This window comes from Nostoc sp. NMS8 (assembly GCF_017115045.1).
Lineage (GTDB): Bacteria > Cyanobacteriota > Cyanobacteriia > Cyanobacteriales > Nostocaceae > Nostoc.
Map to the genome: position 1 here is coordinate 1 of NZ_JABXKK010000117.1, position 57,671 is coordinate 57,671.

Genomic DNA, 57,671 nt, shown 5'->3' on the forward strand with positions numbered 1-57,671 from the left:
TATGTTAGCGTAGATCATCCGCTAACTCCTCTGCCACACCTTTTTTCGTTCACCCTAGTGTGATGGGTATTCAGACGATTGCTAAGTTTGTGGAGAATGACGCGATTTTAGAGCGAATTACGGCACTAGGAATTGATTACGCACAGGGATATGGCATTGCAGCACTTCGTCCATTGGGGTAGCTCCCACGTAGGTGCAAGATGTGATATAGAGTTATGTGTGGTGCGATCGCTAACCTATCTCGACTTACTAGCGATCGCCACTTGATTGTCCGTTACCCTAAATGTAGAAGTTGTTCTTACCAACATTGCAACGTTTCTCTCAAAGGTTGTAATGTTTCTCTCAAAGGTTGTAATGTTTCTCTCAAAGGTTGTAATGTTTCTCATCAACATTGCAACACTCATAAAGGATATTACAATATTTCTCACAAACATTACAATACTCCTCATCAACATTACAACATTTCGGTAGAATCTATCTCCCAGGCAAACAAAATTGCTCCACTCCTTGGGGAAGTTGCCGACACATCTGCTGGAATCTTTGAGGATTAATTTGCCACCAAGCAAATAATCCCAGACTTGTACCCCCTACAAGCAATGCCAATACTTCCCACAGTCGTAACAAACGCTTATCCCGTTTAGGTTTTGTAATGAAAGTTGGTCGAATTTCTGGTATAAAAGGTGTTTCCTCTGAAAGATCCAAATCTAGATCCAAACCTAGATCCAAATCTAGCAGAGTTTCCGAACTGTCTGTAAAGGAAATTAATTCCTCTTCTTCCCCTCGTTCTGCTTGTTCTTCTTCCTCTCGTTCTGCTTGTTCTTCTTCCTCTCGTTCTGCTTGTTCTTCCTCTTGTATTTCTGCTTCTATAATTTCTTGTGGCAACGCCGGAGTCACAGGTACTAAATATTCTGGAGAGACACGGCAATAAGTCAGAACAACCGATGTATTATCACGCCCATTTTTTTCGTTTGCCAAGTTAATCCAGTTGTGGACAGCATCTTCAACTGTCATTTGTGCTGTCAACACAGGTATTGCATAATCCTGCCAAGATTGTTCTACCCAGTTATTATCACTTAAACCATCAGAACACAGTAGCAAAATACCATCTTCTTCCACAATAAATCGCTGAACCTTGAGACGCAAAGATTCTGAATCTCTTGTCCCCAATGCTTGAGTTAAGGCACTAGCATCTGGTCTCACAAGTGCCTTTCGATACAAGCTTTTTGCAAGGCGGACTTCCCGCGTCGCTACATCATCATCGACAGTGAGTAGCTGGCAATAATTGCGAGTAATCCAATAGGCGCGGCTATCGCCAACATTAGCCAAGTAAAGTTCATGGGTATTATTTGATTGCCATCCAGTACTTGTCTGGACTCGTTGGGGAATTTGCACCGCCATGACAATTGTTGTAGCCATGCGTTCTCTGCCTTGGCGTTTTTGTTGATCATTGCGGGCACAAATCAGATTATTTATTACCCGTAAGCTTGCTTCTAATTGTTCTTGTAATAACTCTGGCGGTAAAAGTCCAGTTTGTTGTGTTACTTCCGCTAGTAAAGCGCGAATTTGCAACTTTACAGACTGCACTGTTAACTTACTAGCAACCTCACCGCCTTCATGGCCGCCAATGCCATCGCAAACAATCGACAAGTGGCGTAATAAAGGTTCGTCTAAATCACTCAAAGCATTCGGATAGCAAGCGTCTTCATTTTGCGCCATGATTGGGCCAATATCTGTAGAGCCTGCCACCTTTAAGACTAATGGCAATTCTGCCGCAGCTGCTAATAATAAATGATTGAGTTGAATATTAATCGCTTCTAACTCAATCTCAGTTTCACACATCTCCTGGACTATGTTCTGTAACCCTTTGGCTACTGATGCCTTGGCAGACACTACCCAAAACTGCCAACACTCACCTAGATTTTGTAAACTCAGCTTTTCATCTGCTGGTGTTTGGTAGAGTTCCAACAGTCGCACACACCAACCTTCGACCCTCAAGTTATCTATTACTAGTAAACTGTGGCTAAGTCCCAGTTCTGATAAAGGTTTCCAAAGTTGGAGAATTTGCCACAGCCAATAAACTTGTCGTACTGCTGTTGCTTGCTCCCATGCCTCAACGATAGTTGGATAGATATTTCCTGTCTTATCTATCGGCACATTTTCTAATAAGAGGATATCAGTTGTATCTCCATCAAGATTACTAGCAAACCCATAAGCCTGAGGTAAGTGCAACCGCTCTTGATATAACCGTAGATAAGGAATTACTTCTGTTGACAATTCTTCAGGTATATCTGGCGGTAGTCCCGGTTGAGTATCCAACCAAATCTGCTGTTTAATTACTTCATACCTGTCTGCAACCTTTGTGCCTGGTGGGATTTGAGCAGACAATGAGCCAGTCGCCCAAAGATAGCGGTGAACTAAAGGAGTTTGGCAATTGGCACAAACACTATCCCCCATTGGATTAATGGGGCTATTACAGCGTGGATTTATACAAAAAATTATCAGTTGGGTAGAAATCATAAAGGTATAAATTAAAAAAAACAATCAACTCATGAACTTCGATTAACTTTAGCTGGCAATGAATTGAAGGCTAGAATAAACTGGACTTGTGTACTGCTAGCTACACGTTGTTACTGAAATTAATCAAAATTATTGGTAGAAATATCAAGTTTTGCTTTCTGTAAATAACTTACGTCTGGCTGTATCTAATCGTAGAAATGCATTTACGTCAATGTAGAGACTAGGATGGCGCTATGCCAAGTTTTACCTTAATCTGGCTTCTGGCAGGAGCAGTTCTATGTTTAACAGAACTGTTTTTACCATCGGCGTTTGTCGCCTTCATGATGGGAATTAGCGCTTTGGTGGTGGCGCTGCTGTCTGGAGTGGGTATGGGAAGTGTATGGTTGCAAGTTATAGTTTGGCTGTTGCTTTCCACAGCGCTAATCGTGCTTTCTCGTCGTTTTTTACAACCGCGACGACGCAGATCGAAAATTCAGGATGCAGTCATAGCCGAAACCTTAACAGAAATTCTGCCTGGGAAAACAGGGCGGGTACGATATGAGGGAAATTCTTGGCAAGCAAGATGTGATGATGAGAAATTTACCGTACCACCCCATCAAAAAGTTTATGTAGTTAGGAGGGAAGGTACTACTTTAATTGTCGTACCAGAAAATCTGTTGAATTCTTAGTTATTGGGGATTGGGAATTGGGGACGAGGAGAAAGACTTGTTGCAAGTTTTCCCTTATCTTCCTCATCTCCCTTATCTCCCTCATCTCCCCACTCCCTCTATTAAAAATCAGGAGATTTACAATGGAACAGTTTTTTTTACTAGTATTTTTAGCCCTTGGCGGTGGTGCTGTAGCCGGAACGGTGAAAGTCGTCAATCAGGGCAATGAAGCTTTGGTGGAAAGATTGGGTAGTTATAACAAAAAACTGGAACCAGGACTAAATTTCGTCATTCCTTTCTTGGATAGAGTTGTCTACCAAGGAACTATCAAAGAAAAAGTCTTAGATATTCCTCCCCAACAATGCATCACTCGTGACAACGTTGGTATTGAGGTAGATGCAGTGTTTTACTGGCGCATCGTGGATATGGAAAAAGCCTGGTATAAGGTAGAAAATCTCCAGTCGGCAATGATAAATATGGTACTGACTCAAATTCGCGCCGAAATGGGGCAACTGGAGTTGGATCAAACTTTTACTGCTCGTTCCCACATCAGTGAACTTTTGTTACGAGATTTGGATGTTGCTACCGATCCTTGGGGTGTGAAAGTGACACGGGTAGAACTGCGAGATATTATTCCGTCTCAGGCAGTGCGAGAATCGATGGAATTGCAAATGTCGGCAGAACGACGCAAACGGGCAGCAATTTTAACTTCTGAGGGCGAACGCGAATCTGCTGTTAATAGTGCTAAAGGTAAAGCTGAGGCGCAAATATTGGATGCGGAAGCTCGTCAAAAATCGACAATTCTGCAAGCGGAAGCTGAACAAAAGGCGCTAGTTCTGAAAGCTCAAGCGGAACGTCAGCAGCAGGTTCTAAAAGCCCAAGCGATCGCAGAATCAGCAGAAATTATAGGCCAAAAGCTCCAGACAAATCCCAATGCCAATAAAGCAGTTGAAGTTCTGTTTGCTTTAGGCTATCTGGATATGGGCGCGACAATTGGTAAAAGCGATAGCAGCAAGGTCTTATTTATAGATCCGCGCACTATCCCTGCTGCTTTCGAGGGTATGCGTTCTGTTATCTCAAATGGTCAAGTTGACTCTAACGATTTATTTTCTAAACAAATCCCAGGATTAGAAAATAATCGTCCTAGCTAGAAATGGGGAGTGGGGAGTAGGGAGTTAGGAGTTAGAAGTAGAGATTAATTTCTTCCCCATGCCCCACGCCCAATGACAAATGACAAATGACAAATGACTAATGATAATTAACCCAGAACAGGTTATCAGCGCTATTATTGCGATCGCGAATCCTTTAATTAAGGAAAAAATTCGACGCAATGAGACTGTAATTAAATTACTTCAGAAGTTTAACCTCGATCCAGAGCATCCACCAGCAGATTTTAGTGGGGTTTATGCATACTCACTAGTAGAATACGGTGTTGGGAAGCCCCAGCCTGTTTTAGAACTTTTTCGCCAAGAAGCAATCAAACAGGCTTTCCGCAAAGCATTTGACCATAATAACCCCTCAATTTTGCTTTCTGAGGTTGATGCTTGGCTTGATTCCTATTCTTTGGGTGATGACATTAGAAGTTTGGGAATTGACATTAGAAGAGAAATTGCCGCCTTTTATATTGTGTTTGCAGAAGTTGCTAAACGCACACGCAACCCAGCAGATACACTAATGAGTCAACAAATTGGCTCTTTGCAAAAACGCATTACAAATATCCAAGAAGTACTTGACAGGCTGCCGACGCTGGAAGGTATTCGGACAGAAATGGCGCGGTTGGCACAAAATTCCTCCACACTGCTTGAGGCCGGAACATCTACCGAAAATCAATGTCGAGCCATAGCTTTAGCTCAACAAATGCGCGGCTGGTTTGAAACCTTGGGCTACCGCTTTGAAAAGTATGAAATTTGGGGTGATTCATATTTTGAGTGGATTATCAATGTACCAACCCGGCGTAACCGATATGACCGCATCTTAATCAGAGGAATTGAGGGCGAAGTTGGACTCAAGGATGTAGCTGTTTTGCGTTCTTCTGTGGAGCAACAGAGAACTGATGAAGGTTGGTTAGTAACGGCAAGGAGGATTGCACGAGCGGCGCGGAATGAGGTAGAAAAGGAGGAAAATCGCCACTTAGGTTGTTATACTTTTGACGAACTCATTGACCAAGATGCTGATTTTACCGATTATCTCGATTGGTTAGAAGCGGAAATTATTCGACGGCAAATAGATATAAAGTACGTTCCTTTAGCTTGCACAAAAGAGGAAATTGACCCCGATACTAAACAGCGTATCGGCATTAGTCACTATAGCGATCGCGATGGTTGGATTGATGGTTATATTGATATGGGTTGGACGATCCCGCCAAAGAGCATATTTCTATACTAGGAGAATTTGGTACGGGGAAAACTTGGTTTGCTTTCCATTATGCTTGGGTGGCATTGCAACGTTACCGAGATGCCCAAAAGCGCGGTGTTGAGCGTCCCCGTTTACCTTTGGTAATTACGCTGCGAGATTTTGCCAAAGCAATAAATGTCGAGAACGTTTTAGCAGGGTTCTTTTTTACACAACATAATATACGTTTAACTAGCGAAGTATTTGACCAGTTAAACGGCATGGGTAAATTGCTGCTAATTTTTGATGGTTTTGACGAAATGGCAGCAAAAGTTGACCGTCAACAGATGATTAATAACTTTTGGGAACTGGCAAAAGTTGTGGTTCCCGGTGCAAAGGTTATCTTGACTTGTCGCACCGAACATTTTCCTGAAGCTAAAGAAGGACGCGCTCTGCTCAATACCGAGTTGCAAGCTTCTACCAAGCAGTTGACAGGGGAAACACCACAGTTTGAAGTGCTGGAACTGGAGAAATTTAACGACGACCAAATTCGGCTGGTGTTGTCGCATCAAACGGAAACTGCAACGGTTGAACAAGTGATGGGAAATCCGCAATTATTGGATTTAGCCCGTCGTCCGGTGATGACAGAGTTAATTTTGGAAGCTTTGCCAGATATTGAGGCGGGTAAACCTGTGGATATGTCGCGGGTTTACTTGTATGCGGTGCGGCGAAAAATGGAACGGGATATTAAGAGCGATCGCACCTTTACTTCTTTGGCAGAAAAGCTATACTTTTTGTGCGAACTATCTTGGGAAATGCTGTCTACAAACGAAATGAGCCTCAATTATCGGCTTTTCCCTGATAGAATTCGGCGCTTATTTGGTTCGGTAGTGCAAGAAGAGAAGGATTTAGACCACTGGCATTACGACATGATGGGGCAAACAATGCTCATCCGCAATGCTGATGGTGATTACACTCCAGCGCATCGGTCGCTGTTAGAGTTTTTTGTAGCGTATAAATTTGCAGCAGAGTTGGGAGTATTGGCGAATGATTTTACGGATTTAGCGCGGGTACGATTCCAGATAAATCATGATGTTGCACCTGTTGATTATAGTTGGTCTGCTTATTTCAGTCGTCAGGTAGATGCAGCTGGAGAGATTCTGCCAACTCCAGCATTAAAGGGATTTATAAGTGAATCGTTAGAAAAATTGAGGGTAACTTTTGGTAAAGCACCTTTAACGAAAGCCGTGATGGATTTGCTTTTACCGATGATTAATGTAGATGCTCAAGCTGGCATTATTGATCTAATTGAGGCAACGCGGCAAAAAACTGAAGATGAGGTTATATTGGCGGGAATGCGGCTACGCTGGTGGTGAAGTTAGATAGAGCGGTCTTGGAGGGGAGAAATTTAAGCCAAGTGGTGGTTAAGGGAGCAGATTTTTCCGATGCAAGCTTACGCCACACTAATTTTATAGGAGCCAACCTAACTAAATCAGTTTTCCCAAAGGTCTTCGGTGCAGTTTTTTCAGTTGCATATAGTCCTGATGGTGAGCTATTTGCAGTAGCTGATGGCAATTGTGAAATTAGTATATGGTTCGCTAGAAACGATCGGCAAATTTTGAAATGTAAAGGGCATAATAATTGGATACGCTCAGTAGTCTTTAGTCCTGATGCTCAAATTTTGGCAAGTGCTAGCTATGACCATACTGTAAGGCTGTGGAATGCTGCCACCGGAGTATGTATAAAAATTCTGGAAGAACATAGCACTAGGGTAAATTCAGTAGCATTTAGTCCAGATGGTAAAATCTTAGCAAGTGCAAGTCGAGATAGAACGATAAAGCTTTGGAATACTAGCACTGGAGAATGTCTGAAAACTTTAGAAAATATAAGCAGTATCAATTCAGTAGTTTTCAGCCCTAACGGTAAAACTGTTGCAGCAGCAGGAAAAGATAAAACTGTAAAAATATGGGATATTGTTACTGGCAAATGTTTAAAAAACTTTGAAGAACACACCGATTCAATCAGATCAGTTTTGTTTAATTTAGATGGTACAACTCTAATAAGTGGTAGTAGAGATAAAACTATAAAATTATGGGATATTGCCACTGGAGAATGCTTAAAAAGCTTTGAAGGACATACCGACACAGTACGTTCAGTTGCTATTCATCCTGAATATCAGATATTGGCAAGTAGCAGTAATGATAAAACTGTGAAGCTATGGAATTTAAAAACAGGAGAATGCTTAAAGAATTTACAAGGACATACTAGTTGGATACCCTCAATAGCCATTAGTCCTGATGGCACGAATTTAATTAGCGGTAGTGACGATCAAACTGTCAGAAAATGGGACATCAATACCGGAAAGTGTTTGAATATTTTGCAGGGTTCTACCAGTTGGGTACGTTCAGTTGCGATTAGCCCTAATGGTAAAACTTTAGCCAGTTGTAGTGAAGACACAACCGTAAAATTGTGGGATTTCGCTACAGGAAAATGCTTGAAAACTTTGCAGGGACATAGAAGTAAAGTCAATTCAGTTGCAATTAGCCCTGATGGTAGTATTTTAGCCAGTTGTAGTTATGACCGAACAATTAAGTTATGGGATATCAATACTGGAAAATGTTTGAAAACTCTATCTGTTCATACTGGAGGAGTCAATTCAGTAGCTTTTGCTCCTGATGCTATAACCATCATAAGCGGTAGTGGTAATGACAAAATCAATGTATGGGATGCTAGTACAGGAGATTGCATTAAAACTTTGCAAGGGCATACCGACTGGGTATGGTGTGTAGTAAGCAGTCCTGATAACAAAATCCTAGCCAGTAGCAGTTATGATAAAACGGCGAGATTATGGGATATCCATACTGGAGAATGCTTAAACATAATCCAAGGTCATACTTTGATGGTAAGTGCATTGGCAATTAGTCCCGATAGTTGCATAATCGCTAGTGCAAGTGGTGATCAAACGGTAAAGCTTTGGAATATCCATAATGGCGAATGCTTAAAAACTTTATATGGGCATCTAGATTGGGTAAATGCAGTAGCATTTAGTCCAGATGGTCAATTTTTAATCAGTGCTGGCAATGATGCACAAATCATTATTTGGGATATCCATACTGGCGAATGTATTAGAACTTTGTCAGGACACAGTAGTTGGGTAAATACTGTTATTTTTAGCCCTGACAGTCAAACTATTGTCAGTGGCGGTAGAGATGAAACAATTAAGGTTTGGGATTTTCAGTCTGGTAAGTGTCTAACAACACTAGACAATAGACTTTATGCAAGTATGAATATTACAAGTGTTAAGGGTTTAACCGAAGCTGAAAAAGCCACCCTCAAAGCGTTAGGCGCAGTAGAAGATGGAGAATAAATTTTAGGCGATACATGACGGGAAGTTATTGCAATATCTACGACGGGCTAGACTTATACAGTTTTGTAGCACAAGGTTTTGGTTATGCTTTGATTTACTGCACTAACAAAACCTCAACTCCTAAAACCTCACCACTGGTTGCTAAAGCTTCATCAGCCGTTACCAATTGGATATTATTTTGAAATGCAATTGTCAAATGTAGAGCATCAAGTGTACGCAATGGTGTATCAAATCGACTAATCCACTCACGCGCTAAATTATAATGAACTATTTCTACCGCAATTTGAGTATAAAATCCACTATCCAAATCTGCTTGGAATCTTTCTACAACGGCCATTGCATCCTGCTGAGATATTTCTCGCATTCTGACTCGACGCGATAACGCAGAAACGAGTTCAACCTCAACCAACTGACTCAAACCTACTTCCGTTTCATTGAGTAATAATTGTTCAACTGCATCGCTCAAAGCTTCTCTCCAATACAAAGGAGCGATAACGCTTGTATCTAAATAAATCAACGACGTTCCTCTGTACGCGCATTGATGACAGTTGCGCTCAATGACTCACCCTTAATCGCAAGAGAATCACGAAATTGTTTCATACTAGCTAATCGTTCTTCCTTGTGTAATGGAGGAACTAAACGAGCCACAGCTTTATCTTGCTCTAGCAAAATTACTTCTTCTCCCCTAGCTACTCGTTCTAAGAGAGATTTTAAATCTATAGCTGCTTCTTCAACGCTAATCCTCAACACTCCATTACTCCTAATTTGAAGATAAAATAAAATTCCCTATTGAAATTATTGTAATTGAATTGAGTAGTTTTCTATCTTATTCTGTGATATCTAAAAAATAGGTACGGTAGAAGATAGAGAATAAATTTTAGGCAATACCTAACGGTAAGTTTGCACGATGCCTACAACGGGCTACGCCCATGCACTACTTGTCTAATTATTTTCGCGATCAAATAATCAAGTTTTGATAAGTTGTAAATTATGACATTATCTACTCAGTCAACCACAGTAATAAGTGTGAAAGAGTTCTTAAAACTACCAGAGACAAAACCAGCAAACGAGTATTTTAACGGAAAAATATACCAAAAACCTATGCTACAAGGAGAACACAGTACGTTACAGGGCAGTTTAATTACAGCTATTAATGGGATTGCTAAACCGCAAAAAATTGCTTATGCCTTTCCTGAATTACGCTGTACATTTGAAGGTCGTTCAATAGTACCAGATATTGCAGTTTTTGAATGGCAAAGAATTCCATTACTTTCTAATGGAAGAATTACAAATAAATTTGAGATTCCCCCAGATTGGATAATTGAAATTTTATCACCGGAACAATCACCTAACCGAGTTATCAGCAAAATTACATTTTATATTCAAAATGGAGCAAAGCTAGGTTGGTTGCTCGATTCTGCTGATGAGTCAATCATGATTTTTGAACCCAATAAATTACCAGAATTAAAAGAAAAGCAAGATATCTTACCCGTCTTGAGTGTTTTGGAAAATTGGCAATTAACAGTCGCAGATGTATTTAGTTGGTTGAGTTTTGTTTGAATAAAGCATTTATTACAACAGAATTCAGGAGTCAGAATTAGAAGTAAAACACGCTTTATTCCTCTTTTGAGAATTGGTATGACTATTGACCAATTTCAGGAGCTTGATTTACCTGGCATTGACTGCACAACCCAAAAAACTCTAGGGTGTGGTAAAAAACTTTAAACTTATGGCTGGTTTCTAACTGGTCTTCTAAGTCATGAACAGGGCATTGATGAATCGGAATTGAGACACCGCATTGCAAGCAAGTAAGGTGGTGTTTATCTTGCTGCGCTAGGCTATAGAGGGCTTCACCGTTAGCCAAATTCCGCACTTGTACCATGCCTTCGAGTTTTAAGGCATCTAGGGAACGGTAAACTGTTGCTAAACCCATACTCTGATTTGTATTACGTAGTTCTACGTAAATATCCTGGGCAGAAATGCCTTTTTTGATGTTTTTCAGCAGGTTGAAAATACGCTCTTGACTGCGGGTGCGTATGGCTCTCATAGACAATTATTTAAATATGCCACTGTAGTTGAAGCTGTTAGATGGGCTAATCGCTCAATTAACTTTAACCGCTTCGTAATCTTATTTTCACTCAGTTAGAGCATAAAGTTATAGTATAGCGATCGCAGGATTCAGAAAAAGCCCGTGCAAACCAAGTATCTAGCCAAAATTTTCGTGACCCTTCGTCCTTCAGTTTTAGACCCCGCTGGTGTCGCTGTACAATCTGGTCTTAAGCAACTGGGATACGAGAACGTTGACCAGGTGCGGATTGGCAAGTACATTGAACTCACCATCACCTCAACTGATGAAAAGAAAGCGCGTAAAGACCTTGATACCATTTGTGACCAAATGCTATCAAATCCCGTAATTGAAAATTACCGCTTTGAATTAATTGAGGTCGAAACTCAAACTGGGATATTTTAGGGACTGGGGAGTGGGGATTGAGCATTGCTTCTCCCTCATCCCCACTCCCAATGACTAATGACTAATGACTAATGACCAATGACTAATGACCAATGACCCATGACTAAATTCGGTGTTGTTGTTTTTCCCGGTTCTAATTGCGATCGCGATGTTGCTTATGTAACCAGAGACTTGCTCTCACAACCGACTCGCATGGTTTGGCATCAAGAAACAGACATTGCTGATTTGGATGTCGTGATTATCCCTGGTGGCTTTAGTTACGGTGATTATTTACGCTGCGGTGCGATCGCGCGTTTTTCACCCGTGATGCAACAGGTTCTGGAACACGCCCAAAAGGGTAAGTTTGTCCTCGGTATTTGTAATGGTTTTCAGGTATTAACTGAAGCTGGACTTTTGCCAGGGGTGTTAACCAGAAATCGGGATTTGCATTTTATTTGCGATCGCGTTCCCTTGAAAGTTGAGCGTACTAATCTTTTATGGACACAAGCTTATACGACTGGTGAAGTTATCACTTTACCCATAGCCCACGGAGAGGGGCGATTCTACGCCGATCCAGCTACTCTCGCAGAAATTGAAGATAACGGGCAAGTCTTGTTTCGTTATGAAGGCGAAAATCCCAACGGTTCACTGAACAATATTGCCGGGATTAGCGATCGTCGGGGCAATGTGTTGGGGATGATGCCGCACCCAGAAAGGGCGTCAGACGCAATGCTGGGGGGTAGTGATGGCTTGAGGTTGTTTCAAGGCTTGCTAGAGAAGGTAGCGGCATTAGCGTAAAGGAAATCTCAGGCAATATAATTGGGTTAAAGAGCGATCGCTGTTTGAAAGATAGATGAACATTCTTCTACAGACGGCGATTTCTCATTTATTGACCTCACGCGGTTGAACAGACATTTATTTTTTCCGCATTCAAATAAAATATTCACTCATTCTCAGTAGAACTCCTTGTTTTATGGGGTAATGGCTTTTACCCCAAAACACTTGTAGAGACGGCGATTTATCGCGTCTCGAAAACCCAAAATTTTTGCCAGTAGCCCTTAACCCAAGCGTATTGGCTTTTACCCCTCATTCATTGCCAATAACATCTAAATCTATAAAATTAATTAGAACATTCTCGACTCAATAGCAACTGCCCATTACTCGTCCGATATAAACCTTGTGGTTCAATAATCGGATCGCCTTTCTTCCAAAGACGGGATGTAATTTCTACACCTCTCACTTCACCAGTTGTGTAATTAGAAACCAAAGCATTATCAGGCCGATTATTGGTTAAAGCACCCGAACCTGTAATGGTGAAAGAGTTTTCTTGTCGCTTGCTAGCACGGGAAATGCAGCTATTGGCAATGAGTGCATTGGTATCGATGACTGGAGGTAATTCGGTAAAGCTGTTTTGAATGGAACTGGTATCGGGTGCGTTAATGCTAATGACTCCTGAAACGCCTTGTTCTGAACTGGCGGTAATATCACTTTTTTCTGTTGGCTTTGGACGCGACTCGATACCAAAAATACCTTGAGAATTGATTTTGACGTTCCCACCTGTTCCTGTGAAGGCGTTGGCTGTGATGTCGCTGTTTTCTTTGGGGATGGCGACGATAAATCTTGAATCGATATTGATGTTACCACCATCGCCACCTGATTGGGCTGTACCTGCGGTAGTCGAAATTCCGCTACCGCGACGCAATATTAAGCGATCGCTAGCAGTTAAATTAATATTTCCACCATCACCAGAATTAGTTACAGCAGCGATAATTCCTTGGTTATCAAGTGTTGTGGAAGCAGAATTAATATTAATATCTCCAGCTTTACCTTGGCCCACACTGCTGGTACTTAGTTGCCCACCATTACTTAAATACAAAGAATCTGTTGTCAGGTTAATATTACCTGCATTGCCCACAGCTATTGAACTGACTGTACTAAAAATACCGCTAGAAAAACCTGTGGTGCCAATACCATCGATTAAAATGCGATCGCGTGCATCAATAGTAATATCACCTCCATTGCCTCTCGAAAAAGTACTAGCATTGACTATTCCACCATTGGTTAAAAATAAAGAACCTGTTGTCAGGTTAATATTACCTCCATTGCCCACAGCTTGACCTTCTAAGGTAGTAAAAACACCGCTTGAACTTCCATTACTACCGACACCATCAATGCCAATAGCATCGCCAGCATTAACTATAATGTCACCTGCATTACCTTTGCCAAAACTGGTAGCAGCAAGTTGTCCGCCGTTGCTTAGTGTTAAGGAGTTAGTTGTGATTTGGATATCCCCACCTTTGCCAATATCTCCAGCAGACAAAAAACTAAAAGCGCCACTCGCGTTATTGCCACTAGTACCATCGATAATGACAGCATCACGGGCATCAATGTTTATATTTCCAGCATTTCGGTTTGCAGAGGTGCGGGTTACACCACCATTTTTTAAGGTCAGCGTTCCTGTTTTAACCTCGATATTTCCACCATTACCGCTTCCAGTAGCAAAGGTATATGCCGCAGTTGACAAATTTTTACCATTGGTTCCGTCAAAGGTAACAGCATCGCGTGTATCGATAAAGATATTGCCACCATTACCTTGACCATCACTAAAAGTGGAAATAGTAGCACCATTTTTGACAAATAATCCTCTAGAATTAATGCGGATATTCCCAGCGTTACCCGTGCTATTGTTTAGCGCAGCAGTGGATACGGGAGTAAATAAACCATTTTCCCCACCATCAAAAGTTACTGTATCGCCTGCGTTGATGGTGATATCGCCTCCGTTTCCCTGTCCAAGCGTGTTTCCAGAAATCTTTCCGTTGGTGACGAAAACTGTATCGCGGGCGTTGATGGTGATATTACCTGCATTTCCCTGTGCATTTGTGTCTCCAGAAATGAATGCACCATTGGTGACGGAAAGTGACCCTGTTGTAATTTTGATGTCACCTCCTTTACCTTCACCACTCACCAAGGAACTAGATAAACTACTACTTTCATCAATAATTCGACCAGTACCCAAAGTTACACCTTTGATGACACCATCAATGATGACTGTATCACGAGCATTAATGGTGATATTTCCAGCATTACCTTCCCCTTCAAAAAGTGAAGAAGATATCGTACCGCCATTTGTTAAAAACAGCGATCCTGTTTCAATTTGAAAATTTCCGGCGTTACCATTGGATGTTAATGTATAAGCACTACTGGGTAAACCATTACCGCCAATTCCATCAAAAGTAATAGTATTGCCAACATCAAGAAAGATATTACCTCCAGTTCCTTGTCCGCCGTTGCTAGCATCTAATTGTCCGCCATTTTTCAGTAGTAAATTACTTGCAGTTATGCGAATATCACCACCATTACCTATCGCCTTATTAATACCGAAACTTGATACTGTACTGTCATCTTTCATTCTGCCTCCAAAACCTGAAAATGTGACATTATTGCGGGCATTAATAGTAATATTTCCTGCATTCCCGACTCCACCAGTAAAGCTAGATATTTCGGCACCATTAGTAACAGAAAGTGATCCTGTCGTAACTTGAATGTTTCCTGCTTTTCCGACACCTCCAATATTTAAGTTGCTTTTCAAACCACTGGACATATCATAATCCAAGTTATTAAAGTAAAACTTACCCGCGTCGATAAAAACACCATCTAGCTTGACATTATCAGAAACTTCGACAGTAATATTTCCGGCATTACCTTGTCCTGATACATTTGTTGATACTTGACCGCCGTTAGTTAACGAGAGTGAAGCTGTTTTCAGGTAAATATTTCCTCCGTTACCTACTCCCTCTTTAGACACACCACTCTCAGCATCACTATTAGTATCGAAGACTATATTATCAAGGGCATTAATGCTGATATTCCCAGCACTTCCTTTGCCAAAGATACTGCTACCAATAAAAGCTCCATTAGTAGCTTTTAGCGCACCTGTCGTGATTTCAATATTACCTGCGTTACCTTCAGCAGTGGATTGCACATTATTAATAATCCCGCTAAAACCATCAGCGTTACCGTTACTGCCATCTAACAAAATATTATTACGAGCATTAATGATGATATTACCAGAATTACCTTTTCCGCTAGTGCTACCTTGAATTTGCGAACCATTGTTAATTTCCAAGGATCTGCTATTAATAGTAACGTTCCCACCATTACCTATTGCACCTTCAGCTACTTGGGAAAAAATTCCTGTACTTTCCCCTGGTCTTGAGTTACGAAAACTGATATCACCTTGAGAATTAATATTTACATTTCCGGCATTGCCTTGTCCAAAAAAATTAGCGTTGATTAATGCACCATCGCTTAACGTTAATGTCCCAGTCGCAATATTTATATTGCCAGCTTGACCAAATGCTTTTTGTTGCACTACGTTAGCAATGAAACTTTCATCTATTAACGTTGTATCTACTGTAGCATTAATAGTAATATCTCCACCTTTACTATTTGGAGTACCTAAACCTATATCTATTCCCGCTCTTAGTTTACTTTGCCCTGCTAAATTTACATTTCGCGCTTGAATTTTGATATTCCCGCCACCCGCACCGCGAACATTGACTTCTGCGCCATTACTCAACGAAACATTGGCGCGTTCCACATTCTCAGGTATAACTAAACCCAGATTATCACCCGCAATATTCAATCCCACATTTCCCGGTGCAGCCAAACTTGCTAAGTCAACATTTCCGTCATAAGCGCGAATACTCCCACCATCAATATTGATATTTCCACCCACAAGTAGCAAACTTTTACCATCAGCAACTCGCAAACCCGTAACATCTTGTCCTATAAGATTAGTACCTGCGGGTGCTTTAGATTGATTGATAATTCCCCCATTTGCTTGGATTTGATTAAACAGTAATACTGAAGGATTAATAGTCAATAATGGTGCTGCTTGAGGATTTGTCGCACTAAAAACTCCTTGATTGCCAAACTGTATTCCGTTGGCAGTCGTCCCCACAAACGAACCCTGCACATCTAAACTGGCATTTTTCCCAAACACAATCCCATTGGGATTTATCAAAAATAAATTCGGGCTAGAGTTACCAAATGTGCCCAGTCTCCCCAAAATTTCTGAAGGGTTACTACCTGTTAGCCGTGCCAAAATATTCTGAATATCTGCGCTAGGACTGAAGAAATATGCCCCCCGTCCCTCACTGATATTAAATTCTTGAAAACTGTGAAAAAGATTGATTTGGCGAGTTGCACCACCAGTAATTACTTCTATGGGCTGTCCCTGAAAGTTGCCTATAACTTTAGATGACTCAGTGCCAAGCGTGTTATCAGGCACGATATTACTTTGCTGTGCCTGGGTTTTACTAGTGAGGAGACTTACACTTAAGCAGCCCAGCAACCCTACCAATCCAAACTGCAAACACTTGTGTAATCGGTATTTGATCGTCATTGGATGCTATTCATATAGATTATTTGAGTATCTAATAGAACTGCATCTTTGGATAAGAAATAAGCGAATATTCGTTAATTATGCAGTTTTCTGCAATCAGGCGATCGCATTTGTGCATTCTCTAGGTATGAAACTGCACGCAAACAAGCAGGAAAGGTGGATGCGTGGTATGAATATGTCGGATATTGTGAAATTCATCGGCAACAGTAAAACTACTGAATACTAATTAGTTCCATCGCTAGTAGGTGGGTGAGAAAATTTATAACTATGTCATTGCGTAGGCGTAAGTCTTCCCCCAGGGTATGCAACGAAGTGGAGAGAAGCAATTGCAAGGTTTTCACCGATTTTACTTTTAGTTACATAGTTAGGTTTATTAAATGGAGAACAACCTCAATTAGGAGAAAAATTATCGGCCACAACATAGCCGGCGTAGAAATTCAGGCCAACCTCATGGTCAGTTTGATGACAGATTCATTTTTACAAATTTCGCCGCGATGGGTGGAGTTGATAATCTTTATTTTAGGAGCAGTTTTTATTAGTGCTAGTGTTTATAGTTATCAAAATTGGTGTTTATTATGGCTAGTTTTGGCAATATTTAGCGATTATTTTGGACTATGTTTAAGTCTATTTAAATATAAGTGGATATAGCGGTTCCCATTCAGATGCGGTACAAAGTTACATCACAAGGTGTAGGCGCACGGCAGTGCCCATTGGTGTCAACTTAAGCAAAAAGCAGGTAGAGTCTACAAACTGCGACACATCTAACCTTTTTGCGTTACAAAATATTAAGCTAGAGAAATACACATCTCGCAAATCCAGTAGCAAGACTGGATCAGTGTTGCTAACATTCAAATGCGGTAAGCTTAAATGCAGCGATTAGACACCAAATTGGCTCTCGATATCCTTTGGCGGCAAGGGTTGGCGTTCCTTCTGGGAATTATTATCTGGTGTGTGGCTGATCCCGCACTGGCAGTAGACTGGACTCATCCACTGTCATTTAGTAATGCAGAGTTATCAAGACGTGATTTTTCTGGAGAGAGTTTGCAAGCTGCGGAGTTTTCTAACGCCAATATGGAACTGGCTAACTTTGCAAACGCTGACTTACGGGGAGCAGTCATGAGCGCTTCAGTGATGACAAAAGCAAATCTCCACGGAGCAGATTTAACGAATGCAATGGTCGATCAGGTAAACTTAACTAAGGCAGATTTGAGTGATGCAGTTTTCAAAGAAGCTCTTTTGCTCCGCGCTATCTTTAATGATGTAAATATAGACGGTGCAGATTTTACAGATGCAATTTTGGATAGAGCGCAAATCAAAGAACTGTGCGGTAAAGCCAGTGGTGTGAATTCCAAAACAGGCGTGCAAACTCGTGATTCTCTAGGATGTCAATGAAACGTGTTGGTGTAATTGGTGGCGGACAACTTGCCTGGATGATGGCGGATGCAGCACAAAAGCTAGGTGTAGAATTAGTAGTACAAACTCCTAGCGAACACGACCCGGCCGTGTCAATTGCTGAGAAAATCGTTTTCGCTGCGGTAGATGACGCTAGTGCTACAGAAATTGTAGCTAAAAAATGCGATGTCATCACCTTTGAAAACGAATTTGTTAACCTGCAAGCTTTATCTCTTTTAGCACAGCAAGGCGTTTGTTTCCGCCCCAGATTGGAAGCTTTAGCTCCTCTTTTAGATAAATATCATCAGCGTTGCTATTTACGCGATTTGGGCTTACCAGTTCCTCAATTTTTCGCCCTTGATGAGGTGGAAAATATCAAATCAAAAATCGAATATCTAGGTTTTCCAGTAGTTCTCAAATCTAGACGCCACGGTTATGATGGTCAAGGTACTTTCATAATTCAGGATTTTGCTACTTTGGAGCAAAAGCTAAGTGATGAAAGCACAACAAAGACTTTAAATCAATCACTTTTCTTGTTAGAAGAATTTGTACCTTTTGAACGGGAACTAGCAATAATTGCAGCTCGTTCTGTAGAGGGGGAAATTGTCACTTATCCAGTAGTAGAAACCCAACAAGAACAACAAGTGTGTCGGCGGGTGATTGCGCCAGCCGAGATTACTCCCAATCAAGTAGCAGAAATAGAAGCGATCGCACATACTCTATTAAATAGCCTAGAAGTAGTGGGAATTTTTGGAATTGAGCTATTTATCCGTGCTGATGGCAAAATCCTGGTAAATGAAATTGCCCCCCGTACTCACAATTCTGGGCATTTTTCTCTTGACGCCTGCGAAACTTCTCAGTTTGAGCAGCATCTCAGAGCCGTTTGTGGTTTACCTTTGGGAAATCCAGCTTTGCAGTCCGCTGGCGCTGTGATGGTCAACCTACTAGGATATGAAAATTCTCACAGCGACTACCAAAGCCAACGCCAACAAATAGCAGAAATTCCCCAGACGCACATTCACTGGTATGGGAAGACAGAATCACGTCCTGGGCGAAAGTTAGGACATGTCACTGTTTTGCTGGATAATCAAAATCAAGAATCGGCGACTGCATACGCCAACGATATCGCCCATACTATAGAATCTATCTGGTATCCCAGGTAAATGAATCAGAAAGTTTCGATGTTGAACACACAACATCTTTTTGAAAGCTATAATGAATGAGTTGCACTACGACGTTGGTGACTGCCATCAAGTTTTTTGATCTATGCCTTTAATGACAAGGGAGTCAACTGTTCTCGTGGCAGTATACCGGGCATGTACCCGGAAACTTTAAACGAGGAATTTAGGTTCCCACCTGGATAAACCCAGGTCATAAACTTAGGTAAAACGGCGTCGCGGTGAACTTAAAATTATTAGCTCCCAAAGTCAATTAGAACTTGGGAGCTTTAATTATTTCAATCAATTTCAAAAGGACTTCCAAATAAAAAAACATCCCAAATTTTCTTGTGGGGTGGGCAACATGACATTGGTGTCAACTTAACGTAAAAGCAAGTCTATAACTAGCTTTTAGATTGCCTCATTCCCAGTCTCCGACTGGGAATGCTTTTCTTTGAGGCTCCGCCTCTCTTTCCTGGTGGCAGAGCCACCAGGAGCAGCATTTCCAGCCGGAGGCTGGAAACGAGATTTTAAAGGAGTTTCAGCTTAAGTTGACACCAATGAGCATTGCTGTGCGCTTACGATAGATGTGGTTCAAATACATGAAAACTGCTGTAAAAGGTTACAGGGAAAGGGCAACAGAAAAATCCCCATAATTCAAATTAGGGAATTTGTATGAGGATGTATTTTTTTCTTCCACAAAGAGTCACCTTAAAAAATATTTTTATTCCTTTCATTAATAAATTTAGGGCGCTGTTAGCCTATTATTCGGGGCTAATTTTTTCTGTTCCCTTTCCCTATTCCCTATTCCCTGTTCGTGCCGCGTTGGCGCAGCCTCTCGTAGAGAAGGAGCTTAGTAAATGTTGCCATATTTTTGGGAACCCTAGATACTGAGGTATTTAAAATTAAGCCCTATGGTCAGCATTCCCGGATATCACGTTAGCAAAGAACTCTATAACGGTTCTCGAACCTTGGTTTATCGCGCTAATCGAGAAACTGACCAAAAATCTGTGGTGATTAAGCTGATGAAAACTGCTTATCCCAGCTTCAGCGAATTGGTACACTTTCGCAACCAGTTCACCATCGCCAAAAATTTGAATCTACCTGGAATCATCCAAACCTACAGCCTGGAACCCTATCAGAATGGCTATGTGTTAGTGATGGAAGACTTCGGGGGAATTTCCTTGAAGGAATGGGGAGTGGGGGGAAAAGTAGAATCTCTGATGGAGTTTTTACAAATTGCGATCGCTCTATCTGATGCCTTAGATATTCTAATTCGTAATCGGATCATTCACAAAGATATTAAACCCGCCAATATTTTAATTAATCCCGAAACTAAAGAAGTTAAGTTAATTGACTTTAGTATTGCATCTCTGCTGCCACGAGAAACTCAGATATTGATGAATCCTAATGTGTTAGAAGGAACACTAGGCTATTTGTCTCCAGAGCAAACTGGAAGAATGAATCGAGGAATTGACTACCGTACTGATTTTTATTCTTTGGGTGTAACTTTTTACGAATTGCTATCGAGGGAATTACCATTTAAATCACAAGATCCGATGGAATTGGTACATTGTCATATTGCCAAACTTCCGCCACTTTTAGGGGAGAGGGAAGAGATTCCGCAAGTGTTGTCAGACATTGTGATGAAATTGATGGCAAAAAATGCCGAAGACCGCTATCAGAGCGCATTCGGGCTGAAATATGATTTAGAAAATTGTTTAGTTCAACTGAAAGAGACGGGTAAGATTGCAAGTTTCCCAATTGCTCAATGGGATGTGTGCGATCGCTTTATTATCCCAGAAAAACTCTATGGTCGCGAGCATGAAGTTGATATTCTGCTCAAAGCCTTTGACCGCGTTACCAACAATCAGACAGAATTAATGTTGGTGGCTGGTTTTTCTGGTATTGGTAAAACGGCAATTGTTAACGAGGTTCACAAACCTATTGTCCGGCAACGGGGCTACTTTATCAAAGGCAAATTTGACCAATTTAATCGAAATATTCCCTTCTCCGCTTTTGTGCAGGCGTTTCGAGACTTAATGGGGCAATTACTGAGTGAAAGTGATGTCCAATTGTCAACTTGGAAAAATAAAATTTTACAAGTACTGGGCGATCAAGGGCAAGTTATTCTTGAGGTAATTCCCGAACTAGAACAAATTATTGGTCAACAACCATCTGCAACAGAACTTTTACCAAGTGCAGCCCAGAATCGCTTCAATTTACTCTTCCAAAAGTTCATTCAGGTATTCACGACAAAAGAACATCCATTAGTAATTTTCCTCGATGATTTGCAATGGGCCGATTCTGCATCGCTCAAATTGATGCAGTTATTGATGAGCGAGTCAGGAAGTGGATCTTTACTTTTAATTGGGGCTTATCGAGATAATGAAGTATCTACCACGCATCAGTTAATGTTGACTTTAGCGGAGATTCGCAAAGCTAATGCCACAATTCACAGCATTACTTTAGCTCTGTTAAGTAATGCTAGTTTAAATCAATTGGTGGTTGATACCTTGAGTTGTTCAGATAAAACTGCCCAACCTTTGACGGAACTCATCTATCAAAAAACTCAAGGAAATCCATTTTTTGCAACACATTTTCTCAAAATATTATATGAAGATGGGCTGATTAATTTTAATTCCGATCGAGGGTACTGGCAATGTGATATTGTTGCTGTGAAAGCACTTGCGCTTACCGATGATGTTGTAGAATTCTTAGCGCTACAATTGCAAAAGTTGCCAGCAGCAACGCAAAATGTGTTGAAATTAGCTGCATGCATTGGCAACCAGTTTGATTTGCTAACCTTAGCAATTGTTTCTGAAGAATCGGAAACCGAAACGGCAGCATATTTATGGAAAGCTTTACAAGAAGGGTTAGTTTTACCTACTACTGAAGTTTATAAATTCTTTCAATACAGTGGGCATGATTCTGACTCAAATTCATTAAATTGCAATGTCCAAGTACCCATCTACAAATTTTTGCATGACCGGGTGCAACAAGCGGCTTACTCTCTGATTCCAGCTGACCAGAAACAATTTACCCATCTTAAAATTGGTCAATTACTTTTGCAAAATACCTCTGAGTCACAGCAAGAGGAGCGAATTTTTGAGATTGTCAGTCAGTTGAATCGAGGAATATTACTAATCACCCAACCGACTGAACGTCAACAATTAGCTCAGTTAAATCTGAATGCTGGTCGCAAAGCGAAAGAAGCTACCGCTTATGGTGCAGCAATTCATTACTTGTATTCTGGAATGCAGTTGTTGACAATTAATAGTTGGGAAATTGCCTACGAATTGACTCGAAGTTTATACGAAGAAGCTGCCGAAGCTGCTTTTCTCAATAACGAGTTTGACCAGATGGAATCTTTGATCCAGGTCGTCATTGAAAAAACAACTACCTTACTGGATAGGGTGAAAGTTTATGAAGTTCAACTCCAAGCTTATCAGGTGCAGGGTCAACCATTGCAAGCGATCGCAACTGGGTGTGAACTTCTCGCTCAACTTGGGGTGACATTACCTGAATCAGTAACACCTCCAGACATTCAGCAATATGTAGTCAACACGCTCTCCACTTTGGCAGGCAGAAATATTCAGGGTTTAGTCGATTTGCCATTGATGGATGATACCAAAGCTTTGGTTGCTTTGCGGATTATGGCTAGCATCGCTCCCGCCATCCACCAAACTTCTTCCTATTTGTTACCAATTGTTGCCTGCGAACAGGTGAATTTATCTCTTAAATACGGCAATGCACCACTTTCTGCACCAGGATATGCAGATTTTGGAATTGTACTTAATATTTGTAACCAAATCGAGTCAGGCTACGAATTTGGCCAGTTAGCTTTAATACTTGTGGATAGATTTAAAGCAAAATCTGTTCAAAGCATGACTATATTTAAGGTGGGTGCATTGAATCAATTTAATAAACAACATGTTCGCACCTCAATTAGTTTATTACAGGAATCCCATAGTCTTGGATTAGAAACAGGCGATTTTTTCCATGTGCTGGCATCGATGATTTTCAAATTATTCTACGTCTATTTAAGTGGCACAGAAGTTTTGGAAGTCTTGCTAGTAGATATCAAAAACTACGAATCTAATTTTGCCAAAAATCAGCGCTTATTAAATTGGTCTAGTATAGTCTGTCAAAGTATTAACAATTTAACTGCATCTAGCGATAATCCAGAATGCCTCTTTGGTGAATCTTATCAAGAAGAACAACTCTTGTCTTCGCTGATTGAAGAGAACGACGAATTAACACTCCATATATTTTTCTTAAGTAAGTTAATACTCAGTTATCTGTTTGAGAATTTTCCGGCGGCAGTTGAAAATGCAAATCAGGGAGAACAATACCTCAACAGTGCCGCCGGAATGTTATCTGTGCCTGTTTTCTACTATTACGATTCTCTGTCTCGGCTGGCTGTCTATCCAACGGCTGAACCATCTCAACAAGAAAAATTACTCTTAAAGGTTGGCGAAAATCAAGAGAAATTGCAGTTTCGAGCCAAGTTCGCACCAATGAATTTCCAGCACAAATTTGATTTGGTAGAAGCAGAACGGCATCGAGTTTTGGGCGAAAAAATAGCAGCAATAGAATTGTACGATCGCGCCATAACTCTAGCCAAAGAAAACAAATATATCCAAGAAGAAGCCTTGAGCAATGAGCTTGCTGCCAAGTTCTACCTCGAATGGGGTAAAGAAAAAATCGCCCAAGTTTATATGCAGGAAGCTTATTACTGCTATGCTCGTTGGGGCGCTAAAGCCAAAACTGACAACTTAGAAAAACACTATCCTCAACTTCTTGCTCCCATCTTACTAGCGCAACTTAATCACTTTCAACTGAGTTCAACCGTCGATGGATCATCATTCCCACATCAAACCATCCACACAAACCTTTCTAGCAGCAGTATTTCGGAAGCCCTCGATTTTGCCACCATCTTTAAAGTCTCACAAGCCCTCTCCAGTGAAATTCAATTAGAGCAATTGCTCACTACCCTCTTGCAAGTGGTGATGGAAAATGCTGGAGCGAAAAAAGCTGCCCTACTTGTACTCGAACAGGGCAACTTAGTGGTTAAAGCTGTAGCCACCATCAAAGAAGGGGTGACTCTAGTATCTGTACCATTGTCAAGCAGCGAAAACATTCCGATCGCATTGGTAAACTATGTCAAACACAGCTTAAAAACTGTGGTGCTGGATGATGCAACAGCAAAAGACGATTTTATTACTGACCAATATTTCATGCAGCAACAACCCAAAAGTGTGTTGTGTACGCCGATTTTGCGTCATGGCCAATTAATCGGGTTACTATATTTGGAAAATAAGTTGACGATTGGCGCATTTACGAGCGATCGCACAGAAGTTATCCAACTGCTATGCGCTCAAGCTGCGATTTCTCTAGAAAATGCCCGTCTTTATCAAGAATCTCAAAATTATGCCCAAGAGTTAGAGCGATCGCTACAAGAACTTGAGCATACCCAATTACAAATGGTGCAAAATGAAAAAATGGCAACCTTGGGTAATTTGGTTGCTGGGGTGGCACATGAAATTAATAATCCGATTGGATTTCTCAAAGGCAGCGTTAACAATGCCAAAGAATATACTCAAGACTTACTTGCTCATATCCAATGCTACCAACAACATTATCCCAATCCTGCGATCGCAGTCATTGAGCATGGCGAAGAAATTGACTTAGAATTCCTGACTGAGGATTTACCAAAGCTAGTAGGCTCGATGAAGGTAGCTTCAGAACGGATTGAAGACATTAGTACCAGCCTTCGCACCTTCTCCAGAGCCGATACAGCCGAAAAAGTTGCTTGTAATCTCCATGAAGGGATTGAGAGTACCCTGTTGATTTTGAAGTATCGCCTCAAAGCTAACGAAAAACGTCCAGCGATCGAAGTCATCACCGAATACGGTAAATTACCGCCTGTTAAGTGCTTTCTAGGACAGTTAAATCAAGTATTTATGAACATCCTCGCTAACGCCATCGATGTCTTAGATACTTCCTGTGAAGGGCTTTCTTTTGCCAAAGCGCAAGCTAATCATCACCAAATATTGATTCACACCGAAGTATCTAGTGAACAAAACGTGGTAGCAATTCGCATCAAAGATAACGGTCAGGGGATGCCAGAGGAGGTTAGATCGCGGATCTTCGACCACCTATTTACAACAAAAGAGGTTGGCAAAGGAACGGGATTAGGATTAGCGATCGCTCGTCAAATTGTCGAAGAAACCCATAATGGGCGGTTGAGTTGCAATTCTGTGTTTGGCGAAGGAACAGAATTTGTCATTGAGATTCCAGTGTTTTAACCAATTTGTGATTTTCCTCTCAATGCATAACGCGTCTAATTTTTCGGTAGTGCAGAGAACAGCGATCGCATAATTCTCCAAATCTGTATAATTCGATTCTAAATTAGGTATCGTTCAGAGTTAAGATGACACAATTGCCTCAAATTGTGGTTAAAACTACAAAAAATTGTTAAAACAACTAACTAATACCGTATTTCCAGCCTCAGTCTTCCGACTAGAGAGTGGTTTAACTTTTATTCATCAAGAAATTCCCACCACTCCCGTAGTTGTGGCGGATGTTTGGGTGCGTGCTGGAGCCAGCTTAGAGCCAAAACCGTGGTTTGGCATGGCGCACTTTTTAGAACACATGATTTTCAAAGGTACGGCGACGCTACCCCCTGGGATGTTCGATTCCAAAGTTGAAAACCGTGGTGGCGTGAGTAATGCGGCGACAAGCTATGATTATGCTCATTATTCAGTCACTACAGCCGCCCCTTATTTAAAAGATACTCTGCCTTACTTAGGAGAACTACTGCTCAATGCGGCAATTCCAGAAGATGAATTTAGCCGCGAACGCGATGTGGTGCTAGAGGAAATTCGCTCTTGTCAGGACGATTCCGACTGGATAGGATTTCAAGCGCTGATTCAAAGCATCTATCCACATCACCCTTACGGACGTTCGGTGTTGGGTACTGAGCAAGAACTGATGCAGCAATCACCAGAAGCAATGCGCTGTTTTCACCACGCCCACTATCAGCCGGAAAATATGACGGTGGTAATTGCTGGAGGTATAGCCCAACAAGCAGCTTGGGAAATGGTAAATCATTCATTTGCTGATTTTGCTGAACGCTCTAATTGTCCGCAGTTTGAGAAAGTAGCAAAGCCAGTAATAACAGGTATTCACCGTCAAGAATTGTGTTTACCACGCATAGAGCAAGCGCGATTATTGATGGCGTGGCTGGTACCAGGGGTAGAAGATATCCGTACTGGCTATGGTTTAGATTTGTTGTCGGTGTTGTTGGCAGAAGGGCGGACTTCGCGTTTAGTGCGTGATTTGCGAGAAGATTCGCAATTGGTACAGGGAATTTGCAGTAGTTTTTCTCTACAACGAGAATCAAGTTTGTTTACAATAACTGCCTGGTTGGAACCAGAAAATTTAGAAGAAGTTGAGTCCTTAATTTGCGCTCATTTGGATGATTTGCAGACTAAAGGAATTAGTGAACAAGAACTTGCTCGTACACGCAGGTTGCTATGTAACGATTATGCGTTTTCCACCGAAACGCCAAATCAATTGACAGGGCTTTATGGATATTACAATACCATTGCCCAAGCTGAGTTAGCTGTGACATATCCCCAACAGATTCAGTCTTTTGATGCCCAAGAACTGCAAAAATTAGCTAAACAGTATCTCTCCCTAGAGAATTACGCGGTTACTATACTTAAACCGTGTTAAGTATTGGACATGGAGCATTAGTTTTTGACAAATGACAAATGACGAATGACAAAGGACAAATGACAAATGACAACCTTGCTGCAAAAATCGCCTATCCATCGCACCGTATTGAACAATGGGATTGTTGTGCTGGTGGCAGAAAATCCGGCTGCGGACATTATTGCAGCGCGAATCTTTGTGCGTGCTGGTAGTTGTAACGAAAACCGGGAGCAAGCAGGGTTGGCACATTTGCTCTCAGCAGTGATGACAAAGGGATGCGATGGACTTTCTAGCTTGGAAATTGCAGAAAAAGTCGAGTCTGTAGGAGCGAGTTTGAGTGCCGATGCTGGCACTGATTATTTTTTGCTATCTTTCAAGACGGTAACATCCGATTTTGCGGAAATTTTAACATTGGCTGGGCGGATTTTGCGATCGCCGACTTTTCCCGAAACTCAAGTAGAACTAGAACGGCGTTTAGCACTTCAAGATATTCGTTCTCAAAAAGAGCAACCGTTCAATGTCGCCTTTGAACAAATGCGGCAGGTAATGTACCCAAATCATCCCTACTCCATGTCAGTGCTGGGAGATGAATCCACCATGAGCCGCTTAACTCGTGCGGATTTAGTGGAGTATCACCAAACTTATTTCCGCCCAGATAATATAGTAATAAGTATTGCTGGTAGAGTCACACCCACAGATGCAGCAGCGTTGGTGGAAGAAGTCTTTGCTGATTGGCAATCCCCAGCCCAAGCACTACCAATACTAAATTTACCTGAGATTAAGATAGAACCGCAGGTAAGACTAAAGCCAATACAGACACAACAATCAATCGTGATGCTCGGTTATTTAGGAACATCAGTGAGTTCTATTGACTACGCCCCACTGAAATTGCTGTGTACCTACTTGGGAAATGGGCTTTCTAGCCGTTTGTTTGTCGAATTACGCGAAAAACGCGGTTTAGCTTACGAAGTATCCGCCTTTTACTCCACAAGGCTATTTCCAGCGTCCTTTGTAGTTTATATAGGTACAGCACCAGAGAATACCAGTATTGCCCTAGAAGGGCTGCGTACAGAAGTAGATTTATTATCTACCACCGAAGTATCCGAAAACGCACTCCAAGCTGCAAAAAACAAGATCCTGGGGCAGTACGCCTTGGGTAAACAAACGAATGGGCAAATTGCTCAGATATACGGTTGGTATGAAATTTTGGGCTTAGGAATTGATTTTGACACCAAGTTTCAAGAATTGATTGCAGCAGTGAGTGCCCAGGATGCGATCGCCGCAGCTTGTAAATATTTAAAAGAGCCTTACTTATCTTTAGTTGGTCAAGAAGAAGCAATTAATGGTGCGATCGCGTAACTGAGAATGTGCCGCAGCTACGCCCATCAGAGATATTGTAAAATACAGCAGCTGTTTTTTAGACCAAGCGGCTGTACCATTAGCATGAGAATATTCTGGGAGTAAATTCCATGCAACGCAGCCTGACAGCAAGTATTTTGAGTTACTTAAAATTACTATATCCAACTGTAAATCGCTGTAAAATGGAAAAACGGCAAAAGGGTTGGCGGCCAAAGAGGTCTAAATCTTTATCAGCCATTGAAATACTCTTGTTTTCCGCTACGCCTCTGCTCATTGCCTCAACTGCTGTAGTATCAGTAGCAGCGCCACAAAAAATTGCCCAAGTTAATCCTCAAGATAGTATTAACCGTCCTAGCCTGAAAGTTGGTAGCCAAGGCGAACGTGTATCTGAACTTCAGGCAGCTTTGAAACTTTTGGGTTTTTATTCTGGTGCCGTAGATGGTACGTATAGTGAAAATACAGCTAGTGCTGTTTCTCGGTTTAAACAAGCAGCTGGCTTGAATCCAGATGGTATTGTTGATGCCAGCACTTGGCAACGGCTTTTCCCAAAAGAACCGGCAGTAGCATCAACCGTCCCTTCATCCCAGCCAAGATTTAACTCAGCTACAAATTTTCCTGTTCCAACCCAGGCTAGCAACCTCACCAACGTTGCAAATCCCAATCCCCAAAGACAAGCTTTAACACAAGTTGCGACTCGCCCTGAACCCAAACCTACTACCCCAAAGAAAGGTGTAACACAAGTTGCAACCACCCCTGAGCCAAGACCTGCCACCCCAAGAAAAGCTACAACTTCCAGCACAAAGAAAACGCCAAATCGTACTACATCAACCACTCGAACTCAGTCAAATACAACTACGAAACGAACCCCTGGTATTCAATACACCTCAGAAGGATTGCCAATTTTGCGTATAGGATTACGTGGTTCTGAAGTTGTGAAGTTGCAACAACAACTGAAAAAGCTTGGTTTCTTGAAAGGTGATGCCGATGGAGACTTTGGGGTGACAACAGAGACAGCTGTGAAAGCTGCACAAACGCGCTATGGATTAGAATCTGACGGCGTAGTTGGTGGCTCTACCTGGGAGGTTCTTTTGCGGCGTTAACCGACATGAGTTCGATAAACCTCTCCCTGCCTTGAACTTTAGTTCAAGTCTGTCCCTCTGCGAGTCGGAGAGGGACGGTTTTACTACGTAAAACCAGGGAGAGGTCTTTTTTACGGCTAATTATATGGACACTATATGCGTATCCCACTCTTCAAACTTACATATAGGCCAGAGGTGCGGGTAAGACGCTAAATGTACAAAACTGGATAATTTATTTCTTGTATATCCCCAATTACTGAGATTTCTCGGATTAGAGAAACCTTTGTAGGGGTTTTGGGGTTCACAACATTTTTTATGAATTTAATGCGGTACATCCTGCAATACGATAAAGATATACCGATTAGGAGTCTCTCTGTATGACAGCACTGAAAAATTACACTGCTTTTAGACTGATAAAAGATTATGGCAACTTTAGGAGTCAAGCACAAGACACCTAATCGTGTTACAGATCACAGATGGCAATAGTGAAATTAATTAAACTTACTGCTAATTACTCTAAAAAAACTTATGCAACACTTTTTATTAACTTGGCTCGGTACTGCGGTGGCGTTATTGATTACTTCTAGAATTGTTGATGGTTTTATTGTCAATAATTTTGTTGTCGCCCTTGTTGCATCTGTGGTTATTGGTCTTGTTAATGCTTTTGTCAGGCCTATTTTGCGTCTTTTAACGTTTCCAATTACCTTACTCACCTTTGGTTTATTTACATTTGTGATCAACGCTTTAACCCTTTGGCTGGCAAGTGCCCTAACTCCTGGTTATGGTTTTGAAATTAAAGGCTTTTTACCTGCTTTGTTAGGTTCAATTGTGCTAGCAATTGTTTCTAGCGTAATTAACTATTTTTTGAGAGTTGTTGACTAGAAAAATTAGTGAACTTCTGTAATACTAGTAGTATTCAAAGCTTGGGCAACAGCTAGAGTTAACGCTCCTGGTTGCCCTTCTCGCTGGAAAATTTGTTTGGGAACTAAGAACCTTACTCGCAATTCTTCTATGCTTGTCAAGGTAAAAATAGTCAACGATGTGAGTTGAGAAGCTGCAAGAATAGCAGCTGCCTCTGCTACGCTAGGTGTACCTACTTTGTAGTCAGTAATTGTGGTAGGGTTGGGGACACACACACAGCGAAGAATTTCCGCAGAAAAGGTCTTTAGAGGCAAGTTGCGGAGGTGGCAAAGTTCTACTAAGCCAACTTCTGAGGCTTTAGTATCAATGGTAGCAACACCTGCGATCGCGCTTGGAAAAAGTTGATTTTCTCGAAACACTTGCTCAATTGCCCAATCAATCAACTGCCATGATGTTCCCCGTTTACAACCGATTCCTATCCATAAAACCTGTTGCACTTGGCCTATTTCCTTATTCAATTTGTCAGGGTTTGACATGATTGGGTTTACTCCAACAGCCAACCAAATAAATCTCCTACCGTCAGCCTCAACTCACTTGCAAAATCTGGGACAGGGAGTAAAGCTTCTTGTTCATCCAACATAACTGGTTGTTGATTGCGAATATACACAAATATTGTTTGTTCTTCTGGATCGATCAGCCAACCCATTTGTGTTTTATAATTTAAGCAATGTAAAATGTTTTTTGTAACTTTCGTTTGTCTTTGGTCAGGTGATAGAATCTCAATAGTCCAATCAGGAGCAGCTAAAAATAAATTTGCTACCCTCCCATCTTCTTTGCGAGGTATTCTCTCCCAGGTAAATACTGCTACATCCGGGACAATTGATCTACCCCCAAAAGTACACCGCAGTTCTGGATATGCTCGTCCAACTTTTTGGGGTTTCAAGATAGCATTAATAAAAATAATCAGTTCACCTTGAATAGTGCTATGTTCTCCCTGTGCCATTGGTTTTTGAATGATTTGGCCATCGATGTATTCACTAGCGGGCTTTGTTTCTGGTAACATCAGAAACTCTGCCAAAGTTATGTTTTTTGATGGTGTCCGTACCATAAGCGATCGCCTCCAGTCCAGCAATTTTAATAAAAAAACCGCATTCGCGCAGCGTCTCGTTAGAAAAGTACACAAAGAAGCTTTAACTTAACTCTTACTCTGCGTACCTACTCTGCACGAAGGCGTACTACTTCGTGGAAGCAAGCTACGCGTAGCGTCTCGTAGAGAAGCGCCTATGCGCTACTTCAGCGTAACTTTACGTTAAAAAATATTACATCCTCTCCAATACCTGAATTCCCAACAAAGATAATCCCAGTTTCAGAGTTCTAGCAGTCAAATCACATAAAACCAAGCGAGATGTACGCTGCGGTTCCTCCGCCTCTAACACCTGAACTCCCTGATTGCGATCGTAAAACTGATTAAACTTTTTACTCAGTTCAAACAAATACTCACATAAACGATTGGGAAGCAATTCTTGCTCTACACTACTAATAAATTCATCCAGTTGAAGTAAATATTTTGCCAGCGCTAATTCTGTTTCATGCTCTAACAAAACAGCATTATTTCCCAACTCTTTAAAGTTAATATCACCCTTGCGGCTAATCCCTTGAATCCGGGCATAAGCGTACAACATATAGGGAGCAGTGTTACCTTTAAAATCCAGCATTTTGTCGTAGCTGAAAATGTAGTTACTGGTGCGATTTTGGCTTAAGTCTGCATACTTAACTGCGCTGATTCCAACTACTCTAGCAACTTCATTAATGAATTCTTCATTTTCTTGGCGTTCTTCTTCTTGTAATCTAGTTTTTAGGTCAGCATGGGCACGAGAAACAGCTTCATCTAATAAATCCCGCAACCGCACAGTATCCCCAGAACGAGTTTTAAATTTTTTACCATCTTCTCCTAACACCAACCCAAAGGGGACATGCACTAATTCCACATCATCGGGAATCCATCCAGCTTTGCGTGCTACCTGGAAAAATTGGGCAAAATGGTTTCCTTGTCCAGCATCGGTTACATAAATTATCCGCTTTGCTTCATCCTGCTGAATTCGGTAGCGCAGGGATGCTAGATCAGTTGTGGCATAGTTATAGCCGCCATCTGATTTCTGCACAATTAAGGGCAAAGGTTCACCTTCTCTATTTGTAAAACCTTCCAGAAAAACACACTTTGCTCCTTGGTTTTCTACCAGTAACCCAGATTTATCTAAATCTTCCACAACGCCAGATAGTAAAGGGTTATAGAAAGATTCTCCACGTTCAATTAATTTGATATCCAGCAACTCATAAATTATCTGAAATTCCCGCCGTGACTGTTCGCACAGCAGTTTCCAAGCATGGAGTGTATCTTCTGCACCTGCTTGTAATCTGACGACTTCTTGACGTGCAGTCTCTTGAAAAGCTTCATCTGCATCAAACCGCAATTTTGCTTTGCGATAAAAAGAGACTAAATCACCAATATCTAAAGCATTAGCGGTGGTAAGGGCATCTGGGTAAACTTCCTGCAGATAGGCGATTAACATCCCAAACTGCGTACCCCAATCACCTACATGATTTAATCGCAGTACATTGTGTCCTTGAAATTCTAAAATTCGGGCGATCGCATCACCGATAATTGTAGAACGCAAGTGTCCAACGTGCATTTCTTTCGCAATATTCGGACTGGAAAAATCCACAATTTCCCGGTTCGGCGTTTTTGCGGCTGGAACTCCCAGTCTGGGATCGGCTTGAATCGCGTTTAGTTGTGCTTCTAAGTATGCTGTTTTCAGTTTGAGATTGATAAATCCTGGCCCAGCAATTTCCGGCGGTTCACAGATTTCGGATACATCTAGTTTCTCAACAATTGCACCTGCGATCACTCTTGGTTGCAATCCTTTCTTTTTACTCAGGGATAAAGCCACATTCGCCTGATAATCACCAAATTTAGGATTGCTCGCAGGAACCAAAATTGGATCTACTCCAGCGAAGTCAGCGCCAAAAGCCGCAACTATTGCCTGCTCAACCCGATCTTTGAGTTTTTCTTGTGTAGCGTTCATATATAAATTTTATCTGTGAGAGGGGGAATGTCGCTCTAGAAAAGCTTGATTATTTCACTCTAAAGTATTGAGGGATTTTAACAACGCCTGATTGATGTTCGAGGGTTGTCATTTGTCATCAGCTATTTGGAGATGGGGAATAAAGTTTAGGACTCCTATGTGATTTTTGAAAAAATCCGTACATTTGAAGAGTCTCGAAATCAAAGCTAGAATCAATCAAACAGTGACGGCTAATGGGAAAAGCAAACAATTGAGGCATAAAAACGTCAAACCCATGTTTTGGCTTGTAAGCAAATATCTTCTTCAGGGTTTTTTCTAGGCAATTAGGAACAATCTAGTAAGTATACGGGAACTTCTGGTTCTGGGTTATGGTCACTTGATGTCACTCTCTAATTAGCATAGACTTAGCTAACCGCAGCCCTCTGTGTCCAATTTAACTTACCTTAACTTTTCGGCAAACCGCTATATGCATGTAAAAATGCGTCTAGATGCTGTTATCCGTTACCGACTTTTCCTGAATTGTCTTTATATATACAATAATTACACTTTTTTAGTCAGATTAACGCAGACTTCAAACACTTTCAAATCCCTAAAATGGATGTTTGTTCATGGAAAGTTTTCGCAATATTCGACCAAATATTACCATAATTCTTTATATCTATACTAAAAGTTTATGAAAGCGAGATCAAACGACACTTCAAACACTTTTGCAACCAAAAACCTCTATACTAGACTAGACTTTGATCAATTTGAGAGTTTTGTTAATTGCAACACCAAAAACTATCAATTTTTAGATGAAATACTAGCGTATCTTATAGTCTATAGTTTTTAAGGTTTAGTCAAAACTATATCCAGTATCATCAAAAAACTGCAAACTTCATGTGGTGCAAAAATCAAGCGGGGAGTGAAAACATGAATTTACGTAGAGATGCATTGCAAATCCTTAAAGAAACTAGCCGAACTTTTTATATCCCAATTAGTCTTTTACCGCCAGGATTGCAAGAAGCAGTCGCATCAGCATATTTGTGTATGCGTGCCATTGATGAAATTGAAGATCATCCCGAATTAGATAACGCTACTAAAGCCAAGCTATTAAAAACGATTAGTCTGACATTACAGGCAGGAGTTGATGGCTTTGCACTAGATGCTTTCTTTGCAGGATTTAGTGGGTATGAGAATTCATTAGAAGAAGTCACTTTGAGGATTAGAGAATGGTCACTGCTAGCACCAGACACCATTGCACCTCGAATTTGGGATGCCACTGCTGCAATGGCAGACCGAATGGCTTATTGGGCAGAAAGAAACTGGAAAATTCACACTGAATCTGATTTAGATCGTTATACCTTTGGGGTTGCAGGTGCAGTGGGATTGTTACTTTCAGATTTATGGAATTGGTATGATGGAACACAAACAAACCGTACCCAAGCCATTGGGTTTGGTCGAGGTTTACAAGCAGTCAATATCCTGCGTAATCATAATGAAGATTTGAGGCGTGGAGTAGAATTCTTCCCAGATGGTTGGAGTGCAGACAATATGCAGGAGTATGCTCGGCGCAACCTAGCACTGGCAGAAATTTACATTCAAGACCTTCCTACCGGCCCAGCCTTAGATTTTTGCCAAATTCCCTTAACCTTAGCTAACGGCACTCTTGACGCTCTTGCTAATGGTAAAGAGAAACTTAGCCGTAGTGATGTTTTTGCACTTATCGAACAGCTGATTAGTGTAGACGTGAAAGCTAGCTAATAGTCTCTTGAGGACTAATGGAGACGATTGTGAAGACCTACACCGCACCTGTACTCAGGTTGGTGTAGGCTTCTGACATCATTTACTTGCAAAGTCCTGTATATGTAATCATAGGGAAACCTAGTAATCTACCGTAGGGATGATGACAGGTTAAGGGATTTCGTAGTAGTCACTTAAGTGCTTAGGTGAGAGCTACAGCCACCCACTACGAACCGAGCAAAATTCATGACATAGACCACTAAATTAAAGCGAACTTTCTCAATTGCAAATTACGTTAGTGAATTGGGAGAGGATCATTACGAATTGATCTAAAGTAGCATAAATATTATTTATCAGTTCAAGTATAATAAATCATCTCGCTCTAGCGATCGCTATACGTAATCTCAGCTAAACTTTAGCAACTCTTCAAAGGATTTACCGCAAAAATTACCTGGCAGGAGTTGATTAATATCTAAATAATTGAAAGGGAGTATAACACTCCCCGTGATTATTCGTGCAGCGAGTTGAGAGTGCATGAGCTACTGCTTAAGTCCGACCTGTCCCAATCCAGAAAATTTGGTATATAGCCAAAAGTGTCAGTCTTGTGGCTCGCAACTACTGTTGCGCGATCGCTATCAGGTGATCAAACCATTAGGTCAGGGTGGCTTTGGAGCAACCTTCTTAGCCAATGACCAAGGCTTACCAGGAGAACCGAGCTGCGTAATCAAACAATTACGCCCATCAGGAAGCGCCCCACACGTTTTACAGATGGCCAGAGAACTCTTTGAGCGAGAAGCCAAAACTCTAGGTAAGATTGGCAATCATCCCCAAGTACCAAGATTGTTAGACTATTTTGAAGATCATGAGCAATTTTACTTAATTCAAGAATATATCAGTGGCGATACCTTGCAAGAGGAGGTCAAACTTAACGGCATCTTGAGTGAAACTGGAGTCAAGCAATTTTTGAGCGAGATTTTGCCACTGTTGCAATACATCCACGAGCAAAAAGTGATTCACCGTGATATCAAGCCAGCCAACTTAATTCGCCGGACTCAAGATTCCCGAATGGTACTGATAGACTTTGGTGCCGTCAAAAATCAAATCAGCCAAGGTACAACAAGTCCATCAGGACAGACAGCATTAACTGCCTATGCCATTGGTACTCCTGGTTTTGCACCTCCAGAGCAAATGGCCATGCGTCCAGTCTACGCCAGTGATATTTATGCACTGGGGGTGACATGCATTTTTTTACTGACTAGCAAAACTCCTAAAGATTTAGATTACAATCCCAACACTGGCGAGATGATGTGGGAGCAGCTTGTGCAAGTGAGCGATCACTTGAGCAATGTATTGCGAAAAATGTTAGATGTATCTGTACGTAATCGCTATCAGTCAGCAGCAGAAGTTCTCCGAGCATTGGAAATAGAACCATACTTAGATACTTTAGCCAAGGGTTTACTGATTAAATCTGAGAGTGGATCTAGAGATCGAACACATAACCACGTGGAAAATTCTGCTATTTTATGTAACAATCCTTCTGCTACAAGTACTGGAGTTGCACAAGTAGCGGCAGCAATTCGTGCTAGACGAGCCAAGACAGCGGAAGCAGGGGGATTACACCAGGGTTCTGGTGGGATGGCTAAATCAACAACTTTCGCTAGCAATAGCAATGCTTCACAAGTTCAAAATTCAAAAGTTGAGCGGAAGTTAGATACCCAAAGTTTGTTAACAGCCTATCTGAAGGGAAGGCGGGATTTTGCCTTACACAATTTAAGTTTGCTGAATCTACAAGGTGCTGACTTATCCCAAACAAATTTCCATTCTGCTCAATTGCAAAAAACCAATCTCCAAGGGGCTAATCTCCACAATAGTGACTTTGGCAGAGCCAGTCTCACTCGAGCAAATCTTAAGGATGCTAATTTGAGCAAAGCATACTTTAACCATGCTGATTTAGAAGGGGCAGACCTGCGAGGTGCAGACCTCAGCAATGCTTATCTCACTAATGCTAACCTCCGAGGAGCTAATTTGTGTGGTGCTAATCTCACTAGTGCCAAGATTTCTGATGAGCAGTTAGCACTAGCAAAAACAAATTGGATGACCGTGCGCCCCAATGGAAAGCGAGGCTTGTTGTGATTGGAAGGTTTAAACTTGGGAGCCACTTGCTTACTTTAGTAGTAAGAGTTAAGCAAAGTAGGATGATTTTTAGATTGGGTGACTTAATTTTGGATATTAGATTTTAGACTATCTTTACAGATGAATCCTTTTGATTGAAACCGATTATTTAGATTAGTAAAATAGTCTCCCTACTTTTTTAATGATCCATTAAGTAGGTATATCAATCCTATTTGATTTGCTCTCAGTGAAAGGTTCAGATCCCGGCTTCTTGCAGAAGTCGGGATCTTTTTGTTCGTAACTTTTACACAAATTCTTATAGACGTAATTAAATGTAAGAGCGAGCTTTTGTTTATAGTTAGATATTTATCGATCTATATAAGGTTCTCAAGAGCTAGAGCCGCTTCTTACCAGCTTTAATTTAATTAAGTCTTTCTACTTAGTTTAATTTTTATTGAAAATTATAAAAGGCTTGTTTCATAAGGATCGCAAAGCTGATATTTTCTTACTAACTTGGAAAATCAGCCCTAATGATTCAGGGTAAAAACTCAAATTTATTCAGAATTAACCAAATATATCTAATGTTTAGATTGATCGATAGTTATTGCTCTCGCAAATGTTAAGAAAAATCCATCTCTATAGCAGAAATACGTAGATAATTAGCAATTCTTAATGGAATCTTTATGATTTTTATCTGTTACAAATAACAAATGATTATTTACAATAAACAATAAAGCATCATAATAATTTCTTAAGAATATTTCCATGCTTTTTATGGCTAGAAACAACAGGGAATCTGGCACCTAAAAGTTGTAAAATAGAATGCTCTTAAGCCACTCAAGTTTTCAGATGGCAGCGGAAAGCGAAAAATCAATTATCCCTGATTGTAGGCTGAAACAAAATATTCACGACCGAAATCAGGTAATACAGGGTTTACGTATAATGACTGACTTTGCACAAACGGAAATAGAACGGCGATTAACTTTATATCAAGTATTCCTCAAGTTATATGAACACCACAGCAGCCTTTTAGATGAAATTCTTCAGCTAGAAAATCTATCTCAACCGTCGTTGACGAGAGTCAAGGCGTGTTACGTATATGGTGTAGTGGATACTGCTGCTGTTTATTTGATGACTAACTTGTGCGACAATCAGACTCAAAGTTTACGACAGCCACAACGGATCTGGACGATAGGTCGTAATAGCACCAGTGGTATTTGCATTGCTGATAATCATTTGTCTCGTCGCCACGCTGCTATTCAACATATTGATGAGCAAGGCTTTTACTTAATTGATTTCAACAGTACCAATGGCTCATTTGTAAATGGCGATCGCACTGTCGGGCGAATCAAGCTCAAAGATGGCGATCGCATCCGTCTAGGCAATATGACTTTTGATTTTTTTGTAAATTATACCTACCGCGTTTTGCCAACTGTAGCTATAGATTTATTGATGCAGCTTGTGCATCGGAAGGGTAATCATCCAGTAGAAATGCTTACTTATTCCCAGAATAGACAAAAACCTCTAACTGAAAAACCAGATTCTAATTTAGAAACTTTCAGAAATTTTGGACTAGTTGAGAAGCTGGAAAATCGTTATGAAAACTTCAGTTCAGAACAGAAATCAGAAATTCTAGACCGCTTTTTTACCAGACAAATACCGTCTAATCTCAGTTAGCTAAACAATTGGATGTTCTCTGACAGCAATCCTGCTGTCAGAGAAAGAGTTAAGGTGAAAATATAGAAAAAAAATTAAGAATGTGATTAAATATCATAGCAATCATTTTGGAGTAGCATCTTTAGCTCACAATAAAAAGAAAGCGATTCAGGAATTGAGTGAGCAAGTTATCCTCTATCCCGACAACAGGAGGATACTCAAGGTCTACCAGCAGTAGCAACAAGAGTAGTGGCGCACTCCGGTCATCTGGGCATAAAATGCTAAGGCGATATCTAACAACGGAAACTGCCTTTTCTGCGAGAGGCTTCCGCCAAGGTGCAGCATCTCGTAGAGAAGACTGCAACCTGTAACTGTTTCGCGTTTACGTAAAAAAACCCCCAGTGAGCGTTAGCCAACCAGGGGAGTTAGTTATCAGGGTGCATCTACCAATTAAATGTTCTCAGGTTGAACACCATACTCCGGATAAAATTGTACAAAGGTCAGTTATTTTTTTAAATAAAAAACCCCAGTTGGTGTTAACCTACAGGGGAGTTAGTTATCAGGGTGCATCTACCAATAATCTTTTCTAGGGGCAGCTAGTATCTTCCGGAGAAAATGAACTAAATTAGGATTGATGGTGATGTCTAGGATCGGCTACACTTACGAAACGAGAAAGAACCTCAAGTGGGTTTTAGCCAACCGGGTGAGTTAGTTATCAAGGTCAGTTATTTTTTTAAATAAAAAAACCCCAGTTGGTGTTAACCTACAGGGGAGTTAGTTATCAGGGTGCATCTACCAATAATCTTTTCTAGGGGCAGCTAGTATCTTCCGGAGAAAATGAACTAAATTAGGATTGATGGTGATGTCTAGGATCGGCTACACTTACGAAACGAGAAAGAACCTCAAGTGGGTTTTAGCCAACCGGGTGAGTTAGTTATCAAGGTCAGTTATTTTTTTAAATAAAAAAACCCCAGTTGGTGTTAACCTACAGGGGAGTTAGTTATCAGGGTGCATCTACCAATAATCTTTTCTAGGGGCAGCTAGTATCTTCCGGAGAAAATGAACTAAATTAGGATTGATGGTGATGTCTAGGATCGGCTACACTTACGAAACGAGAAAGAACCTCAAGTGGGTTTTAGCCAACCGGGTGAGTTAGTTATCAAGGTCAGTTATTTTTTTAAATAAAAAAACCCCAGTTGGTGTTAACCTACAGGGGAGTTAGTTATCAGGGTGCATCTACCAATAATCTTTTCTAAAGTAAATGGGTCGCTACCGGATAAATTAGCAGAGGTTGAAGTTTTTACTATTTGGCGGTCAGAGAAAAACCTCAGAGGGGTTAGTTATCAGGACAGACCTACCAATTAAATAATCAGTGCGCTACTTGACAAAATGGGTGTGCCAGGTTAACCAATAGCACTCAATCTTCATAAAAAAACCCCTAGTGGGCGTTAGCCAACCAGGGGAGCTAGTTATCAGGGTGCATCTACCACTTAAATGTTCTAGGTTTAACTGCCATACTCCGGATAAATTTATTAGAAAATTGATTGTTATCGTGTGTCAAAAAAAACAAGAGTGAATATTAACTAGATTAGGGGAGTTAAAGATCAAGGGACATCCATCTACTAATCAAGTATTCTAGGATTAAGCACTATTTTCTGGTAGAGAATATCTGCGTCAGAAGTTGCTGTTGTTTGCCAAAATAAAAAAACCCCCAGTGGGTGTTAGCCAACTAGGGGAGTTGAAGATCAAGGTGCATCTACCAATTAAGTGTTCTAGACCCAAGTAATCCGATCCGGATAAAGTTATCAGGGCAGAAAAACCAAAATGGCACTGAATTAGAAACATTCAGGGGTAGGATGCATCTAAGTTATTAGAGGGAGCGAAAAATCGACTTGAAACTTTCGCGTTTCAAACCAGATTTAGGAGGCAAGCAGGAGAAGTTGTGACCCAGGAATTCCATATTTCCGTAACCCCGGTAGGGCAAAATGACTACTTGGTGCGGACGGAACAAGTCGCGCCTGGGGTACCATTGGCAGAAGAGTTGGTGACTTGGCCCATAGCTGATTGGTTGATGGCTGCTGGGCATTTGATGAATGACCCGTTGAAGTCGGTGTTACAAGGAGATCCATTCACTTCTGGCGGGCATGAAAGCGATATCGCCAGGAACTCTGTTAATTTGGTGGCATTGGGTCAACAATTCTATAATGCCTTATTTCAAGGTACTCTCAGAGATAGTTGGATTACTGCCCAAGGTATTGCCCAGAACCACCAACAAGTATTACGCTTGCGCTTGGGGCTAAAAGACACTAGGTTAGCTCGTTTGCCTTGGGAAGTGATGCACGCAGCCGATCGCCCTCTGGCTACTGGGCCTTATGTGGCTTTTTCTCGGTTCCAAAGTGGAATTTCGGGGGCTTCTCCTTTGCGATCCCTGCGGGGGGCTACGCCTACGCAAAATATGCCCACACCACTAGAACAAGGTGGTGTCAAAGTATTGATGGTAATTGCTTCTCCCTCAGATCAAGTCCGTCTTGATTTACAGAAGCAGGAAGCAATTAAATTGCAGGCGGAACTTCAGCGCCAAACATCACGACTTGCTGAAGGTAGGAATCGTTTGCCAGAAATTGAACTTACTGTATTAGACCAACCAGGACGGGAAGAACTGACACAAGCCCTAGAACAAGGCAGATACCATGTTCTACACTACTCTGGTCATAGTAACTTAGGTTCCAATGGTGGAGAAATTTATCTTGTTAGTCGCAGAACTGGCTTAACGGAAATCTTGACTGGGGACGATTTGGCAGGTTTGCTCGTCAACAATAACATTCAAATGGCAGTGTTTAATTCCTGCTTGGGGGCATACACCCCTGCGTCCAATCCTTCTGGAGATACTGGCGAACGTAACCTAGCAGAAAGTCTGGTGAAGCGGGGAATTAGAAGCGTTTTGGCGATGTCAGAACGAATTCCTGATGAAGTGGCGTTGACACTTACGCAATTGTTTTACCGCAACTTGAGTCAGGGATATCCAGTCGATTTGTGCGTCAGTCGGGTGCGCCAAGGATTAATTTCTGCTTATGGTTCTCACCAGATGTACTGGGCATTACCGATTTTATATCTCCAGCCAGAATTTGACGGTTTTCTGAGTCAGGAAACTGAGTTATCCGCAAGTAGTGAGTCGCTGAATCAGTATAGTTCGCCTTTAGGGGCAACTTCGACGATGTACTCTGCTATGGCTGATGATAGCGAAATCCCTTTAGGAATGGAAGACATGATTCCTTCTGGTTTGACGCGTGACTCTTCTGGGTTGGACTGGCTGGGTGAAGATACTTGGGGCGATTTGGTTGATGAAATTGAGTATGATGACCCAAGTTATGAAGAAGATTCTGCGATCGTTTCGGATTTGTTTCGTCAGCTAGATAACCAAAAAGCTGTAATTGAACCGGATCAACAATTTCGTGAAAATAGTCTTCACCAAAACCAGATTTCAGAGGAAATGACTTCTTTGCAAGAGGAAGCAGATTTGTGGGGAGAAGTTCCACCACCGCCACCTGTAACTCCTGGGAACCTAGAAGGAAATTGGCAAAATTCTAATTTTTTGCCGCAACAACTTTCACCAAGAAATCGTACCCGTCGCCGCAGGCTGTGGCCGATTGTGGGTATTGTGGGAATCAGTGCGTTAGCGGCTGCGATCGGTTTCAATTGGTGGTGGCAAAATCGAAACCAAGTAACCCTGCCTAATATACTAGTAATTCCCACCCAGTCTTTACCTGATTCTCGACCGATTCAAAAGCAGCCGAACATTGATTTAGAAATAGAAGCAACTGGGATTGTCACGGCTACTGCTACGGAAAAATTGAGCCAGGGTGACTTGCAAGGTGGGTTATTGGCTGTAGAAGAACTACTCAATCGGGGCGCATTGGCTGCGGCTGAAACTGCCCTGAAATTAATTCCCAGTAAACAAGCTGAAGACCCATCTGTGAATTTTTACAAGGGACGATTGGCGTGGCAGTCTATCCAAACCGGAGACAATAATTATAGTATTGATGATGCTCGTCGTTACTGGGAAACTGCTGCCAAAGCTAAACCCGAATCGCTTTTGTATAATAACGCTTTGGGATTTGCCTACTACACAGAAGGCAATCTAAATCGAGCTAATGATTCTTGGTTTAAGGCTTTGAATTTAGCTCTCAAAGAACAGAATATAAACTCAAGATCCACAAAGACAGTAGTGCCTCAAGATGCTTTAACTTCTTATGCTGGGTTAGCTCTGGGATTGTATAAATCTGCACTTAGTCAATCTAGTGGTAAGCAGACACAGTATCTCAATGAAGCGATGAAGTTGCGGCAAATGGTTCTCAAGTCCGATCGAGAAAATTTCCAGGTAGATAAATTAGCTAAAAATTGGTTGTGGACGGAGAAGGCGATTGAAGATTGGCGATCGCTCCTTCAAGAAAAAGGTGAAGGAAATTGACATAATCCTCAGAATGTGCATTGCTAAATTCGGGGATTCTGGGCTAGTTCTAACATCCTCTTAAACCCTCTTAAATTTTTCTCGGCGATACCAGCGGCGAATTCGCTCAGGTGAAACGCCGAGTAAATAAGCAGTAATTACTATTTGATTAAGTAGTGTCGTTTTGAATACTCCCTTTTGTAACCATCTACGGGCTGAGGTGACAACTGGTGTAGGGATAATTACAATGTGTCCGATGCGTTTTAAACGACGCATGAGTTCAAAGTCTTCCATGATAGGCAATTCGGGAAAGCCGCCTATTTGCTGAAATACTTCCTTGGTTAAAAAAATTGCTTGGTCGCCATAAGGCATTTGGTAAAAATGCGATCGCACATTTACCCCCCACTCTACCCATCGTAAACTCAAAAGTGACGCATCAATCCGCAATTTAAATGCACCAGCCACACTCCCCGGCTGCTGTAGTGCTGTGCGAATCATGTCATCAAACCCAGTTGGTAAACGGGTATCTGCATGAAGAAATAACAGAATATCACCGCTAGCCGCTACAGCACCCGCGTTCATTTGCACAGCACGACTGGGAGATGATGAAATAACTTTGACATTTAAAGACTGAGCGATCGCTACAGTATCATCACTAGAGCCACCATCGACTACAATGACTTCTATATTTATACTGCCTTGAGTAGTAGCAATAGCTTTTTGAATATTCCCTGCTTCATTAATAGCCGGAATAATAATCGAAATTTTGGCTGCGTCAATACTCTCACTCATGATTGCTGAGTTTTCTTTTCCGGTTGGTCAGGAAATGAACACTCTACCGTTATCTTAAGATTGCTTTCAGCCGTACCTTTAGTCACGTAAGGTATACCTGTTTCACCGCCAACTTTGATGCCAAATTCTAGAGTGACTTTATCAATATTAGCAACAGGGATTTTCTTAAAAGCATTAAGTGAATAAACAGTGTAAGCCCGAATTGTACCTTCAATTGCTTGGAAATTTTGCACTATCTGTTTTTGTGCAGCATCAGCATCCCATCCCTTATCAATTAGCGCTTCTTCTTCTCCCTCTGAAGAAACTTCGGTAATCACTGGCGGAGCATCTACATTATTTGTGGCCTCAATGTAAATAATAGTGCCATCTTCTAACTGAATAGGTGTGAGTTGAGTCATGGGATAAATCTCGCCTAAAAGAATTGCGTGTAGTCAATTTAACGCGAAATGGGCGGTTAGAAACCGCGTCTACACAAACAAAACCCACCTCCGTGGGTTTCAATCAGTCATTAAGGCCCTTGCTTTTTGTTAGTCCGCGGAGGCGGACTTTGCCTGTGTAGCCGCGAATTCTATTCGCAAAGGCTCAAGTATGCACAGCTAGCTGTGCCAACCTACAAATTTTTACGGAAAATGCGGTAAATTTCTTGTAGAAGCTGGAAATAATTCGGCACAACTATCATAGGGCTTTGCAGGATGAGTCGAGACGCTTTGGTGGTGGGAATTAATACGTATGACCGCTTAAAGAGTCTTAATGCGCCAGCTGCCGATGGTGAAGCGATCGCTCAAATCTTACAACAATATGGTGAATTTCGGGTAACGCGGCTGCCAGCAGTCAAAGACAAGGAAAATCAGACGATTCGCATTGGTAAGCAAACTAAAGTTAGTTTAACTCAGTTAGAAAGAGCGATCGTCCAATTGTTTAAACCAGATGGAAAGCCACCAGACACAGCACTGCTGTATTTTTCTGGTCATGGATTGCGGAAAAATCTCGGAATTCAAGAAGGTTTTTTAGCGACAAGTGAAGTCAACCCCGATGCGGGTAATTGGGGATTATCTTTGCAATGGCTGCGGCGACTGCTGCAAGAAAGTGAAGTAAGACAACAAATTGTAATTTTGGATTGCTGCTATAGCGGAGAAGTGCTAAATTTTGCAGAAGCAGATCCAGGCGATCGCGGTAAAGGTAGAGACAGGTGTTTTATTGCAGCTTCTCGTGATTTTGAAGTTGCTTTTGAAGAGATTAACAGCCAACACAGCGTTCTCACCGCCGCACTACTCAAAGGTTTGGAACCAAAACAAAACCGTTGGGTGAGTAACTACACTTTAGTAGACTTGCTTAATCAAGAACATCACCCCTTCCCCCAGCGTCCCATTTTTGCTAACTCTGGTGAAGCAATTAATCTCACCCGCAAATGGAATTCCTCTGTTGTTAACTCTACGGTACAAATATCAGCTATTTGTCCTTACAAAGGGTTGTCTTATTTTGATTGCACAGAAGCAGATGCTAAATTATTTTATGGCAGAACTGCGTTAACTGATGAATTATTAGAAAAAGTGCGATCGGGTAATTTCCTCGCTGTGTTGGGAGCATCAGGAAGTGGTAAATCTAGTGTTGTCAGAGCAGGTTTACTTTATCAATTAAAGTTAGGACGTAGGTTATCAGGTAGCGATACTTGGCAGTTGAAAATATTTCGACCAGGGATTAATCCCTTACAAAATTTAGCACTGGCATTTGTAGAATCAGAATTATCAGATATTGAACGCGCATCACAATTAGCAAAAGCAGAAGAATTAATAGTTAGAGGTGCAGTTGGTTTAGGACAGTTGATTACAGCCGCAAAAACTCAGCGCGTCGTGTTAGTGATAGACCAATTTGAAGAAACTTTTACTCAATGTCAAGACATTACAAAACGACAGCAGTTTTTTGAATGTGTGCTAGGTGCTTTGCAACGGGATGACAATAAACTCTGTCTAATAATCACAATGCGGGCTGACTTCTTTGGCAAATGTCTGGAACAAGAGTATGGCGGACTAGCTAAGAAAATTCAAGAGCATTTAGTAACAGTAACACCGATGAATCGGGAGGAGTTAGAAACAGCAATTATCAAACCTGCCCAACAGGTGAACTTAGCAGTAGAACCGGAATTAGTTTCTGAAATGATTGCAGATGTAGAAAATTCACCGGGGAGTTTACCATTGTTGCAGTACACGCTGACAGAACTATGGCAGCAAAGAACTGAAGAACGGTTAACCCTGACAACGTATAGCAAACTAGGTGGAGTCAGGGGAACCCTGCAAACACGCGCTACACAAGTTTATGAGTCATTATCACTAGAAGAACAGCAAGCAACAAAGCGGATTTTTTTAGAATTGACGCAGTTGGGAGAAGGAACAGAAGATACCCGCAGACAAGTTTTGCAACGAGATTTAGTTACTTCACAGCATCCAGAAGTTGTAATTCATAGAATAATTCAACGGTTAGCTGATGAAAAGCTAGTTGTCACCAGTACCTTATCTAATCAAATTGCTGTGGTAGATGTGGCACATGAAGCACTGATTCGCCATTGGTTACTGTTACGCAAATGGATTGAGGAAAGTCGGGACATACTGCGACAAAAGCGGAAAATTGAAGCAGCTGCTATTGAATGGCGAGATAGGGAAAAAGCGAAAGATTATCTCCTTCAGAGGAAGCGGTTGAGAGAGGTAGAAGATTTTCAGAAGCAACAAACTGAAAACTTAAGATTAGCTGACTTAGCTATTGAGTTTATTCAAGCAAGTGTCAGACAAAGACGGAATAATCGCTTTCGGTCAATTGCTTTTTTCTTAATTATCCCCTTGGGTTTATCAGTATATGCGGGCATAGTTATTGAGAAACAGATTAGGATAAAGCAACTTTGGCAAACTGTTGATGCTGATAGAGAAAAGAAGGATAGTAACGCAAGAATTCAAGCACTTGAAAAATTACTCAAAGCTGGTGAGAGTTTAGATGACAAAGATTTCAACGGTGCCAACCTCAGCCGTGCCGACTTCAGCCATGCTCACCTCAGCGGTGCCAACCTCAGCGGTGCCAACCTCAGCGGTGCCTACCTCGCCGATGCCAACCTCAGCGGTGCCGACCTCATCAATGCCAACCTCATCAATGCCAACCTCAGCCGTGCCAACCTCAGCGGTGTCGACCTCAGCAATGCCAACCTCAGCCGTGCCAACCTCAGCAATGCCGACCTCAGCGGTGCCTACTCCCGCTATTTCTATTTCAGCAATGCCGACCCCAGAGATACCAACCTCAGCAATGCCGACCCCAGAGTTGCCAATCTCAGTGGTGCCAACCTTAGAGGTGCCAACCTTAGAGGTACGAACTTCAGAGGTGTCGACCTCAGGTATGCCAAAAACCTGACTCCTGAGCAAGTTAAATATGCTAAAAATTGGGATGAGGCAACATACACCGAGGATTTTCGTGCCAAGCTTGGTTTACCACCAGAACCAGCTAAGTGAATACTTTGGGTTGGGTTTTTACTTCTATCCAATCCTGCAATGCAACTTTTTGCAAACTTTTTCTACATACACTATTATTCGACTAAAAGTAGTTGTTTTGCGGTCTTCTTTGCGTCTATGGGCAAAACAAAAAGATTTATTTGTCAGAGAGAGTAAGGATCGAAGATTGCTTTGCTGGCAATGAGTTTTTATAATTAAGCGATCGCACCAAACAAAGACGAACCCTGCATCTAGTCTAAAAAAATGGTGTTCAAGAGCGATCGCTCATTTCGGAGATTGCTTTGCTGGCAATGAGTTTTTATAATTAAGCGATCGCAGAACCCTGAAGCCACTAACGTCAACCCTGAAGTCACTTCCACGAACTCTGCATCTAATCTGAGAAAATGGCATCAAAGAGCGATCGCTTGACTCGGAAATTCATTGCCAGGATGTCTTGATACAATTGGTCTGTGCTACTAATAGTGATTTTGCCATCTACCTAAAGTTTCTTGATGACTGCTAAGGTTCCCTTAACATTTAATCCCAGTCGAGTTGCTTCTTTTCTAGCTGCGAAGTCATCTAAAATTATGTAATCTGTTTGTAATTCAGCGCCTAAAGCAATAGCCTCCGATTCTCCTCTCCCTAGTCGCATATTTAGACGATTGGCTAAGGAAAGTAATTTAATTTCTTTGACTAATATTTTTTCAGCATCAATTAAAGCTTTTACCTGCTGACTAGCTACATCAGATTTAGCACTGATTTCTTCTGCAACAAAATTTGGTAAATAAAACTCATCGGCAGAATCTAGAAAAATATCGAGAAATTCCAGACGCGATAAAAAGATTAATGGAGAAGAGTTAAAAACAACTTTCACACACCCTACCAATCCTTCTCTATAGCAATATCTTGTACAGTCAAGTAGGAAAATTCCAGTCCCATCAAATCTAAGAGTTGAAGAAATACATCAGGCTCTAATTCCATGATTTCTGCGGCTTTTTTCAAGCTAATAACTCTCGAAAATAACGCCCCTATCACAAACAAAAATGTTTCTTTTTGCTCAATATTATTAAATAATGTAATTTCTGAGGCAACACTTCTTAATTCTTCCTTACTAGTCATAGGTATTTCCAGCTACCGACTGAATATCCTTAGATATTATCCCAAACTTCTGCAAGCGATGTCTACTGACAAGCGAAATGGGCAGTTAAAAACTGTACGTCAGTTGATTCCGATAAAGATTTTTGTACTAAGCTGGGTTTATGCCGCCTCAATATGTTTAATCTGAAAAAATGGCATCAAAGAGCGATGCCTGCGGTGGTTACTGAGCTTTGTCGAAGTGCGGGCTACGCCAACGCAACGCTCAGAGATTGCTTTGCTGGCAACGAGTTTTTATAATTAGCGATCGCAGCAAACAAAAACCAACCCTGTAGTCATTCCCGTCAACCCTGTAGTCACTCCCGTCAACCCTGTAGTCACTCCCGTCAACCCTGTAGTCACTCCCGCCAACCCTGAAGTCACTTCCGTCAACCCTGGAGTCACTCCCGTCAACCCTAGAGCCACTCCCGTCAACTCTGGAACCACTCCCGTGAACCCTGGAACCACTCCCGTGAACCCTGGAGCCACTCCCGTGAACCCTGGAGCCACTCCCGTGAACCCTGGAGTTAATATTTGCAGATAATTAACTGCGGTTATCTATCTGAGCGCGTTGCAAACTCCCAGAGAAATCAACATAGACGCTTTTCCATTCTGTGAAAACATCCAAAGCAGTAGTTCCAGCTTCGCGGTGTCCGTTACCAGTTTGTTTCACACCACCAAATGGCAAGTGTACCTCTGCGCCAATAGTCGGGCCGTTAATATAGGTGATACCCGCTTCGATGTCGCGCATGGCAGTAAAAGCCCGATTGATATCGCGGGTGTAAACTGAAGAAGAAAGACCATAATTGCTATCGTTGAGAATTGCGATCGCATCCTCAAATGAGCTAACCTCAATTAATACCACCACTGGCCCAAATATCTCTTCACGGGCAACTCGCATATCAGGAGTTACATCATCCAAAATAGTTGGTTGAAAGAAGTAACCCTTTTTTAATGAGCCTTCACTAGCAATTTCTCCACCAATTAAAACCTTTGCTCCTTCCTCACGAGCAATATCCAAATACTTGCTCACCTGTTGGAGTTGCTTTGCATTGACTATCGGGCCAATATCTGTATTAGGGTCAGTGCCAGCACCCAAGCGTAACTTAGCGGTACGCTCATAAAGCATAGCAGTAAATTTTTCCTTAATATCACGATGCAAAATCAGGCGACTGGTAGCCGTACAGCGTTGCCCAGTTGTCCCAAATGCTCCCCACACTGCACCATCGAGAGCAAGTTCTAAATCTGCATCTTCCATCACCACTTGAGCATTTTTACCACCCATTTCCAAACAGACGCGCTTGTGAGTGCGTCCGCAAGTAGCGCCGACAAAAGCACCGGTTTCTGAAGAACCAGTAAACGATACTAAATCTACATTGGGATGCTCAACTAAAGCTTTCCCCGCCTCTTCTCCCACACCATGCACCAAGTTAATTACTCCTGGTGGTAAACCTGCTTGTTGAAAAATTTCAATCAATTTAGTTGCACAGGCGGAAGTATCTTCAGCAGGTTTGAGAATAACCGTATTGCCACACACCAAGGCTGGCATAGATTTCCAGCAAGGAATTGCCACAGGGAAATTCCAGGGAGTAATTAAGGCACAAACTCCGATGGGCATCCGCACAGTCATGGCAAATTTATTGGACATTTCCGAGGGTGTGGTTTGCCCAAATAATCGCCGTCCTTCGCCAGCACTGTAAAAGGCGCAGTCAATACCTTCTTGGACATCTCCCCTGGCTTCCGTCAAGGGTTTACCCATTTCTCGACTGATTAATTGGGCAAGTTCTTCTTTATGCTGGAGTAATATTTCCCCAACGCGAAAGATGTATTCTGCTCTAGCTGGGGCTGGAACTTTGCGCCAACTGCGGTAGGCTTTACGGGCGGCGGCTACTGCTGTATCAACATCTTTAACTTGAGAACGGGGAAATGTGGCCACCACTTCGGTTTTGTCGGCAGGATTGCGACTTTCGAGGGTTGCTTCTCCTACAGCACTCAACCATTGACCGTCTATATAATTAAGGCAAGATAGCGGAGTTGTCATTTTGAAAATCTCCGATGATCCACTGAAACTTGTGTATTAAGTTTGCTTGCTTTCTAGGTTATCCTCAAGTTTAGGAAATTGGCGCGATAAGTAAATATCGATATAAAAGTTAAGGCACTAACGCCAACACGCCTACAGGAGAACCAGAACCACCACGTAATCTTAGAGGTGCGATCGCTAGAGTAGTACCTTTCGGTGGCAGTTGATCCAAATTGGTCAGATTCTCCAACACAATGCGCGGTTGTTCTAAAACTAGGCGGTTAATCGCAAAACTGTTATCCTGTCCAGGGTCTACACCATGAGTATCAATTCCTACGCCAGCGATTTGCCGTTCATTCAGTAAGAATCGAGTGGCATCGCTGCCAAAGCCTGGAAAGTGGGGAATTCCTTGAGCATCATGATTGAGGAATGCACTTTTATCTAACCACTTTTTTTGCCAACCAGTATTCAATATAACTACGCAGCCACCAGAAATTTCACCGTATTCTTCTTCCCAAGCCAAAACATCAGCAAGAGTCAGGGCATAATCAGGATTAACCACTGTAGCTTGGCAAATATTTATAACCACCGCAGGTACAACTAAAGACTGGGCTGGATATTGGTCAATTCCCACAGCAGAACTATGAAAACTGTTAGGAGCATTGATATGGGTAGCGCTATGTTCTCCCAAGGAGAAACGCCGCAGGTAATAGCCATCATTATTTAGTTCAGCCACAGTTTCAAACTCTACTGTGGGATCTCCAGACCATTGGGGAATATCTACGTCAATTACATGACTTAGGTGGATAACACGTGTGTAGGTGATACTATTTTGACTTTGGGGTTGTATCATCCCAGCCTTCTATTTTATTTGTACTCAAGGATTTTTTTTAATCAGGTGCGATGCCTGGTTTGGGCTACACCTACGCAAAGATATTACTACAATAAGAACGTTTTTCAATCGATTTGACTGCAATCTTAATTCCCTATACTAAAAGAAATAATTCCCCAATTCCTGTAAATTTTAGGTTATTGAGGGAGTTCAAATGTTGCAGCAAAAAGTGAGTTAATCAAAGGTTAACCTACTGGTTGTTAATTTTGAATTAAACTTAGATTAAAATTAAACATCTACAGAAATTAAATATGCTTTATCCAGAACCCTTGTAGAGACGTAGCACTGCTACGTCTCTAAATTTTTTCACTCATATCTCTATTGTGTGATGTCTACGTTGATGGTTCTTGCTTTAGTGGAATCATCACAACAAACTCAGCACCTTCTCCTGGCGCTGAACTACAATCGATCTTTCCTGCATGTTTTTGAACGATAATTTGGTAGCTAATTGATAATCCCATACCTGTGCCTTTGCCCACAGCTTTTGTTGTGAAGAAGGGGTCAAATAGGCGTTTGCGTACTTCCTCAGTCATGCCTGGGCCATTGTCGGCAATGCTAATGATTAGATAGTCTTCTTGGATGAGGGTACGAATGCGAATTTGTGGAAAAGTCATTTGTCCTTGGGAGGCAGTGCATTGGACGGGTTTCCCGGCTGGTTCGCGCAGCGTCTCCGACAGGAGAAGCAACTGCCGTTCATTTGTCCTTTGTTCAGTGTTATTTACTAATGACAGATCACTAATGACATAGGCGCAACTCTTGGAGACGCTACGCGTAGCTTGCTTCCACGAAGTGGTACGCCTTCCCGCAGGGTATGACTCTTCTAAAACATCGATCGCATTTGTCAACAGATTCATAAACACCTGATTCATCTGTCCAGCGTGACAAACTACTGGTGGGAGGTTGCCGTAGTCTCGGATTACTTGGATTTCGGGATGTCCGGGTTTGGCTTTTAGGCGATTTTGCAACAACAGCAAGGTGCTATCCATACCTTGATGAATATCTACTGCTTTTGTACCGTCTTCATCAAGACGAGAAAAATTGCGTAAAGATAGGACAATCTGCCGAATGCGTTCGGCTCCCATTTTCATAGACTCCAAGATTTTGGGTAAATCTTGCTTGAGAAAGTCTAAATCAATAGTGTCGATTTGTTGGTTAATCTCTGGTGTTGATGGGCAGTAACTCTGTTGATAAAGTTCTACTAAGTGCAGCAAATCCTTAGTATATTCACTGGCGTGGCTAATATTGCCGTAGATGAAATTAACAGGATTATTGATTTCGTGGGCAATACCTGCAACCAATTGTCCTAAACTGGACATTTTTTCAGTTTGAATCAGTTGCGCTTGAGTTTGTTGAAGTTCTAGCAGTGCTGCTTCTAGTTGCTGGGCTTTATCTTGGGCAGTTTGGGCAGTGATGCGGCTTTGGGTATAAAGTTTAGCTTGGTCAATGGCGATCGCTAGTTGAACTGTAACTGCTTGTAGTAACTCTACTTCGTTGTTCAGCCAAGGGCGAAAGCCACTACAATAACCACAGCTAAATACACCAATTTCGCCAGATTGAGTGTGTACAGGCAGCGCCATAAAGGCAGTGAAACCAAAATCTTGCAAAAATTGCTGTGCTATGGAATCGCTCACAGTCTCAGTATCATCAATGCGGATGATTTCTCCGTTCAAGGTTTTGGCTGCGATTAGTTTGATTTCGGCATGAGTTGCTTCTTGTTGGTTAAGCAGACAGGGTAAAAAGGAACTTTTCGCCTCATAGACTCTTTCCCAGTATGGTACATCAGCATCTTGTCGATACCAAAAGAAGACGCAGCGATCGATCTGGAATAAGTTGTGAATCTCCTGCACTGCGGTTTCCACAATGTAATTGAGATCCAAAGAAGCTCGAATCTGATTAGAAAGACGATTGAGGAGTGCTTCTCGCTGGGCGCTTTCTCTGAGTGCAATTTCTGTTTGTTTACGCTTGATGCCAATGGCAATTTCCTGGGCGGCAAATTCCAATGCGATGAAAGTTGATTCTGTCACTGTTTGGCGGGCAAACATGGCGATCACTCCTACAGTTTCATCTTCAACAATTAAGGGATAGCCAGCAAAGGCGACCATACCCTCTTGCTTTGCCCATTCTTTGTTACCGACGCGGGGATCTGTCTGCACAGAGTTAGTTAAGTGAGGTTTGCCTTCTTGGGCAATCAAACCAATTTTGAATTGACCGACTGGCACATATTTATGAGGCCCATTGATGTGGGTGTACATCCCCGAACTGACTTGTAACTCCAATACATTATCTTGTTTGTTCAGCGTCCAGATGCGAGCAAAAGCTGCATCAAGATGTTCAATTAAAGCGTCAGTGCAGCGGCGCATCATATTCTGTAAGCTGTCACTCTGAGTCAATGCCGCATCTACATCAGCACGAAAATTTGCTAACCGCGCTCGTTCTGCTAGAGCTACTTCTGCTTCTTTGCGATCGGTGGTGTCATAGCAAATACCAACGAAGTACAAAACATTGCCATTAGCGTCTTTAATCGCAGATGAGTTACTTGTATGCCATCGCCAATTACCATTTTTGTGTTTGATTCGATATTCAATTGCTTTTTGTTTTTCGCCTGTTGTCAAAATTCTTTGAAAATAATCGGTACAGATATGCACATCGTCAGGATGTATAAAGGGAACAAAGGATTTGCCTTCAACCTCTGCAATTTCATGCCCAAAAATTTCAGTCCAGTTAGGAGAAACGTAGGAAAATATTCCTTCAAGTGTCAGTGCAAAAATAATGTTGTTGGCGTTTTCCACAATGCTGCGGAACTTGGCATCACTTTCGATCAATGCTGCTTGGATATTCTCGCTGGTGTCGCGGACAAGAACGATGATTTGCTGGTCTGGTAATGGTAATAATCTAGCTTCAAATTTATTTTTCCCTTCTGGTAGCGGTAAGGTATATTCAAAACTGACTTCAGATTGAGTTTCAAGTACTTGAGTTATTGCTTGGTAGAAGCGATCGCCTACAACAGTCGGTAAGCATTCTCGCAAACTCTTGCCCTGACAATCTCCTGGTGTAATATACAAACTCTCCATCAATCCTTGCTTGTAATCCAGAATACTTCCATCAGCATCAAGCCGAAAGTACAAATCAGGAAGCACTTGCAAAATCGCTGCAAATTCTGATGTTTTTTGGCGCAACTGTGCTTCAACTGCTTGGCGTTTTGTAGTTTCAGCTTGTAGTTGCTCTAATGCTTTTGATAACTCTCTTACTCGTTTTCTATCTCTAATTCTACGTAATTGACGAGAATATTTTGTCGATGACGAGTAACTTTCTGAAGGTTGGCTGCTCGCTATCGGCACTCCTGTTAGATCGATACAATAACCGATGTAACCAACAAAGCTACCATCTGCTAAAAATCGTGGCGCGGCTGTATCTAAAATCCAGCGATATTCGCCATCAGCACCACGCAGGCGATATTGCCTCTGGAAGGAATTATGTGTCGCAAATGCTCTCAGGTATATATCTTCACATCGCTGTCTATCTTCTGGATGAACACTGCAAGTCCAAATATTGTCTATTTCCTCTTCTCGCGCAGATGTTGTTAGATTTGTTCCAGTAAATTTCAGCCAATTGGAATTGAAGTAACAGTAAAATGCATTGCATCCAGACATCCAAATCATTAGAGGAGTAGTATCTGCTTCCAGACAAAATACTTTTTCATTCTGTTGTCTTTCTTCCTCTTCAACGATGATTTGGTTAACGTAGCTCTGCACCTTTTTAGAAAACACTTTTGCCTGCCTGCTCTGCCTAAATTATTAAGGTAATAGTCTGAAAATATGATTTGTTAATATATGGATATAATCTTTTTCATGCCGATATGCTAACGATCTTAATACTTTATTCATTTTTATATATGCGCGAATTCCGCTTTTATTGTAAATAAATTGTAAAAATGCTGAAGTTATGATTAAGATTAACTTCAGCATTTTTTATGAAGTTTAAGCTATCTATGTATCAGATAACTTGTTTGACTTTATTTCTGATTTAAATCACTGAAAAGTTTATCTTAGGTATGTAATTCCATTGCTCAAAAACCTGATTTAACTTTACAGAGTCTATATAATTTTATGGGAAGTATTTACATCTTTATCAGAAATTTACAATAATCAAGAATTTTATCCAAAATAAATATTGATTTTTCATCAAGAAGAATTCAGTATGAATTACGATCTGGCTGATGGATCTAGCTTCCTTAAAATCAGGGGTATAAAAGAGTTTGAGAACCACATATTTACTAAGCAATCCCTAGTGAACTGGTGGTATAAAACCCAACTTTATTTATTCCTAATCCTGGATGATGGCGAATGTATTCTTTTTTATTGTTCTCAACAAAACCCAATTTTTCAAAATTGTCTTGACTATTCAAAATTCCTTATATAGCAATCCTATCTGAGTTATCAGAAATCTGTGTGATGACGAACTAACAAGGAAGAGAGAACAAAAATAGAATTTACAAATCTCATGAATGATTTAGGATTGCCATAGCAAAATCGCAAATTAAATGAGAGAAATGCTAAATGTGATATCAACACGTTGTAACAATGGCTGATAATCGCATTTTTTATGTTATAAAGCTCACAGAAATTAATGTTAGGCGGAAACTACTTTATGGAACCAGATAAACTTGGCCGTTTTAAGGAGTACGGCGAATTCATCCTCCGAAAGATAGATTCTGTGCCCCAGTACCCTTCTAAACAAGAAGATTGGGTTCCAGCTAGTCTTGATGACTGTCTTCTTCGTTTGCGATCGGCTGCCCAGAAAACTGTAGACCTAGCAACTTCGCCTGTAAAAATTGGGGTGATGGGGGAATTTAGTAGTGGAAAAACCTTACTTTTAGGCAGTCTAATTGGATATGCAGATGCTTTGCCTGTCAGTGAAAACCCCACTACAGGTAATGTTACCGCCATCCATATTATCCCGCAAGACGATTTCGCAACGACGCAACTAAGTAACTTTACGGTAGAGTATCTTTCTCATGAAGGTGTACATGAGTGTCTACGCTTCATGCTAGGGGAAGCGAATAAACGAACCACAGCCGCAGGGCTTCCTCCCATACCAGTATCGAAACTCAACTCTGGGACAGATATTATTGGCTGGTGTGAAGAAGCGTGGAATAGCAGTAACAATTTAGAACTGCGTTATTTACTCCGGGAGTTGGTATTATTCCTGCGGGCTTATCAAGCTTATGGGGAAGTTATGTGTGGTGGGCACTACCAGATTGATGCGGTGACTGCCCGTGAGGGTCTACAGCTGGTCGAGCAGCCAATGGCAATCCAAACTCTGAAATTTGAGGATCTACCGCCAGCGCACATCAGATTACCGAGTCCACCCCAGAGGCTACCAACAAAGTTATTGCAAAATAGCTTCCCACTAATTCGCCGCGTCGATATTGATGTGAAAATCTCACGGGAAATTTGGGATTTTGCAGACGCAGCTAAATTTATTCTCATCGACTTTCCGGGATTGGGGGCTGCTAATTCTGGGGCTAGGGATACCTTTTTGTCATTGCGGGAATTGGCAGAAGTACAGACAATTTTGGTATTACTAAATGGTAAATCTCCTGGGAGCGATCGCGCCAATAAAATCTTCACCATGATGCAGCAGCAGCGACCGGGACAAGACCTGAAAGATTTAATTCTCGTCGGTGTGGGTCGCTTCGATCAACTCCCTGTAGATAGCGAGGGTGGCGAAAGAGAACTTGACCATCTGATTGAAGATAGCCATTTAGAAGAGGAAACGGTTCTCCAAAAACTCAAAGTTCTGCAAACTACCATTGACGGTGCAGCAGCATTTACAACCCAAAAAGACCGCATCGTTTTACTATCGCCACTGTTGGGACTGGCTGAATTAGCAAAACGTTCTAGTAAAGTCAAAGCTGGTTCACCAGAGTTTTTAGCTAACCTAGACTATCCTGATTACCTAGATAGGTCTAAACGGCTACAAGAGAAATGGGAGCTATTAAGTGAACGGCTGATAGAATCTAATACCCGTAGCTATTTAGGCAGACAGCTAGGTTACT

At 41.5% G+C, this 57,671-nt stretch carries 37 protein-coding genes, 1 other RNA gene and 1 pseudogene (1 of these 39 running past the window's edge); 20 read left to right on the forward strand and 19 right to left on the reverse strand.

The annotated features are described in order from the left end of the window. Window positions 1–474: 474 nt before the first annotated feature. Window positions 475–2,517, reverse strand: coding sequence for a protein phosphatase 2C domain-containing protein (locus HWQ39_RS32280; RefSeq protein WP_292854032.1), 2,043 nt, complete (start codon window positions 2,515–2,517; stop codon window positions 475–477). 233 nt (window positions 2,518–2,750) lie between these two features. Between HWQ39_RS32280 and HWQ39_RS32285 the strand changes: the two genes are divergently transcribed. From HWQ39_RS32285 to HWQ39_RS32295, 3 genes and pseudogenes are all read left to right on the forward strand, one after another. Further along, window positions 2,751–3,185, forward strand: a complete 435-nt coding sequence (locus HWQ39_RS32285) for an NfeD family protein (RefSeq protein ID WP_292854033.1) — start codon at window positions 2,751–2,753, stop codon at window positions 3,183–3,185. A 122-nt stretch (window positions 3,186–3,307) separates the two neighbouring features. Beyond that, window positions 3,308–4,315 (forward strand): SPFH domain-containing protein, encoded by a 1,008-nt coding sequence (locus HWQ39_RS32290; protein ID WP_292854034.1) that lies wholly within the window; start codon window positions 3,308–3,310, stop codon window positions 4,313–4,315. 100 nt (window positions 4,316–4,415) lie between these two features. Further along, window positions 4,416–8,862, forward strand: a pseudogene (locus HWQ39_RS32295) (NACHT domain-containing protein). A 94-nt stretch (window positions 8,863–8,956) separates the two neighbouring features. On the opposite strand, the gene HWQ39_RS32300 reads toward HWQ39_RS32295, so the two are convergent. Both HWQ39_RS32300 and HWQ39_RS32305 read right to left on the reverse strand, forming a co-directional pair. Further along, complete coding sequence (locus HWQ39_RS32300; RefSeq protein ID WP_292854035.1) at window positions 8,957–9,379, reverse strand: type II toxin-antitoxin system VapC family toxin; 423 nt, start codon at window positions 9,377–9,379, stop codon at window positions 8,957–8,959. Then, entirely contained in the window at window positions 9,376–9,612 is a 237-nt protein-coding gene (locus tag HWQ39_RS32305) for a hypothetical protein (protein WP_292854036.1), read from the reverse strand. The genes HWQ39_RS32300 and HWQ39_RS32305 overlap by 4 nt, the downstream gene beginning before the upstream one ends. Window positions 9,613–9,852: 240 nt before the next feature. Here HWQ39_RS32305 and HWQ39_RS32310 point away from each other — a divergent pair, with 240 nt between their 5' ends. Beyond that, window positions 9,853–10,422 carry a Uma2 family endonuclease gene (locus tag HWQ39_RS32310; protein WP_292854037.1) on the forward strand — a complete coding sequence of 190 codons (570 nt, stop codon included), beginning with the start codon at window positions 9,853–9,855 and terminating at the stop codon, window positions 10,420–10,422. An 82-nt stretch (window positions 10,423–10,504) separates the two neighbouring features. Here the strand turns inward: HWQ39_RS32310 and HWQ39_RS32315 are convergent, their stop codons facing one another. Next, window positions 10,505–10,909: a Fur family transcriptional regulator gene (locus HWQ39_RS32315; RefSeq protein ID WP_292854038.1), complete on the reverse strand. Its 405-nt coding sequence runs from the start codon at window positions 10,907–10,909 to the stop codon at window positions 10,505–10,507. Between the two features lie 144 nt (window positions 10,910–11,053). Between HWQ39_RS32315 and purS the strand changes: the two genes are divergently transcribed. Together purS and purQ are read left to right on the forward strand one after the other, a co-directional pair. Continuing rightward, complete coding sequence (purS, locus tag HWQ39_RS32320; RefSeq protein WP_292854039.1) at window positions 11,054–11,332, forward strand: phosphoribosylformylglycinamidine synthase subunit PurS; 279 nt, start codon at window positions 11,054–11,056, stop codon at window positions 11,330–11,332. 99 nt (window positions 11,333–11,431) lie between these two features. After that, the gene (gene purQ / locus HWQ39_RS32325; protein WP_292854040.1) at window positions 11,432–12,109 is read left to right on the forward strand and encodes a phosphoribosylformylglycinamidine synthase subunit PurQ; all 678 of its coding nucleotides are present in this window, start codon (window positions 11,432–11,434) and stop codon (window positions 12,107–12,109) included. 322 nt (window positions 12,110–12,431) lie between these two features. Here the strand turns inward: purQ and HWQ39_RS32330 are convergent, their stop codons facing one another. Beyond that, on the reverse strand, window positions 12,432–16,718 hold the full coding sequence (locus tag HWQ39_RS32330) for a filamentous hemagglutinin N-terminal domain-containing protein (RefSeq protein WP_292854041.1): 4,287 nt from the start codon (window positions 16,716–16,718) through the stop codon (window positions 12,432–12,434). An 867-nt stretch (window positions 16,719–17,585) separates the two neighbouring features. Between HWQ39_RS32330 and HWQ39_RS32335 the strand changes: the two genes are divergently transcribed. The 8 genes from HWQ39_RS32335 (at window position 17,586) to HWQ39_RS32370 (ending at window position 30,309) form a co-directional block, all read left to right on the forward strand. After that, window positions 17,586–18,110 (forward strand): pentapeptide repeat-containing protein, encoded by a 525-nt coding sequence (locus tag HWQ39_RS32335; protein WP_292854042.1) that lies wholly within the window; start codon window positions 17,586–17,588, stop codon window positions 18,108–18,110. After that, window positions 18,107–19,273 carry a 5-(carboxyamino)imidazole ribonucleotide synthase gene (locus tag HWQ39_RS32340; RefSeq protein WP_292854043.1) on the forward strand — a complete coding sequence of 389 codons (1,167 nt, stop codon included), beginning with the start codon at window positions 18,107–18,109 and terminating at the stop codon, window positions 19,271–19,273. Before HWQ39_RS32335 ends, HWQ39_RS32340 begins: the two co-directional genes overlap by 4 nt. Before the next feature lie 60 nt (window positions 19,274–19,333). Beyond that, a non-coding RNA gene (ssrS, locus tag HWQ39_RS32345) (6S RNA) lies at window positions 19,334–19,517 on the forward strand. Between the two features lie 664 nt (window positions 19,518–20,181). Beyond that, window positions 20,182–25,578 carry an ATP-binding sensor histidine kinase gene (locus HWQ39_RS32350; RefSeq protein ID WP_292854044.1) on the forward strand — a complete coding sequence of 1,799 codons (5,397 nt, stop codon included), beginning with the start codon at window positions 20,182–20,184 and terminating at the stop codon, window positions 25,576–25,578. A 166-nt stretch (window positions 25,579–25,744) separates the two neighbouring features. Beyond that, window positions 25,745–27,010 (forward strand): pitrilysin family protein, encoded by a 1,266-nt coding sequence (locus tag HWQ39_RS32355; RefSeq protein ID WP_292854045.1) that lies wholly within the window; start codon window positions 25,745–25,747, stop codon window positions 27,008–27,010. A 66-nt stretch (window positions 27,011–27,076) separates the two neighbouring features. Next, window positions 27,077–28,348, forward strand: coding sequence for a pitrilysin family protein (locus HWQ39_RS32360; RefSeq protein ID WP_292854046.1), 1,272 nt, complete (start codon window positions 27,077–27,079; stop codon window positions 28,346–28,348). A gap of 182 nt (window positions 28,349–28,530) precedes the next feature. Further along, window positions 28,531–29,448, forward strand: a complete 918-nt coding sequence (locus HWQ39_RS32365) for a peptidoglycan-binding protein (protein ID WP_292854071.1) — start codon at window positions 28,531–28,533, stop codon at window positions 29,446–29,448. A 507-nt stretch (window positions 29,449–29,955) separates the two neighbouring features. Beyond that, window positions 29,956–30,309, forward strand: a complete 354-nt coding sequence (locus HWQ39_RS32370; protein WP_179067811.1) for a phage holin family protein — start codon at window positions 29,956–29,958, stop codon at window positions 30,307–30,309. Between the two features lie 5 nt (window positions 30,310–30,314). On the opposite strand, the gene HWQ39_RS32375 is transcribed toward HWQ39_RS32370, so the two are convergent. The 4 genes from HWQ39_RS32375 to argS form a co-directional block, all read right to left on the reverse strand. After that, on the reverse strand, window positions 30,315–30,824 hold the full coding sequence (locus HWQ39_RS32375; protein ID WP_292854047.1) for a cobalamin biosynthesis protein: 510 nt from the start codon (window positions 30,822–30,824) through the stop codon (window positions 30,315–30,317). 8 nt (window positions 30,825–30,832) lie between these two features. Continuing rightward, window positions 30,833–31,351, reverse strand: a complete 519-nt coding sequence (locus tag HWQ39_RS32380; RefSeq protein WP_292854048.1) for a Uma2 family endonuclease — start codon at window positions 31,349–31,351, stop codon at window positions 30,833–30,835. After that, window positions 31,326–31,469, reverse strand: a complete 144-nt coding sequence (locus tag HWQ39_RS32385; RefSeq protein WP_292854049.1) for a hypothetical protein — start codon at window positions 31,467–31,469, stop codon at window positions 31,326–31,328. Before HWQ39_RS32385 ends, HWQ39_RS32380 begins: the two co-directional genes overlap by 26 nt. Window positions 31,470–31,607: 138 nt before the next feature. Further along, window positions 31,608–33,371 carry an arginine--tRNA ligase gene (gene argS, locus HWQ39_RS32390; RefSeq protein WP_292854050.1) on the reverse strand — a complete coding sequence of 588 codons (1,764 nt, stop codon included), beginning with the start codon at window positions 33,369–33,371 and terminating at the stop codon, window positions 31,608–31,610. 912 nt (window positions 33,372–34,283) lie between these two features. Between argS and HWQ39_RS32395 the strand changes: the two genes are divergently transcribed. From HWQ39_RS32395 to HWQ39_RS32405, 3 genes are all read left to right on the forward strand, one after another. Continuing rightward, on the forward strand, window positions 34,284–35,114 hold the full coding sequence (locus HWQ39_RS32395) for a phytoene/squalene synthase family protein (protein ID WP_292854051.1): 831 nt from the start codon (window positions 34,284–34,286) through the stop codon (window positions 35,112–35,114). A gap of 513 nt (window positions 35,115–35,627) precedes the next feature. Next, window positions 35,628–37,226, forward strand: coding sequence for a serine/threonine-protein kinase (locus HWQ39_RS32400; RefSeq protein WP_292854052.1), 1,599 nt, complete (start codon window positions 35,628–35,630; stop codon window positions 37,224–37,226). Window positions 37,227–38,147: 921 nt separating this feature from the next. Further along, complete coding sequence (locus HWQ39_RS32405) at window positions 38,148–38,882, forward strand: FHA domain-containing protein (RefSeq protein WP_292854053.1); 735 nt, start codon at window positions 38,148–38,150, stop codon at window positions 38,880–38,882. 121 nt (window positions 38,883–39,003) lie between these two features. Here the strand turns inward: HWQ39_RS32405 and HWQ39_RS32410 are convergent, their stop codons facing one another. Continuing rightward, window positions 39,004–39,225 carry a hypothetical protein gene (locus HWQ39_RS32410; RefSeq protein WP_292854054.1) on the reverse strand — a complete coding sequence of 74 codons (222 nt, stop codon included), beginning with the start codon at window positions 39,223–39,225 and terminating at the stop codon, window positions 39,004–39,006. 1,578 nt (window positions 39,226–40,803) lie between these two features. Here HWQ39_RS32410 and hetF point away from each other — a divergent pair. Continuing rightward, window positions 40,804–43,329 (forward strand): cell division protein HetF, encoded by a 2,526-nt coding sequence (gene hetF / locus HWQ39_RS32415; protein WP_292854055.1) that lies wholly within the window; start codon window positions 40,804–40,806, stop codon window positions 43,327–43,329. 60 nt (window positions 43,330–43,389) lie between these two features. On the opposite strand, the gene HWQ39_RS32420 is transcribed toward hetF, so the two are convergent. Both HWQ39_RS32420 and HWQ39_RS32425 read right to left on the reverse strand, forming a co-directional pair. Continuing rightward, on the reverse strand, window positions 43,390–44,100 hold the full coding sequence (locus HWQ39_RS32420) for a TIGR04283 family arsenosugar biosynthesis glycosyltransferase (RefSeq protein WP_292854056.1): 711 nt from the start codon (window positions 44,098–44,100) through the stop codon (window positions 43,390–43,392). Beyond that, window positions 44,097–44,498, reverse strand: coding sequence for a CU044_2847 family protein (locus tag HWQ39_RS32425; RefSeq protein ID WP_292854057.1), 402 nt, complete (start codon window positions 44,496–44,498; stop codon window positions 44,097–44,099). Before HWQ39_RS32425 ends, HWQ39_RS32420 begins: the two co-directional genes overlap by 4 nt. A gap of 294 nt (window positions 44,499–44,792) precedes the next feature. On the opposite strand from HWQ39_RS32425, the gene HWQ39_RS32430 reads away from it, so the two are divergent. Continuing rightward, the gene (locus HWQ39_RS32430; RefSeq protein ID WP_292854058.1) at window positions 44,793–47,588 is read left to right on the forward strand and encodes a pentapeptide repeat-containing protein; all 2,796 of its coding nucleotides are present in this window, start codon (window positions 44,793–44,795) and stop codon (window positions 47,586–47,588) included. A gap of 230 nt (window positions 47,589–47,818) precedes the next feature. Here HWQ39_RS32430 and HWQ39_RS32435 read toward each other — a convergent pair whose 3' ends face one another. The 7 genes from HWQ39_RS32435 to HWQ39_RS32465 all read right to left on the reverse strand — a co-directional run bounded on the left by HWQ39_RS32435 (window position 47,819) and on the right by HWQ39_RS32465 (window position 55,380). After that, complete coding sequence (locus tag HWQ39_RS32435) at window positions 47,819–47,947, reverse strand: hypothetical protein (RefSeq protein WP_292854059.1); 129 nt, start codon at window positions 47,945–47,947, stop codon at window positions 47,819–47,821. Between the two features lie 119 nt (window positions 47,948–48,066). Continuing rightward, window positions 48,067–48,441, reverse strand: coding sequence for a DUF3368 domain-containing protein (locus HWQ39_RS32440; protein ID WP_292854060.1), 375 nt, complete (start codon window positions 48,439–48,441; stop codon window positions 48,067–48,069). 5 nt (window positions 48,442–48,446) lie between these two features. Beyond that, a complete protein-coding gene (locus HWQ39_RS32445) occupies window positions 48,447–48,686 on the reverse strand; it encodes a hypothetical protein (protein WP_292854061.1) in 240 nt (79 codons plus the stop codon). Between the two features lie 276 nt (window positions 48,687–48,962). Next, window positions 48,963–49,211, reverse strand: a complete 249-nt coding sequence (locus tag HWQ39_RS32450) for a hypothetical protein (protein ID WP_292854062.1) — start codon at window positions 49,209–49,211, stop codon at window positions 48,963–48,965. 34 nt (window positions 49,212–49,245) lie between these two features. After that, a complete protein-coding gene (locus HWQ39_RS32455; RefSeq protein ID WP_292854063.1) occupies window positions 49,246–50,742 on the reverse strand; it encodes an aldehyde dehydrogenase family protein in 1,497 nt (498 codons plus the stop codon). A 109-nt stretch (window positions 50,743–50,851) separates the two neighbouring features. Then, window positions 50,852–51,574 (reverse strand): cyclase family protein, encoded by a 723-nt coding sequence (locus HWQ39_RS32460; RefSeq protein ID WP_292854064.1) that lies wholly within the window; start codon window positions 51,572–51,574, stop codon window positions 50,852–50,854. 371 nt (window positions 51,575–51,945) lie between these two features. Next, the gene (locus HWQ39_RS32465) at window positions 51,946–55,380 is read right to left on the reverse strand and encodes a PAS domain S-box protein (RefSeq protein WP_292854065.1); all 3,435 of its coding nucleotides are present in this window, start codon (window positions 55,378–55,380) and stop codon (window positions 51,946–51,948) included. 880 nt (window positions 55,381–56,260) lie between these two features. On the opposite strand from HWQ39_RS32465, the gene HWQ39_RS32470 reads away from it, so the two are divergent. Further along, window positions 56,261–57,671: the 5' portion of a proteasome protein gene (locus HWQ39_RS32470; protein WP_292854066.1), read on the forward strand. The gene runs 1,136 nt beyond the window's last position; the window shows 1,411 of its 2,547 coding nt (coding positions 1–1,411); its start codon is at window positions 56,261–56,263; its stop codon lies off the right edge, out of view.

Excerpts from the sequence above, each read along its gene's own strand:
- HWQ39_RS32280 (WP_292854032.1), bottom strand. The coding sequence starts at position 2,517 with ATGATTTCTACCCAACTGATAATTTTTTGTATAAATCCACGCTGTAAT.
- HWQ39_RS32285 (WP_292854033.1), top strand. The coding sequence starts at position 2,751 with ATGCCAAGTTTTACCTTAATCTGGCTTCTGGCAGGAGCAGTTCTATGT.
- HWQ39_RS32290 (WP_292854034.1), top strand. The coding sequence starts at position 3,308 with ATGGAACAGTTTTTTTTACTAGTATTTTTAGCCCTTGGCGGTGGTGCT.
- HWQ39_RS32310 (WP_292854037.1), top strand. The coding sequence starts at position 9,853 with ATGACATTATCTACTCAGTCAACCACAGTAATAAGTGTGAAAGAGTTC.
- HWQ39_RS32315 (WP_292854038.1), bottom strand. The coding sequence starts at position 10,909 with ATGAGAGCCATACGCACCCGCAGTCAAGAGCGTATTTTCAACCTGCTG.
- purQ (WP_292854040.1), top strand. The coding sequence starts at position 11,432 with ATGACTAAATTCGGTGTTGTTGTTTTTCCCGGTTCTAATTGCGATCGC.
- HWQ39_RS32330 (WP_292854041.1), bottom strand. The coding sequence starts at position 16,718 with ATGACGATCAAATACCGATTACACAAGTGTTTGCAGTTTGGATTGGTA.
- HWQ39_RS32335 (WP_292854042.1), top strand. The coding sequence starts at position 17,586 with ATGCAGCGATTAGACACCAAATTGGCTCTCGATATCCTTTGGCGGCAA.
- HWQ39_RS32340 (WP_292854043.1), top strand. The coding sequence starts at position 18,107 with ATGAAACGTGTTGGTGTAATTGGTGGCGGACAACTTGCCTGGATGATG.
- HWQ39_RS32350 (WP_292854044.1), top strand. The coding sequence starts at position 20,182 with ATGGTCAGCATTCCCGGATATCACGTTAGCAAAGAACTCTATAACGGT.
- HWQ39_RS32360 (WP_292854046.1), top strand. The coding sequence starts at position 27,077 with ATGACAACCTTGCTGCAAAAATCGCCTATCCATCGCACCGTATTGAAC.
- HWQ39_RS32365 (WP_292854071.1), top strand. The coding sequence starts at position 28,531 with ATGGAAAAACGGCAAAAGGGTTGGCGGCCAAAGAGGTCTAAATCTTTA.
- HWQ39_RS32370 (WP_179067811.1), top strand. The coding sequence starts at position 29,956 with ATGCAACACTTTTTATTAACTTGGCTCGGTACTGCGGTGGCGTTATTG.
- HWQ39_RS32375 (WP_292854047.1), bottom strand. The coding sequence starts at position 30,824 with ATGTCAAACCCTGACAAATTGAATAAGGAAATAGGCCAAGTGCAACAG.
- HWQ39_RS32380 (WP_292854048.1), bottom strand. The coding sequence starts at position 31,351 with ATGTTACCAGAAACAAAGCCCGCTAGTGAATACATCGATGGCCAAATC.
- argS (WP_292854050.1), bottom strand. The coding sequence starts at position 33,371 with ATGAACGCTACACAAGAAAAACTCAAAGATCGGGTTGAGCAGGCAATA.
- HWQ39_RS32395 (WP_292854051.1), top strand. The coding sequence starts at position 34,284 with ATGAATTTACGTAGAGATGCATTGCAAATCCTTAAAGAAACTAGCCGA.
- HWQ39_RS32400 (WP_292854052.1), top strand. The coding sequence starts at position 35,628 with ATGAGCTACTGCTTAAGTCCGACCTGTCCCAATCCAGAAAATTTGGTA.
- HWQ39_RS32405 (WP_292854053.1), top strand. The coding sequence starts at position 38,148 with ATGACTGACTTTGCACAAACGGAAATAGAACGGCGATTAACTTTATAT.
- HWQ39_RS32420 (WP_292854056.1), bottom strand. The coding sequence starts at position 44,100 with ATGAGTGAGAGTATTGACGCAGCCAAAATTTCGATTATTATTCCGGCT.
- HWQ39_RS32425 (WP_292854057.1), bottom strand. The coding sequence starts at position 44,498 with ATGACTCAACTCACACCTATTCAGTTAGAAGATGGCACTATTATTTAC.
- HWQ39_RS32430 (WP_292854058.1), top strand. The coding sequence starts at position 44,793 with ATGAGTCGAGACGCTTTGGTGGTGGGAATTAATACGTATGACCGCTTA.
- HWQ39_RS32445 (WP_292854061.1), bottom strand. The coding sequence starts at position 48,686 with ATGACTAGTAAGGAAGAATTAAGAAGTGTTGCCTCAGAAATTACATTA.
- HWQ39_RS32455 (WP_292854063.1), bottom strand. The coding sequence starts at position 50,742 with ATGACAACTCCGCTATCTTGCCTTAATTATATAGACGGTCAATGGTTG.
- HWQ39_RS32460 (WP_292854064.1), bottom strand. The coding sequence starts at position 51,574 with ATGATACAACCCCAAAGTCAAAATAGTATCACCTACACACGTGTTATC.